Genomic DNA, 56,150 nt, shown 5'->3' on the forward strand with positions numbered 1-56,150 from the left:
CAGTACAGCGCCACACAGCAGGATTTTGATAAGCAGGTCGGCCCAGTCAGTGCTGACGTGGTAGCCATAGACAATGCGGATAGGAACGGATGCGCAGATCACGATGATGGTATAGGCGAGCCAGCTGCCAGCTGGTTTATGGGTGGCATCCTCGCGGCGGAAGGTGAAAAGCCGGATAACAATCACCCCACACAACACGCCGTTAATCAGTTGCAGCAGATCATAACTTGTCATCATCTTCGCCTCTCTTCAGTGCTGCCTGAGGATCACCCGACCGCCTGTAGAGATACATCAAGCCTTTCACGGCGACGACTGACATTATCAGCGCGGCACCGGCATAAGCCGATTTCACTTCTACCGCGCCCGGATCGAATGATGCCCATTTTGAAATGATGGCGATGATGATTCCTGCGGCGGGACGGGACACCAGAATCCCGGCAATGAAGCTGACAACAGCCAGAAGAAGGCGTCTTTTGAGCGGGTATTCCTGTGCAGCGGTAACAAAAATTACCGAACCAGAAAACGCGCCAAGCACCACTTCAGGTGGAACCCCAGACATGAAAGCCATCCAGGCTGACCAGCTCAACCCACTGATAACAGCGGATGTACCTGTAACAGATATTGGGTCAGTCATGAAAATCACCTGCATAGTGCATAGCACACCTCCATCTTAGTTAATGGTGGAACTATACACAATTATGCACATGTGGGTTAAAGGTAATTTTCGGTCAATTCTTACCAAATAGGGATTTCTTCCCCCAGCGTCATTCTGATAACTGGTCACTACTGAAAGAGGCCTGATATGTCACTTCCGTTATGTCTGTTGGAAGTTCCCCAAAAACTAAAGTGTCAATTGTGCGTTTATAGCTATCAATCATTCTTCCTGTTGCATAGCCATAATCAGGACTTGTAACAACTAGAGAATCTGAAAGTCTCTCTAATATAAATATTACAGATTTATCTTTTATAGCTGAGTAAATATTATACTCTGGATTAGCTGTTAATGTTGACATAAATAACTCCTACATAGAGTTGAGATTAAGCTCAATGACTACTGATAATGTATCAGACCCGCTATTATTAAACCTTACAGAATTTCCAATGAATGTTGCATAGCAAATAGGATTTGGCCACAGCCCAGTATTAGCAGCGCCACCAGAATCAATTGTTGTCAGGTACATAGAGTCAGATGCATCGCATTTTAAAGCAAAGCGGTATACTGCCTTTTTCTTTGAAGCCAGCATCAGGGTAGTATGACAATTGATAGCGTCAAAATCAGATTGATATAAAATACCGGTAGCAAAACTTAAATCCCCTCCTGATGTATTTAATATTCTTAATTTTTGGTTTTTCCAGTAAATTTTACCTGCACCAATAGTGACAGGCCAAACTGCCGGATCCGTTCCGACAAAATCAGGCAAATCCATATTGTTGAGTATCACAGTGCGTGGAGTAAATGTCTGGTCTATGCGAAGCAACACCGCCCCATCAGGGCCGCGCAACTTCCATGAATCAAGCTCAAGCTTACCAATGGTGACCGCCTGAGAATTATTAATAACAAGTACATAGCTGGATACTGTAGCCGACAAATCCACATCAACATCCAGGCCTACGGACTTAAAACTCCTTAAATCACGTAACTCACCAACTCCCACAACAGCGGCTGAGCCTAGATATTTAATTTTACAGTTATTTAATTCCCGATCCTGCCGGTCATAGAACAGGATCGCTTTTCCTGAGCGTGTTTCATACTCACATTCATTCTGAATTATTCTTGCAGTTCCTGACGCGTTGCTGGTTCGGCTGCGGTGGCAGAAAAGAGAATTTCCAGTGGATTCGACAACATATACTTTATTTCTTTCAAAAGTGATTGGACCATCCTGCACTAAATCCAGACCGCCAAAAACCATTTCACCTGCGGTATCCGTCAGAGAATTGGTCACCTGATTCCCTGAACGGTCATAGCAATACGAATAACGATACACCGTGTTATCACGGTGTGTAATGTGGCCCATTACAATACCAGCGGTTTGTAACTCAGTTTCCGTGCCAGTCGCAAAAACCGCCAGCTCACCATTACGGCAGCGTATAAGCGTGTTATTGTAGGATTCACATTTATTACCGCCTTCGAAGTCTACCCCCACATCCGTACAGTCAGAAATTATGCAGTCATGCACTTTTACGTTGGTACAGGCAGCAAACCACCATCCACCTCCGGCATTGAGGGTCGGATGTGACATGCGATTTACCTGGCATGATGAAACCTCGATGTCATCACACAACCATCCCATTCCGCCATGGCGTGCAGAGACAGCATCACACAATATCGCTTTGCATTTTTGTGACTTGTAAAATTTAATCGGGATTCCAGATGTGTAGTAAGAACGGCAGTTTATTAACTGAACTCCTGAGGTTCCAGAAACAAGAATACCTGCTCCATTGTAAAACTGGCCGTCAACACCAGAAGCCCAGATATCCCTGATGACACTATTCTTACCTGCCACCAGAAAATGCGATTCTGAACCTGAGACAGTCGTTCCTGTAACATCAGCGGTTAGTGTAAACCCGCATCCGTGGATGCCCCTTAGGTTGGTATTATCAGAGAGGATGCCCTCACCAGAAACCCCGATTGAAACATCCAGAACCTTGCTTCGCGGCTCCTGACAAAACAGCTTCCACTTCGCTGTTTCGTCACCAGAGCCAGTGAAACCGTAATCAGACGCATAAAGTTCAATTGAATTAACAAAACCCTGAACCGTTTTTCCACCTGACAATCCGATCAGGGAGGCTCCAAGACCAACCTCATGAGAGGCAAGTTTCAGCGCCAGATCAGCAGTCGCCGTCATACCGAATAAAGGGACCGGGTCTCCACTGCTATTAAACCCTAATGCTGAGTTTCGGCGTGCAGCAAGCGACGGAACCAGATTGATGAATGACTCAGGGACCCTGAGCGTGCGCTGAAAGTTTGCCGCCGCCTGCTGAGACAGAACAGCATCTGATGCATCAACGTAATTTTTGGTGGTGGCATCTTGCGCATTTACAGGATTTGCCAGATTGGCAATCCGGTTACTCTTGGCATCGTAGTATTTTGCCAGCCAGGATGGCTTCTGAAGCGCCAGAGAGAAAATAGACAGGGCACGCTGCACCAGCATGGTCAGGTAGTCAAAGGCATCCTCATGGACTTCCGCAAAAAAATTCCCCTGATTCCTCAGGTCAGTCTCCTGCACTGCAGGTGGTGAACGGTCTATGGATATCTGCCACTCGTCAGCCAGAGGATTTGTTAATACGACATTGCCGCCATTGACAACGCCTACCCCTGTCACCGTGTAGTCGGTGCCAAGCACCAGTGAGGTGATATTCTCAGCAGTATCCATCACTGTGACGATAAGGTGGCTGGCGCTGAGAACGCGAAAACGGTACTGGAAAACGGTGGTAACTCCATTCCCGGTATATTGTTCGTGGTTGACCACTGATGACACTGTCATTTTTGGCAGGCTCCAGACGTTGAAATTAACGACAAGTCTACCGCATTAATGCCACATGTGGGTATTTGGTAATTGCACTTTCTGGCTACAGCGTCAATAATTTTTTCTTACATCTGCAACCAAAAACTTGCGCGAATAACTGGATAAATATACAGTCTATTCAGGAGGGCGATCACGATGAAAGAAACCGGTACTTATCATTACCCTGGCAGTGATGCATATACGGAGAAACTGTATAGCGATGATGGACTTAAAACACTGGATAGCGACTCAAAAATAATCCGGCTTCTGGAAGAACTGGAAATGCGCGGTCACAATGTAGGCGGTGCGCGTGATGAAGTTAACGCCCTTCTTAATTACGTCCGTGATTCACGAAAAGTTAAGAATGACATGATCACACACCTCGAATATTTGCTCAGTTGTGCTAAAAGGGCATGAAATTATTAATCAAAAATAATGAAACAATAAAATGATTACTCATTTGGTAATCATGTTTTGTTTATTTTAGGACAAATGCTCCATTGTTTCACTGGATACACGATGCCCCCGGCACTACCATTTTTCCCCATGAGATTTAATTGTCAGGGGTAAAATATGGAAATTTTCTTGGTAGTCATTGGGGTTGTGGTGATTATTATTTATCTGATAAGCCAGAATAAATCACGCACTCGCACAGAAACACGGATTCGCGGAAGCCACACCATTGATACACCTAACGGAAAGGTAACCATTGAAACAGACACCACTCACACGAGCACCAGAACGGAGTACGGACAGCAATCGGTTAAAAACACTGAAGCTATCTCTGCTGATACACTCAAAAAAATGATGGACTCCAGAGTCAATCCACCTGTGGTATCAGTCCCACGGAAAAGCCCGGCCCAATCAATAGCACCCGTCACGGTCAACAGGCCAGCTGTGATCGATGCTAATCAGGAAAAATCAATAACCACACCCAATCAGTCAACATCACCAGTAACCAAGGTGTGCACGCGTTGCAGTCGAAATCTGTCACTAGATAGGTTTCGCCGTTCCAGTAAGTCACACCATGATGGTTATACTACCTGGTGCTCACACTGCCTGGATGGTCCCAAAAATACTCGACATACAAAATGGTGCCCCATGTGTGAGATACGCAGGAAACGCACGAGTTATTATAAAAATGCAAACAACCCTGATGGATTAATGTCATGGTGTAAAACTTGCTGGGATGCGAGAACTGGAAATAAATATAAAAATTAAAGCCCGAAAAACGGGCTTTTTAACCATAAAAGACAATCACTTGACGCAATTATTTCCCCGCCAAGTAATTCTTTCCACTTTCTTATCGCTATTAACTTCCACGAATATATTACATGAGAAGTTAAGGTTGTATCCGCCAGACGTATAACCTGTAGTAGTGGCATAAAGCGAATTGCCGTAAGCATTTGCTGTCGTGTTATAAGTTGTTGTCTGAGGTACGTATACACTTCCATTATTCGAATATACGTATACTTCATTTCCATTCGGTGCAGTCATCGTGGACGCAGGATATCCCCATTGATTCACAAGGCTCTGCGCATCACTACCAATCCAGCTATCCATTGCCTGTTTAAAATTCGCTTCGGTTTGGCATCCAGCCAGTAAAAAACCGAGAGCAATAATCATCACTCTTATCATTTTATTGTCCTATAGATTTTTCAAAATCAGGAGCACGGCGCGGTGCCGCATCGCCTGGATTCCACCAACTGGTCACATCGAACTGACTTTCCGCACGATCACGTACCCGGTCGTTGTAGCCTGGGTTAGCCATTTCCTGTAACTGCTGCAGTATTAAATGGTTCGTAACCGCCTTTGTATACCACAGGTTAGCGAAGGGTGTAATCATCCGTGCAGTCTTAATTGCATCTGCGCCAAACGTCGTATCTTCTCCCTGCAGTGCCTTCTGTGGGTTGGTTATAAGCAACTTCATCAGTGATTCGGCAAGGCCAAGACTGGGACCACCAAGCGTTGCCGCGATGCTGGAACCATATTGTGTATGGTCCTGGAACAGGAAGTCACCATAGATACCAAATCCACCCCCCTTCAGCATTGCCCCAACCCATGCGCCTGGTTTTGTCATATCAATCGGGTCATTACCTGAAAGCAATGCATTCATCTGGTTTGCGAACATGCCAGTAAGCACAGTCCCGCCGATATAGGCAGCAAGATATTTCAGTGCTGGTACCCGTTCCAGATCCTGAGCGCGGGTGACCATCTGCCGAAAACCTGCAAAAGGTGTTGTTTTAAAAAGCATGAAACTTTTAAGCAGGTCCCCCCCCTGATCGCGTGCATAAGTATCAATGCCCGTTGCCGTGGTGATTGCCTGTGTCATTTCACCATGGGTGATACCCAGCAGCTTTTGTGCGGCTTCAGCACGGGCATTACGGACCATGCGAGTTATTGTCTGTTCGACCTCCGCATCATACGCCTGACGGAGATTTGCAGAACGCGATTCAGTCATTGCACCAAGGTTTGCCAGTGCTTCATCTGCTCCAGCGCGGATACGCTCTATCTGAGGGGCCAGTATTTCAATGATCTTCTCTTCCGGCACCGCATAGATAGCATCAGGTGTCATGCCCATGTGGCCACTGCTCGTCATCGGTCTGAGGTCAGCAGCAGCCATAATTGCCCAGTCCTGAGGCGTCCAGCCCTTCTGTGAAAGAAGGGCTTTATCAGAGCCTTTCAGTGCGTCAAGCGTGGAAAAGCGCCGGGTCAGTTCACCAATGTTTTTATACATCAGCAGTCCGAATGCCGCCTTGTTAGCACGATCCATCGCGATAAGTCCTGACCATTTCAGTGTTTTCTCTGCAAACCAGCCGGTGATCCCCCGCGTCAGATCAAATCCCCCCATCTTCGAAATCACTGCTGAATGCGCATCTACCATCAGCCCCAGCTCAGCATTAGCGCGTTTTGCATCACCACTGAACAGGTTACGCAGGGTATTTGCTGACAGTCGCATGCCGTTACGGTCGAAACCCAGCGCTTGGGCAGCGGCGCGCATAACTGCCTGGTCAGAGGTTGCTGTAATAACACTGGAGCCTAGCATTGCGGATGTCATCAGATTGCGCAATCCACCCACCACCGAGGAAAATACACTGGTGCTGCTCACTCCATTTAGCCCGGCCATAGAATCAAACATGCGTTTAACTAACTCGCGTTCTTTACTCATCGACTCTATCGGTCGGGCTGCCCCATCAATGCTGACTGCTTTCTGATAAACACGATCGGTAATCAGATTAAAGTTGGTAGCGGCATCAGGTCCGAATACCTTTACTACCCCAAGGTCACGTGATGCAGCCTGAAGGTGCCCCATCATCACGCTGACTACCGGCTGTTGAGTGTATTTCTCCATGTAACCAAAATGGCTTTCAGCGTCTTTGAATGCCAATACCCGGCTTTGAGAACCACGGTTTTTTAGCCCTCCTGTACCAGAAAAAGCACCAGGTTCCTGCTTCTGAGCGCCATCTGTTGCCTTGCTTTCATAGATGTGTTCCAAGGCTTCCCGGAATTCAACATCATTCATCGGCGTACCATCAGGGTTCACAAACTGGGTGCGATCCTGGGTGTTATAAATATCATCTACCCATTTGCGACGCGCCCAATCACCCGGAGGCATGCGACCAGAAATACGAGCCTGGATACGTTCGGCAACCGGAAGTGTTGCCAGCCATTCCTCTCTACCTGCTGCACGTATAAGGTCGGCGTCATCAACATAAGGAAGATGCCAGTCATCACGCAGACCAATGTCAAATCCGTTATCGTTCATCTCCTGGCGTGCACGGGTTGTAACGTCACTCCAGATCTTAGCCACCTTTTTTGCCGCGGCGTTTCCGGTATCCTCACCGTAAATCTCTTTCAGGAGCTGCAACTGATATGACCTACCCATCCGTGGATCAAATACGTTGAAGAACTTCTGCACATCGCCGCCGGCTGCCGTAATTTCTGCGATTAACTGGCGAGTCCAGTCCTGATAAGCTCCGGTTGCCAGTTCCTCTGCAGAGACCACATCGATATCTTTTCCACCAAATACTTTCCGGCCAGCGAAGATGAACTGTGCCAAATTTTTCGGTGTCTGTTCATCTGTTGGGATATTGTTGTTTAGCGTTTCGGTGACATTGTTAATAGCGATGGCGTTCTGTGCCAGGCGCTGGCGCTTTTTGAATACATCATGAACGACACGCTGGGCCTCCAATTCAGCAGCAAGCCGGTAAGTCTCAGCATCGGGAATGCCGCCTCTGCCATCCCTTGCGTTCATACGAGACACCTGACGCACTGAGGCTCGGAGCCGGTTCTCTATGTTCTTCAGTTCATCAGCTTTTGGCTGGCGACCCAGCGTCTGAGTGATAGCGTCAACACAGGCTTGTTTCATTATGAATTCCTCAGGAAGCAGGTAGCAGCAACGCTATAAACGTTCGATTCTTTCTGTGCAGTGGCAATCTGGTTATCAAGATCGGCGAGTGCCTGGGAAAGGGTGACCTGCTCGCCAGTATCGGGGTGTGAAACCATGATGTCTGGATTCAGCTGTGACATGTCACGCGCAGCCATCAGGTCAAAACTGTTGGAAGATAGAGCCTCACCTGTATCCGGATTTGTGCTGATTTGCTCAGGTGATGATGACTCGCCCTGTCGGTCTTTTCCGAAAGCACTGCCATTCCGAACCGGTGGGGGATTTTGTGCAGGAACGTCGCTCACTGTCTCCGGGATACCGTTTTCCCGGTAAATATCTGCAATGCCAGCACGCTGTGCTTCACCATCGGTAATAGCGTCATGTCTGACAATCCCATCCAGACCACGAATCTGCTCGGAAACATTCACAGGCTCACCATCCATAAGCTGCCTTGACGCCTGATCCATAGCTGCAACATGGCTGTTTATGCTGGCCTCATTCCCATGAACCACGGGCGAGGATTCAATATCGTAATGCAGGCCCTCATTCAGGACATGAGCGGCATCCACATCACTTGGCCTGACGCCGGTTTCCGGCACCAATCCGCGCATGCTTTCCGGGATAATTCCCTGCTGCAGTCGTGACAGGTCAGAGCGAGCATCATAAAATCGGCCCCCTGGGCTGCTATCTGCCAGCGTGGCACCGCGCAGATCAATCTGTTCTTTAAGCTGGCCCATTCGTAAATCTAGTTCATTAACCTTCGCGGTACGCTGTGCGCGAGCACTCGAAAGGGCTTTACCACTTCCGGCAATTGGGGTGTTCTTTATCTCCTGCATCTGGGATGTGGCCTGGTCAAGCTGATACTGAAGATCATGAATCTCCTGCGCCAACTTCTTTCTGTCACCACGATTCATAACCTGAGCTGCCAGCCCCTGAAGCTCTGCCAGTTTTGATTCATAGGTCACAGTTGGTTCACCTGAATCTGCCTGAAGAGATATCGTTGATTCTGGTTCTGTCAGAGGTGCCGTTGTGGCTGCGTCGGGTGATGTAGATGTATCAGGCGATTCAGGTGTTGAGCCATCAGAAACGACAGGTGCAGGATCGGCAAGAGGAGTATCAGCTCGTGGTGAGGTGAGGTGATGCAGGCCACCGAACGCGGCTCCCAAGACACCATCAACCAGCAGCGCCTGTTTATCCCAGACGCGATATTGTTTCGCCAGGTCATCATAACCGTTTTCCTCAAGCGTCTCGCCCAGGGCAAAGCGGTTAGCAGCGCCAAAACCGGTGTTGATCCCGATCCCGGACAGCAGGCGGGTTGCCAGCCTGCCGCCGACACCTGCCGGAAGTGCCATCCCCAGAGCATCAGAACCAGCCTGCTCAAGTGCCAGAGTTCCGGCTGTGTCAGCATCCACACCTTTCGCCAGAAAGTCCTGACGCGTGGATTCAAAGCTGCTACCAAAGGCAACCGCTCCACCTGCTACGGGACCAGCTGCAACAGTGGCGCCCATTGCCGGAGCAAACCGGCCTAATCCCTCGAGTACATCAGCAGCAATACCCTGGCTGTTTGGTGCGGGCTTTACTGCATTACGCGCTTCGTTAAGCGCCTTTTGAATGTCACTGAAATTCTGATCAACAACCTGGTCTAGGTCGGGAATATCCCCACGCAATGCGCTATAGGTTGGAGATAGTTTCGCTGCCTCAACACCGGTTTGCAGCAGCCCTACGGTACCCTCAGCAAAACCACGGAATACTGCTGAACCAGCACCCGCATACCAGCGAGGATCATAATCATCAGGTTGCGCAGGATTTGATGCTGCCTGCGCGTCGGCCCACACCTGCCCCTCCGGGGCCAGCGAAAATAAGTCAGACATTACTGTACCCTCACCGTGATTGGCACACCGGTGCGTGGATCTGTCGCCCAACGGCCACTACCGGTAACAAGCCGATACTGGCTGTCGCCAACGTTGACCGGTATAAAGTTCGCCTGTCCGGACGGATTGAGGCCCGCAGCCTTAAGCGCATCGCCTGCGGCGGAAGTGTAGCGATCCTTAAAGGTGCTTTTATCCATTCCAAATGGCATCACAACATCACCACCATTGAAGCCCTTCAGCACACCGCCGGTTGCCATCTGCACAGCTTTATCAGCAATATCGCTGTCCACCACTTTGGTGTTAATACCATCGTTATCGCCATTGGTGTACGCCAGGCCAGCATAAGCTGATTTGAATATCGACCAGGCCATCTGCCGAGCCTGAGGGTTATGCGAGAAAGAAGCGCCAACAGCATCGTCAAAGCTCTGTTTCAGCTTGTCATCCGAAGGCAATTTAACCGCCGTGATACCTGCGTCTTTCTGCGCTTTTGTCGGATTAATCAGCTGATCACCCTGAAGGATAGTTTTCGCCACATCATATTTGTCCATAGTCGGCTTGTAGGAAACGAACTGGCTGTATGGGATGACGGGCTGACGGTTGTCATACTGATTATCAGGGGTGCCGAGAATAAGCGCAGAATACGCCGTTGCAGCGCTGTCAGGGGCTATAGTTGCGGCAACACTTCGGAGCGCCTGAGGAGGAAGATTATTTCCAAAGTTCTGAAGAAGGTTGATCGACTGATTCACGTCTGTGGTGCCACGAACCCGGTTACTCAGGGATGACGCTTCCTGCGTTGAAAGGATCGGCGCGTTGATACCCAGTTGTTTCAGTCTGTCAGCAGAAGCGGAACGGGTTTTAATTTCCGCTGTGATATCGGCAGGATTGGCCGAGCTGATTGGTTTGTATGCGCCAAGATCGACTGCTGCCTGGTAAGGATTGGACTCACGAAGACTAATCACCTGTTTGGCTGCGGCCTCGACGTGGTCATATGCATCTGCCCTGCCGGAAAATCCTTCCCCGTTTCCTAACTGATCTTTAAGGCCTGAAACATACTGCTGAATACTGGCCGTTGGCATGTTCCGGAAAGAACCGATGTACTGTCCAGCGACACGTTGATTTTCCAGATCAGTGAAGCGCTGATTGCCTTCACGATATCCCCAGGCTGCCATCATCTGGCCCTGCGTCGGCGGATTACTGAACTCAACACCTTTCAGATAAGCCGCTTTTGCGTCAGAAATCTGGTCAGTCAATTGTGCCTTAAGCTGAGTCTGCGCCTCTGTTTGCAGTGATTTAGCAGCGCGAAGATATGCCCCCTGGGCCTGAGGGCTGGCAGCATCGAAAGCTGGATTCCCGGTATAACGTTTTGGTGTATCAAGTGCCGTCAGCCCAAGCGCCGCCCGCACGCCGGTATCTAGCTGATCAGACGTGTAAGGAATGCTGCCGTTTTCATGCTGCACAATGCCTGAAGTCAGACTTTTAAGCACATTGATATCTGAAAGGTTAAGCTGGTCATCAGGCTTTACACCCAGCTTTGCGCACAGCGCTTTCACATATGCGTCAGTATCGTTGCCATCTTTTGCGGGTGCCCAGCGATTGACGATTTCATTGACGGTATCAAAGCCTTTATTGCCATACGACAGCAGGTTTTTCCCCAACGCCCGGATGCCATGCTCAGGCGTCACGAAACGGGCAAAACGTCCGTCACTGCCGTCCTGACCTTCCCAGGGGTTGGTGCCTGCCTCTATGTTTCCAGGGTTGTTATTGCGTAACCCTCGGGCATCCCCCGTGCTGCCCCCAGAAGAAGGAACGCGCATCGCTCCATCGGAATCACCCGGCTCACCATTACGCGAAATGAAGTCGATATAGTTCTGCGTGGCCGCTGCCGAAAGAGCGCCATCGGCTGACTGTTCTTTCAGGGTATTCTTGGCGTTCGCCCGTTCCTCATCACTCCAGCCATGCGCATCGGCAAACTGATCGATAGCATTGAAACCCATCTTCACCGTGGCAGTGAAAGCCTGCGGATCGTTATATTGCCCCTGCGCATTGGTAATGGTTGACTGCTGAAGCGCCTTAAACTGGCCTTCTTCATATTGGCGTACCTGGCCGATTTCATAGCTGCTGGCCTGCCGCTTGAACTGCATACCCATCTGATTGACCTGCTGCATAAACTCTCGCCGCATTCCCTCAGGAACCTGCTGCATCAGTTCATCAGCTTTTGCCCGCACACCAGCAAGATAAGTATCAGACTGACCAATAGCATTTTTCCCCTGCTTTGATTGCAGATCAGTCATGCCATCGTTGCCAAAAGATTGTAATTGGAGCAACGCATCCTGTGTCTGTGCAACATTGGCTTTATGCAGCTCTTGTGCAAAGACACCAGCAATACGCATGCCAGCTTCACCTATACCAGCGCCAAAGTTTTCTGGTGTGGTCTGAACGTTTATATTCGGCGCAGGTAATCCCTGATCGACAGTTTGACGCTGACTTAATGGTACTGTTGGCATTCACTGATCCTCAGAATGTAAAACTGTTGCTGCCATAACGTGCACTTTTAAGAGCGCCAAATGTGGAATTATTGGCGCTCCCTCCGGTGCTACCGGAAGTAAATGCCGATCCGCCCGCCGTGCTGTACGCGCCATACGCGCCAACTGCACCGTTAAGCAGTGTCGAACCGACCTGCAAATTACCCAGTGAGGAATAAGCGGATGCCTGCGACCGACTGGCCGCCGCTTCAGCCTGCAAGCCATAAGCCTGACGCTGCGCGTTGTTCACTGTAGTGAGCGCATCAAGTTCACCCTGCTGCGCGGTATCACCGAAGATATCGAGAGATGTCCCGCTGCTGATGTCCACGCCATTCGCTGCAAGTGTGGCCGCCTGTGTTCCGGCAAGTTGCCGTGCCCGCTGCCGCTGTTGTGCAGCCTGCTCATTGCCCGCGTTAATGGCAGCATTCGCTGATTTCTCCTGGACGTCAGCGTTATAGTTCGCAAGGGATGACTGATATTTCGATTGCTGTTGCTGGCTGTAGGCAGATACTGCTGTGGCAGCCAGCATGGCAACACCAACGGCTACTGGTCCGCACATGGTTTTTTCTCCAAGGTGAATCTGTGAAATGGCATGCTGTTCGGCCCAGCCAGCACCGGTTCTTCCAGCCGGAATCCCAGCCAGCGCAGCCATTGTTTGGCTGCTATGTTGCGCGCATCAACGTAGTTTTCCAGGTGTGGGTAGGTTTCCAGAATGGCAGCCAGAACGGGTTTGCTGTAGCGGACAAAGGTACGGGAATACTTTTCAAGCCGGTCAGATGACACCAGCCACGGCGTGCCGCGACCAGTCAGGATGCAGGCTGGCGTAACGCCAAAGATAGTGACAACCTGGTCATCTGCCAGCCCGGCCCAGCACCCGGTTGAGTGACGCAGCCCATAATCAAGAACCTGCACAGGTGTCATCCCCCACCCGGATTCAAATTCATCGATATCGGCCTGGCGAACATGTGGCAGCAGCTCGGCAACATGCTCACTGGTGGCGGGGATAATCTCTACCTTTGGCATCAGCGCCCCCCTACCGTCACCGACGGGATGACCGCCAGCACGGAAAGCGGCAGCGGGTCGGTCTGCCGGATATATACCCTGCCGCCCTTATTCCAGTTGGCATCAATTGAGATGTCCACCACGCCGGTGGCGTCATCAACCGGATTGTCATAAAACTCAAATTCACGCTGTGGATACTCATACAGGTGCTGACTGTCTGTTCCCGCCCAGATGCCACGGCTGGAGTTAACAATCAGGCTGACCTGCGGGATGATCATCTTTTTATCCAGGAGTGTTTCCTGTCCGGAAATATTGATATCCAGCGTCTCAAATTCAGCAGTGATCGGCAGGCCGATATGAACGACAGCGCCGGGAGATTCCAGCGTCACGCTGCCGCCGGTCACCGCCTTCTGCGGTTCAACGTTGCCATCAGAGAGAATGCTCACGGTTTTGCCTTCAAGATGTGACAGGCCGGTAAATGTCATGCGCGCCATAGACCATGTCGATATTGCAGTCGCCTGGAAGGCGGCAGGCACATCGCGATTAGCCTGAACGGTCACCACATTTTCACTGACGTAATCGAGTATTTTCAGGCGCAGCGTTTTGGCGATCAGCTCATCGTTTTCTGTTTCGCTGTACGGGAAATACACCGCATCACCTATGTTACCGGCACTGAAGTAACCAGCGCCGGAGACAGTCAGAGTAAACGGGCCAGCCCAGCCCCATGCGCCATTGCTACTGGTCAGCGTCATCGTCCGGCTGGTGTCGGTGTTTCGACCGTCATAGCTCAGGCCACAATCGATAAAAAATGCATCGACATCATCCGCGAACTGCCGCGTATTCAGACGCTCTATATAACGTTTCACCGAGCCATTAACAGTGCGCTGAATGCTGAAATAAACCGCGTCTTCGGTGCCTTCACCGATGCTGCATGTCGATTCGAAAATGCCGTCACCGGGCTGAGGTGCCCAGGCGAAAACCTGCTGATCACGGAGATAGGTCAGACACAGCAACATGCCGTCACTGCGGATGACCCAGCCGGCGGAGTAAGGCACCACGGTGAAGGACCAGTCAACCAGCTGATAACCCTGAAACAGATGATTAGCCAGCACGGTTAAATCGCTGCCCTGATAGCCGTCCACGTCAAACGAATAGGCCAGGTCGCGCACCACACTGCCCTTTTCCTGAATGAAAAGCGCGATATTGCTGACAGTGATCGGCGGTGTGGCGCTGCACCCGTCAGCACCCTGTGAACTGAATGAGAAGGAACTCGGCGTCAGGGTATTATTCTGATCACCCTTGATCTGGAACTGGCCGCCCGATGTCAGAGCTATCAGGGAGCCAACATCAATCAGATGGCGGATTTCATTTACCTGACGTCCGGCGTAGTTGTAGACGATACGGTCTTCGTCAGTAATGGGATTGCTCTTTCCAAAGTCCTTATAATCACCAGACCGGCTGCACCAGACAGTCTGTGGATAGGCGGTTGACGCGGCGAAAATAAGGCGCTGCTGATAATACGCCACAGTACCGGGATAGCCGTTTACACTGTTCCAGGCGTAACGGCCCCATTTGTAAGATGCATTAGCGCTACCCACTGCATTTGAGGGAATAAGGGAAATAACAGTCGCTGTCGCCGTCAGGCCATCCGCTGACACAGCAGTGATGCGACAGATTCCAAAACCAGAGTGCAGGTATTCCCACTGCACGCCGGTATCATCATCGCCTTCACCGCCCCACCCATCCCAGGCCATACCCTCGGTGTGCGACGGGCGCAATGTTCCGGTTTTCCCCGCGGTATTGGCCCGATAATAGTTATCGTCAGCACGGCGCATCAATCCGATAGTTACGGTTTTACTGGTTTCCCACACTGGCACCGAATCAACCGCCTGCTGCTCAAGATAAAACAGCTTATCTACCTGTTCAGCGCCAAAGATAGCGCTGCTGGCGGTCAGCGTGATCGTGCCTGTTTCATCGCTGGCATAAACCGTTTTGGCTTCATCAACATTGATGTCCTCGAATGGGCCGTTTTTGGTCGTTACCTCTACAATCGCCCAGTTATTATGTGCGTAACGCTGTAACTCCTGCGGCGGATAGGACGGGTGGCAGATCGTCATAACATCAGCTGACTGCGTGAACTTCAGGTTAAACAGATCAGCTTCCTGATACGGTGTCGCCAGCTCGTATATTTCATTGCTGTCGGTCAGCACCTGGCCACCATCCTTGAATACGCGCATATAACCGTCACCGAACTCCAGCGCGTAGGTCTGCACTGTGGAGAACTGGAACGGGATAAGGCGGCATTTCCGATCAGGATATTTGGCTTCAGCAATAAAACGGGTGCCGGGGCGGTTCTCTACACCACCATACTGGCGCACGATGAAATTCCTGCAGCGCCGCAGTGCCACGGCGTACTTAGCCAGGTCAACGCGGCCATACATGTTTGGCGCTATTTCTCCGCCAGCAAAGGACGGCTGAATAAGACTGTTTGCCATCAGTTGAGCCTCGCGCTGGTAAATTCGCTCTCAGGCTCAACCGGTTCCTGACTCTCATTCAGCGAGTGGCTGCCAGCGCTGCGGATGATCTGGGCGTACATCGTCAAAGAGTTCTGCACCAGTGTTGGGGCACTGGACAGCGGCATGCCGATTTCACCCGCCAGCTTCCACGCCAGCGCGCTGCGGAACAGGGCATCGAACATATTGGGGTCTGTCACTTTAGTGACATATTTAAGCCATGCCTGTGGTTGATCCGTGTAAATCAGTTTGCCGGTACCATCGCTGTCACTGCCGACCGTATATTCAACGCGCATCCGTTCCGGCGGGTTACGCATGCCAGGAAACATGATTTCAGTAATGCGCATACAGTCAGTCGGGTAGCGGTAGGCATATTGCCAGTCAGGCGGGGCATTACCCGTGTCAGCCAGCGCCACACGTTTAATGGCAAAGTTCCAGTCGAAATCTGACAGCACCTCTTCAAGCGCAGAACCGTAGTGCAGGTTACATAACCCTGCCTCTTTGCTCTGCTCTGTCAGGCTGTTAATAGAACGGCTGTTACCCAGGCGACTGAGCGCGATGTTGCAGATTTCGATGACAGAGGCCATTAATCATCTCCGCCAGGATAAAACGCATTCTGGAGGTTTTTAGCTTCATCCTGATTCGGTTGAGCCATTCCCAGATCGGTTATCTGAAAATCGACATTGCTGCGCGATTCACCACCTTCAGCCTCATTCGTACTGACGCCAACGACCTTGACCAGACCACCGATCGCCAGCACATCGCCTACTTTTGGGACAGCAACACCCAGCTTTTTCAGCGCATCGCCGTCAAGAGATAAACGCAGCCCCCACGGATATTCATCGCGTGTTTCCGTCTGTCCGTTATCGCCCTCAACTGACTCAGTACCGGTTTTCATATTGACGACTTTCATGTGACGCTCCTGAAAAAGAAGGGGCCAACCGGCCCCTTGCTTGTTGCCGGTTAAGCCCCGAGTTCTTTTTTCTTCTCGTCGATCTTCTGTTGCATGGTCTCAGCCTTCATGTTGCCGGGCTTCTGACCAAACAGTTGCTCGTAGAGATCACGGAGTGCCTGGAGATTTTTCTCTTCCTCCGGGTCAATTACCGGGGTCTGCTCCAGCACCGTTCCAGGTGCCACAAGATTGTGGCCAGCATCACCTTCATACTCGATTTCATCGCCTGGCTCATGCAGGCGACCATTGATAAAAGAGCGATGCTTAACGGTGTACTTAGGCATTGGTCTGCACTCCCCCGGTAATACCAGCAGTCACTTTGCCAGTGGTCGGTGCAGTACCGGTTACGGTGAAGTTCAGGCGGATATAGCGCTTCAGGTTCATCGGCAGCACGATGATCGGACCTTTGTATCCCACAACTAGGCTGGCAATCGGGACGACAAGAGAGACCAGATCAACGGCGGTGCCGAAAGCCGAATCGCTGTCGGTCTGAACAGTGATGGTCAGGCTGGTCAGGTTGTTGAATGCCTCAACAATCTGAATCAGCATCGGGATTTCCCCGGCCGCACCGGCATCTTTAGCAGAACCGGTGTCAATCACATTGGTTGACACTGCTGTTGCCGTGATGGCCTGTGCGCTTGAGAAAATGGCTTGCTGATCGAGCAACATTTTTCCCCCTTATGCCGTAACGGCTGATTCGGTGTTGAGGATGGCGTCAGCGCGGCGGATCGGGATACCGAGGAAAAGAACAATCTTTTTCCCTGCGTATTCGTCGATGGTCAGGTTGACGTTTTTGGCGTTCATCGCCTGCTTGTGCAGGAAGGCGTGAATGGTTTTGTTGCAGTAGATAGCCTCTTTGCCATCGCCCAGCATTGCCACATCGCGCTGGTAGTAGGCATCAACCATCATGTCGATAAGGTCCGCGCCGGTTGAAGCGTCTTTCTTCAGCGTCGTAACATCGATGTTTGCAATGCGGGAGATTGAACGCCAGTCACGGACGGACAGGCCCAGCTGCCATTTGAACTCGTCGCGATAAGCACGGTAAAAACCGTTATTGCCATCAGACACCAGGTCATCACCGAGATCTTCATGCTGGAAACCAGCAATAGACCCATCGGGGTAAATCATGTGCGCGGTGTTTTCACCCCATGACATGAACCAGATGGAGGTATTGGTGGTTCCGGTACCGCCACCATTGAGAACGTTTTCGGCAGTCGCAGCCTTTGAAGTGCTCAGAGTGTTAAAGCGCGGAGCCAGGCCCATAAAAGCATCAGGTTCAGCATTTGAGTTGCCATAGAACGTATAGCGGGAAACCTTGTTGTTGAATCCCTGCAGCTTGCCCATGCTCTCAGACGCGCGGAACGCAGACGAGTTATTGCTTCGGTCTGCCAGATCTTTGTCAATAAACCCCAAATCATAAAGCTGACCAGTGGTATCAATTACCGGCACGGTCTGTGATTTGGTTGGCTGGACGCCCTGGTTGTAGCGACGCCAGACCGGCTCAGGAATACCTGAGCGAATGGTAGTTTTGTGCTTAGAGCCATCGTTACACGGCACATAAATGGCATCCGTAAGCACGTCGTTGGTTTTTGCCAGTTGCTCAACGATCGTCGCGAGACGACCGTTTTTATCGGTGCGGTTGTGCACGTCAAGCAACGTAGGCAGTGTCTGACCAATTAAAGCCATGTTTCACTCCTCACTTCTTGCTGGGATAAAACGCGGATACAAGGTCATTGCCTCCGCTGTCTTGACTACTACCGGTATGCATGACGTCCTCCGCCATACTCTTTCCGACCTTCACGACAAAACGCACCATTTCGGGATGGTTGCCGAGGCCGGTTGATTCGAGGAATTCACGAAATTCAGGCGTTGCAAACTGATCCATCGCCTGTTTAGCTTTCCCCATGCTGGCGTCGAATTTATCGCCGCCGAACTCTTTGTCGCTTTTGGCGGAAACGCCCCAGTCAGCAACCTGCTGTTTCCATTTTTCAGCCTGCTGGGTCAGCATCTTCGGCATTACATCTTTGCCGTACAGGTCGATCAGCTTCTGCGCCTGGTCCTGCGTCAGGTTCAGTTCCCGGGCGATAGGCTCAAACTGGGCCACTGCGTCCTTATCCAGCTCACTGCCCTCAGGTGCCTTAAACTCATATTTCTCCGGGGCACCCTGCGGCTCATCCTCTTTCTTGGCTGGATCGCCCTCTTTTGACTTGCCATCACCATCCGTAGGCTTGCCATCATCAGGCTTTTCCGGATCACCCCCCGGCTTATCAACGCCAGGTTTATCGTCTGATTTTTCAGGCGTGCCGCCCTGCTGCGTACCAGGTGCACCACCACCGCCACCATCGCCCGGGTTAGGTGTTTCAGCGGATGCCGCCTCTGACTGGTAACGGGCGTTAAATAGCTTTTTAAATAAACTGTTCATAGAGCCTCTTGGGGATTGGCAGAGCTGGATGATTCATCGTCACTGGCTTCTTTTGCCATCGTCATATAAAGCTCTGGGCAGTAACGCATGACATCAGAAAACAGGCGCAGGCCCTCACTGCGACGGCCTTCATTGAAATTGGTGGCGTTGTTGTCGCCGGTGAAGGAAATGGCGAAAACGCCAGCATTTATCAGCATGCTCCAAATGAAACGGCGGCCCTGCGGCGAGTCCATCACATGGATAAGGTCATCACGCTGACGCCTTGCCAGATCGCGCTGCTTTATCTCTGCATCCCGAAGTAGTTTTTCTTCCTGCTCTGGCGTTAACTCGCTCATTGCTGGTCACCTACCGCCATTGCAGTCAGAGCGTTACGGCCTTCCAGGCTGGTCTGACTAAGGTCTTTTGCACCCTGCACGGCGGCCTGCGCCATCTGAATCTGCTGCAACTGCTGTTGCTGTTCAGCGCGTTGCTGGCGCACCTGCTGCACAACCTCATCCGGAACAACCACAGTCGGGGATACGCCAACCGCATCTGCGTAGTTGTCGATAAGCTGATCGGTATCGAGTTTGTCCAGTGCCTCAGGTTTGGCCTGTGCAACCTGTCCGACAAAGCCGACAAAGCGTTCAATGCTGCTGACGCCAATAGACTTCTGCGCCTGAGCCATCACGGAAATGTATTCAATGCGCAATGGCATGCCCTGCATCACTTCTGGTGCTGGCGGCAGCATGCCTTTGCGAGCCATGATGGAAAACGCGCGGTCAATCAGCGGATCAAGGAATTCATCGTTAAGGCGCTCCAGCACCGGACCGAGCATCAGAAGTTTTTCTTCGCGGAGTTCGTTGACGGCTTCAACTGGCATGCTGCGGGTGTTGATGTTCTGAAGCATCAGGAACAGATCAACGAAATAGGAGCTGCGGATAATCTCGCGTGTGTCCTGAATATCGGCCACCAGATCAGCAGTCTGCGGATTAACCATGTATAGAGGTTTAAGCCCTTCCTGCCCGGTGAGCTGATCGACATAGGTGATAGCTCCTGGTAACTGGGAAACTCGCTGGGACTTCAGTGCTGAAGGTCCAACCATCGGCGGGTTTGTGGCCTTGTCGATCAACTGGCTTTTGCGCTTCTGCTCAAGCTGCAAAGCTTTAACCTGGCCCAGGGCGGTTATGCCCGGGCAATTGTTGCCATACGCATCTTCGCCGTTCACTTCCCAGCGTGGCGCGAGGATCGGGAATTCGTCATAACCCGATTCGCTCAACACCTGATCACCACGCCCGGCGGATTCGAAATAAACTGATTTGTATCTCTTGTTTTTGGCGTCGAAACGGCCGGTGTCACGGCTGACATTGGGATAGACCGCATGCACGATATCGTGCCATTTTTCGGTGTGCTGGTTGTTCCAGTCACCCTTAACCGAATCGCTGACGTTATCAATTCCGAACTTATCAACCAGCTGGCGCGTGGTCATACGGAACTCACGGAACACGGTGTCAACACTCAGCCTAGCGCTGTTCGACACGTAATAGCTTCCGATCGGGAAAGGCATCGTGCGTATCACGTCTTCGTCATCTTCCAGCACAGCCATAGCGGCCGTGCCGTAGGTGCCGAGCTGGGCATAAACTATAGGCAGTGACTGGTACAGGTTCGACTTATTGAACATGTCGTTCATGCGGTTCTGCACCGTCTCCAGCCACATTTTGACCGGGCCATAATCCATCATCTGCGGATCCGGCAATGCCAGTTTGAACCACGGGCGTGCCGGGCTGGTGATACCAGACATCATTCCGCTGGAGAGCGTGCGCTCAGCCAGGGTAGCAGTCGGGTCTACAATTTTGGTGTTACGGCGTTCGTCGCGGTTGGCATCAGAAACGAGAAAACGGCTGGAGCGCGGGCTGATAAAATCAGACAGGTCACGCCAGTGCGATTCGAAAGAGGTTCGCTCCTGCTTCAGCAGCCCGAGCTGCTTATTCAGTCTCTGTTTCAGTGTCTCTTCAGCCATGATTGCCCCGATGCGTGGTTACTGGCCCAGCAGCGTTTTGCTGCTGGTATTGGCCTGAGAGGTGTCACCCTGAGCACCGGTCAGCAGGGTTGATGCACGCCCGGCAGCAGCGCGGCGGCGGCGTGTTTCTTCATCGCGGGCATCGACAACAGCGCTGTCCTGAACCTGAGGTGTGGCCTGAACTTCGGCAGTGGATGGAACTGACGGCGTGGAACCAATACACATGGCTGTAACTCCTTTCCAGAATTACCAAAATTAAATCATATGTGGGTAATTATTACCATTGCTGGAGAAATGATTTGACAATAGTTACCATAATGGTAATTATCGATTGCAGGATGTACCGGGGGCAGCACCGAAAAAGACTGCCAGTTCGTAAACTACGTGATTGCGTATTACCCGAACCGCGCTGGCTGGGAGGTCAGCACACAACAGGTAAGCGTCATTTGGTGGTAAGTCCCACCCTTGCATTGCATGGAGATGGCGCTTTCCGTTGTGGTGAATGCGCAGGCTGATGCGCTAAAGGTAGCGGTTTTAATACTGTGGGAATTGTCGCCGAGTAAATTCGACGGGATGTGGTCAGGCATTGCTGCCGTTCCAGACAACCTGACAACAAGACCTCCACAGATGCTGGGATTTTCAGCCCCGGCCATCACAACCAAAGTGGGCATTAGTGATTTATCACACTGCCGCTGTCGTTAATCGGAAAGACGTTAAAGCCCCGAAGCCACTGCGTTAGTGTGGCACACAACGCTGATGGCATTTGCCGGGTGTTTTCGGACGCTTTAGAGACGGTGAATGTCATCACCGATGTGCCGCAGGACCGTTATATCCATTGGTGTGTGCAGTTGGCGGCTCAGTGTTTATCCCAGTGTCACTGAGTCCGCCCTTTTTTGGCACAGACGGACGCCATTGCGATGGCTTCTCTCTGTACCCGAAGAGGTGCATTCCTGAGGTCTGGTTTGTTGCCCGCGTCGCTGCGGGCCTTTTTTTAACTGAAGGCCGACTATGAAATCCTTCCTGACCTGGCTGAAAAGCCTGTTTATCCATCCCAAAGAAGAGAGCACCGAAATGTCAGAACCACTGAATAATACTGCTGCTGTGCAACCGGCGACTGTAGTTGTTCCTGCGACTGTTGGTAACGATCCCGCGTCTCCGATTACTGAAGTCAAAACCGGCGTGGCCGATTTCGAAGCCGCGTTGGCATTTGTTGAAAGTGGCGTTGAACAGCTAGGCGCAGCCGCTAAAGGCGAGCTGAAGGCGCTGGCGAAGAAGTATCTGTAACCCTTATTTCCTCCTTGAAGCCCGCCAGTGCGCGGGCCTTTTCATTCTGATATGATCGAAAAAATCCCAAACGCAATGATGTAAAATGACAATAAAACAGAGAATTGCCGATGCTTTCGTGAACTTTACTGACGAGTGGAACATGGCGCTTCATAAGGCTATCGAGAGAAAGATATTTGAAAGTTACAATAAAACATTCCCGAACGGCCTTAGAGACCCTGATAAGGTAGATCAAACGATCGAGTCAATGCGCGTTTTCTACTATCAGAGAATGGTGAATACAGCGTCCCTGTTACTTACAGGAGTATCGTTACTCGTTGCACTTATAGCATTGGTTGTTGCCATAATCGCTATCCACTACACATAAGCTTAAGTTTCTGTATGCAAGCTGTGCACCGGATGAAATATCCTTCTATTTTTGTCTGAAAAATCGTGGGTGAGACTATTCCTAGTGCAAGGTTATAGCTAAGATTGGTTAAAAATCAATTACCAATCTGGTGACAGCATGGCAGATATAAAAGAAGTTATTGATGGCATAAAGGATATTATTATCAAGCCAGTTCAGGAGTCTGTTTCGTTCAAGGCAAGAAGTGCTTTCTTTGGAACATTCGTTACCTCATGGCTAGTTTTGAACTGGGATAAAATCGCTTATTTTTTTATGTCTGACGACAAGGTATTAACAAAAATATATTTATTGAAAGGTGAGTTCCCTCCACAACACATTGAGCAAAATCACTTATCAACAATAACCCAAAATCTGACTTATCCATTCCTAGCAGCATTAGCATTCACTTTTTTATACCCATTCTTTATCTGGCTGACTCAATATGTACATAAGTGGATTTTTAGTAAAATTGAAGGAATGAACGAAAACACCCAGAAAGAAACGGTAAAGAGACGACAGGATCTAGACCATGATATCGAAGAAAGTGAAGGTTTAAAGAACAAAATCAGAGCGAGAATTGAAAGGGAAATTTCAGAAGACACACTAAACGCTTTCATAAACAATGAAAGAACAGATGAACTAAGAAAAGAACTTAGTAAAAACAGAGCTGAAAACGATAAATTAATATCTCAAACACAAAGCAATCACGTATTAATTGAAAACCAAGAAGGTATAAAGATAAATTTAGAAAAAGAAATAAATGGTTTAACGGCGAAGCTAGGCCCCTTGAAGGAAGCAAACGCCGAAAACGAAAAAATAATCACAAAAAACAAGGATCTAGAAGCAAGGTTAAATTCAGTAAATAATGATTTAAAAACCAGAAAAACCGAGATAATCGAGCTGGTAGAACGAATCAACAGAATTAAAATTAATTACCAAGATCATATGAACTTTGAAAACATAACTATAACCCTACTCGATAAAATTAAAAATCAAAGAGATGAGTTTCATAAAAAAGTAGATAATGAACTTAAGCCTTCCCTTTCTCAGGAAAACCTCAATAGAATAAATGAATTCTTAAATGAGCTTAATTATTTACTGTCAAACGGTCGTTATAACGTGGAAAGACCTGAGGTCATGAGTATGGATCATAATCTGTAATGCTCATGCCCTGTTCATGGCCCCCAACATATTGCGACTTCTTCACAACCGGGAAGGCGTATGTCAGCACGTAGGCATCAGCATTGTTAGGCGACCGGCCCAGCGTGTCTTTCACTTCTTCCTTGTCCTGCAATATCTTGCGGCTGTCCTTCAGCCTGACTTTGTACTCAGGTGCTGACAGCTCGTCGGCCAGCTCCTGGCTATCCAGCTGCGCACCATCTTTGAGTGCCTTCTTCGCTGAGTTGTACATTTCCCCGCGCTTGTTCGCCATTTCTGGATCCGTAGAGCCGCCGCCGAACTGAATCAGCTGCCAGTTTCGGCCCCAGTTATCGCCAACGGATTTCAGCCCGGTGCCATAGCCATAATCGATGAACACCGCGTCAGCCTGATACTGATCCTCAAAGTCGGCGATCACCTTCGCAAACCATACGTCATCGGTGGTACGAGGATATTCGCCCAGTTTTTTACAGTGCAGCCCCTTGCGCAGGTAGATAACAGCCGGATCTTTACCCTGGTGCGATGGGTCAACGCCAATGACTGTAGCCGCGTGGGCTACCTGCGACTCCGTGATCACCCTTCCAACGGCTGCATCGGTCAGCCCAGACGGAATAAACTGGGATTCTGATGCTGACGGGAACTGCCCGCGCACACGGACTTTCACAAAGTCGCTGTCTTCGCCGTAGTCATCCACCCACTTCTGCAACTGTTCCTTGTTGGTGCCTTCCACTGTTCGGCTGTCGATCTGCTTCGCCTTCCAGCGGTGGCGCAGCTTGCGGAAGCATTCGCGGAAACGCCCGGTGTTACGTGTCGGGTTACCGAACGCCACCCAGATGATTTCGGTGTCTTCATCGGTCAGCGCACCCTCAGCAACTTCCCACACCAGATCGGCAATGTTTGATGCCTCATCGAACACCAGGATGATGCGCTTGCGCTCATTGTGCAGGCCAGCAAATGCCTCGGTATTATGCTCTGACCACGGAATAGCGTCAGCGCGCCATGCTGAATCGTGGGCAGAATCATTGCTGTAAATCGCCGTTTTGGTGGCGGTGAACCAGTCACGGGTGATACTGAGGCGCTGCCATTTGGCGATTTCAGGCCACGTTTTCGTTCGCAACTGGTTATCGGTGTTGGCGGTGACCACCACCTTGCAATCCTCACAGGTGTCCATGCCCCACTTCACCAGCATGGAAATGAACGCTGATTTACCGATACCGTGGCCGGAAGCACGCGCCAGCATCAGCGGCTGGTGCCGTGTCTCAGGATTTTGCAGGTGCTCGCCAATCTCTTTAAACGCCTCGGCCTGCCATTTGCGCGGACCTTTGGAGTGAGCGAGGTCTGTGCCCTCTTCGCCCCATGGGAACGCATACAACGCATACCCGTATGGGTCATGGGTGAAACCGGCAATATCCTCAATCAGCTGCATTTCCAGATCGGCGGCGGCATTAGACATGGTGCATTTTCCATAATGCGATGCATATCATTACAATTCCGAAGACACACCCGGCGGCCATCGTTAAAGCGAAAATAGCTGCCCACCGCTGTTGCATACGCATGAAACCGTTCAGCTTTGTCATCTCATCCTGATTACTCATTGTCACCACCTGCTGCGCGCTTGCGGGCTTTTGCCAGGCGATCGGCAAGGCTGATATTCACCTCGACTTCAACCTTGTCGCGGAACGCTGAAACATCAACGTGGCGGCCAATCAGTTCAAGAATTCTGACCTTGTCCAGCAACTTGACCTTCTTCAGTACGGCGTTACCGTCTTCCATCTCCAGCACGTCGAAACCGGATACCGATTTACGCCATACCGCTGGCCACTGTTTGATCGGCTTTATGGCCCCGGTCTCGTCCAGGATGTCACCTACATCAGCCTCAATCATCTCAGCCAGCTTAAGCAGTACGGTATCTGCATCGATTTTGGTCCGCCGGCTGCGCGCTTGTCGTAGCTGCGCGATGCGCTGTTTCACCCGGGTATCTTTCATCAGACGGCTGGCGGCCTGCGCCGCTGTGGCAGGTTTATACCCAGCAGCGATGGCGGCGGCAGTCTGGTCGTCGGGATTCTTCACCATCTCCTCGCAGAATCTGACCATCTGCTCGGTGAGTTCAGTCTTGGGCTGTGGTCTCGGCACGGGTAAAACCTCCGAATAATTACCGTTTTGGTAATCTTATCATGCAAAAGAAAACCGCCAAATGGCGGCTTAGTCGTAACGTGCATATATCCGGTCCCAGTGTTCTGTATACCGGTCGTAAGCAAAGTTGAATGCTTCGTTCTCGGTATCGAACTTCTGGTCGGTAATCTCCACCCATTCGCCTTGCTGGAAGTCACGCACATCCCACTTGCCGCTCTTGCGCTGCCAGACAATGGTCATGCCGACGAAGTTACGGTTTTCATATGGGTCTGGTGCCCGTTCGCCTTTGCCGAGGAATACAAACTTGTGACCGCTGAAGTTTACGCTGCGCATAAAAAAGCCCTGAAACACTGTTTATAAAAACAGTATAACAGAGCCGTTTTATTTTTCGTGACATGTCACAACTAAGAATACCACTTTTCCATCTGCTCAAAGATGTCTGCAGCTTCTTCGCAGCCAGAATCCCGAAGCCATTGAATGATTAATTCGTCAGCATACATATGCGGAAGTTCAGCATCACCGCCTTTACCATCATTGGATATCTGTCGCAGCTTTTCTGTAAACTCTTCTTTGGTCACATTACAGCTCCAGTTTTGTTTCATGCCACCCGTAGCGCGCCCAGCACGCCACTTCACCTTTACACGGACAATCCTGCACAGGCAACTGATCCCCGCACTTACCGCACTGGCGTGCGCCTAACTCGTGCTCCAGCGCCAACAGTTCTGCGTGATATTTGCGGATCATCAGCGATACCAGTTCTTCCCGCGAATAGGGTTCACGACCCGGGCGCCGGTGAGCACAGTCATAATCGAGCATTGCCAGCTCCTGCGCATCCAGAATCAGCTCCAGCTTTTGTTCTCCGGCAGCGGCCTGACGTGCCCGCTGTTCCTTTTTACGCTCAGCTGCTGATTTAGGCATCCTTACCCCCATCATTTTCCGGTTTGCGCGTTGCCTGAACCAGTGCCGCCGAAACTCTCATGATTCTTTCTTCACATCGTTCGAAGTAATCAAAAACTCTTTTTCGGGTAATAACTCTGCCGGGGTCATTCTGAAGAAGCTGGCGCATGGGTGCCATGCAGTCACCACGGGAAAGTTTTGCGGCTTCCTCCATTACAGCGTGCTTCAGCTCTTTGTGAGACTTGCGCAGCGCCAGCAGCTCACGAGCTATTTCCGTGCATTCTCCAACCGTGGCAAATCCATTCAAAATAAAGTCACCGGCAAGCTCTTCCAGCCTCTCATTGCTAATCATGAGGTGCCTCCACGCGCTTAAACTCAATGACCCACACCCACGGGTTAGCCTGCCAGCTTTCCTCTCCGTAGATTTCACTCCACAGACCGCGAAACCATGTGCGTGCCTGGCACTTGTCTTCCGGGTTGTCTGGCAACTGTGCGGGACAGCCTTCGCTGCGTGCATCTTCATCCGACACATCGCGTAACCGCTCCACGCGAACGCCGGTAATCTCCAGCGTTATGCGGGAATAACGACGGGGCATGTGAATGGCTGGGGTCCATTTCATTGGGTAAGGCGTTCCATCGGAATAATATGCCCGTGCCGCATCAGGCTTTGATGCGCGGTAAACAAGATACTCGTGTGGGCCACCTCCAACTGATTTAACTTCAAACCCGAATGTTTCACGCACCCACAGGCGATCACCTACTGCACCGAACGGGCACCACTCGCGGTAATAGCTCTGACTGTTTGCATGCTGGTAGCCGGACTCAAGCGGATAACACTCACCAATACCGGCAGCAGCATCGATCATCTTGAGTTGGCGAGGCGACAACATGCGGCGCGTCTGCGTCTTGCTGCCATTCAGAACTGCCCGAACCATGTCGGCGTTGAAAATCATTCCGCGTTCACGCATGGTAAGCATCCTTATCAGCCTGCGCGGCTGTGCGGAGCTTCTCAATCACCTGACCGGCACGGGGAAGATATTCCCAATCAAACACACTCCCCATTGGCTCTGGTGGCTGACCTTCCCAAATGACGGTATCGAGGTCGCGGTCATCCAGGCCATCGACACGCGCCCACGCCACAGCAAGGTCGATCTGGAATTCGTCTGATGCCAGGTGGCTCTTAACTGCATCTTCCCGCAGCGCATTGATGGCCGCGTCAGTAGCTGGGGTTTCGGCATCATTGATTTCTGGCAGGATTTCATCCCATCCTGCTATATCGCCGTTAAGGTGCCATCCTGCGATACCCTGAGAGTTATTAGCCACTCCACGCACGGCTTCCAGAATACCGTTCTGTGCTACGTTCTCCGCCGTCATCGCATCCAGCTTTTGTTGCAGGGATGCTAATTCCGCCTTAACCTTGCTTAACTCATTATTTTCCATATTATTTTTTCGCCTCAGTCTGTTATATGAGATTACATTTCGCTGACTTAACACGTTTAATCGTGCTGTTTGTTAACCCGTTTTCTTACTGGAGTCGTACACGTAGAGCGCGCTGACGCTGGCGACGATGAGGGTAAAAGAGCCAGCGAGCAGGCAACCGTCGGTGTGCCATTCAATACCGACCAGACCGAAGAACAGCACACCGAGTAGCACCCAGGAAACGAATGTGATTGCTGCTGCCTTTCCTGCTGACATGGTCAGAACTCCTCAATTTCCCAGCCGCCCCCGGCTGATACCTTTTTTGCCGTCACTGCTATGATGCGGATCGGGTATTGTCCGGCGGCGACTTTGGTTTTCACCCGTGCATCGTCAGTCCAGAACCCCTTTACCTCATGCAGTTCAAGTTCACCGTTGGCCACCATGACGGCGAAATCCGCCGTATAGAACGTGCTGTCCGCCAGGCGCAGCTTGATACCCTCGAAGCGATACCAGAGCACATCACCGGCACGCTTACGCAGCTCTAGCTGGTTCGCATACGCCTGTTCGGTTTTGTTCATGACACCGGGTTTAAGCCTTCCCAGCGCCTGTAATTTCTTCCGCATCGTGCGTTACCTTATTGGTTATATGATTACCATTTAGGTAATCTTTTTCAACACAAAAACAGCCTGAAATCAGATTAAACTTACCTTTTTGGTAAACATTACAGGCATGGCTAAACCTTCATACCGGCTGCCTTACGCCTCAGGTATTCCTGATGCAACCACATGGCCGGGGTAACACTGCCGAGGTTCGCCGCGTTTGGCATGTATCGGGTTTCACAGGATTCAGATCCGGGATGCTCTGTCTGTACAGGAATAGGCTTATCAATCGTCTTAACCGGATCGGGGATCTGCTCTCCGGATGCCACCTTCTTCGCCCAGTCAGCCATTTTCCGACGGATGAAGTTCTCGACTTCGGCTTCACTCAGCTGCCTCTGGTACATGGCGCGCCGGGCTTCAGTGACAATCCAGTACATCACCGGCTTTGACCAGCTGAACTTCTCTGGTGTCTGGTATCTGCTGCGATCACGGTTGTATCGGTGGAATTCTGCCATCGCATCATCAATGGTGATCCCCAGCACTGTGCTGCTGTCTTTGCACCAGGATACAAACTTACCCGGCGATGGCAGGTATGGGCTTTCCTGCTGGCGGGCATGTCGCATACCTGCTTCGATCTGTTGCAACGTGCTGATACCGTTCTCAGTAAAAGCCAAAACCCACTGCTGACGTAACGTGTCGATATCGCTCTGACTTTTTAATGCCGTTGCGCTGGCGGGGAACGCTGCCCGCAGTTGCTCAAATATGCCATTGAACAGGGATGCTGCCCTTTCCCATTCGGCATTTTTATTCTGTGCGCCTGCCGGGATGTACTCCTGGTCAAACCTGAAATTCTGTAGATGTGTGGTGATGTCAGTCATATGGTTTTCCCGTCTCTGATTGCGTGGATCCAGTCTGTGTTATTGAAGTCGAGCGGTTGCTTATCCTTCCGTTTTGCGGCTTCGTTCTTCTTGTGCTCAAGATGCCTTGCAAATTTCTGCTCCCACTGCACCTGGGTGAATGCTTTGCCCTCTCCCTGCCAGTAAGCGATGAAAGCTGCAAGATACTCAGGCCTGTACTCCTCAGGGTCGAGAATCACACCCCATGTTGCTGCACGCATGAAAAAGTCAGGTGACGGTAGCCAGCCGCTGACTAAAGGAAACTTTCCGGTAGGGACAATGGTTGGAGTAACTTCGCCGGGATGTGATGCCTGGCTTTCAGGAAAATTTTCTTCGGGCGCTATATATGGGGTTTGATTCCCTTCCCTGATCCCTGATCCCTGATCCATTCCAGGTGGTACAAGTCCCGTATCTGTACGGGACTCATCAGGTATCAATGTTAATTCTCTGATTTTGCTGGCTTTTGGCTTGTTTATTACCTGGTGTTTTGAAAAGTTAGTTATCAGGCCAAAACTCTTCCCGTCGGCGGTAGAAAACAGGGTCAAATAACCACAGCTGGACAGCTCCCGTATCAGTACGGTAATAGGAACGGACGGTTCACGCAGGGGGAAAACAGCGGCTTTGATCAGCTTAGGGTTGGCGTTGAAGTAGCCTTCATCATCTGCATAGTTGAGTAACCCGATAGCCATCAGGCAGGCGGGTTCAGACAACTCCGCCATTTCTTCATCGGTCCAGAATTCCGGCTTTATCGTTCGGATGCGGGCCATTAAATCACCCCCTGCGCAGCCTTAAGCATCTCGGAGAGTTCACGACGGCGACGATAAACACGCTCAACATTGCACTGGACACATTCACCACTAATGGTCCAGCGCTCGCTCTTGTGTCCGCGCTTGCAAGCCTTTCCTGTGTAAAATTTGTTAAGGCCACGCTTTGCAGCCTCCAGCTGGGTGATGATTTTCATGGTCCACCTTAAAAATCTGTTATTTGTTCTTGTCTATTTTCACGCAAAAAACGCGAAGATCAAGGCACATGTGAATTATTGGTAACCATCGTATGATTTTTAAGGAGATTTAGCAGAATTTTCTGAGGGGATAGCCGCCGAAAATGGCGGCTGAGTAAAACAGGTTTGGTGATCAGGCGGCTGAGTAAAAGAAGGAAACGAGCTGATCCTGGCTGATGTCAGGATTAATGCGCTGGCACGCTTTATACAAATTATTCATTCGCTTACGGCTTGGTACGCGTGTTTTATACACCAGATGAGTACGGATATAATAGACGGTAGTATCCGCCTCATCCGCAATCTGCTTCTTTTCACCTGGCGTCAGTCCCTGCCAGAACGCTTTGAAGTCAAAAGCCGTCATTCGGGCCTCCAGATAACGATTTCAATCCTCTGATTGTTACCTAACTGGTGCCAGTAAGCAACACTAATTACCATAATGGTAAATTTACCGATTTGGTAACATGCGCTTTAATGCTTCAGTCAGCAATAAACACTAATTATTTATCCGGGAAACAAATGCGACCGATCTCCGAGATCAGAAAGGGTAATCTTATATTCCTCATTGAAACCAGATTTGGTGGCAAGCAGAATGCTTTGGCTAATGCTATTGGCGTTCTTCCAAATCTCATCAGTCGATGGGTTGGAAAAAAAGGCATCGGCAGCAATGCAGCTCGTAAAATTGAGAAGAAGCTGGGACTAGATGATTACTGGCTCGACAATGATCGGGACAGCGTCGTACCACCTCAGGTTGACCTTGCGATCGGCGATATTGTTGCCCGCAATCTGCGCAGCATGATGTCATCAACGCCCGCACTTAGTACGCAGATGCGCCTTCAGAAGGCTAGCGGAATATCACAGTCCACCATCCAGCGCGTTCTCAATAAAGAAATTGATCCGACAATCAGTTCAGTGCATGGCATTGCCCTGGCGTTTAATCGCAACGGTTATGAACTGATGATGCCTGAGAACGACCCACGGCAGATCCCCTATGACCGTGACGCCTATGAAGCGCTGCCAAATGAAGAGAAAGCCAAGATCGCAAGCTTCGTTGAGTTTGTCCTGATGCAGAACAAGAAAGACAGTGTTGAATGACGGTATGGCGGGATATTTACCGTCACAAACGCACTTTCAGCTGGTATCACCCTCCCTGTAATTTTTCCGATTTCCTTCCATCAGCATGTAAAATGATTACCATTTTGGTAATTTTTTCTCTCGCTAACGATTGACACTGCCTGATATCTGATTATTATTATCTTCAATAGTTACCAATTTGGTAATCATTCTGCTCTTTAAAAATCAGAAACGGGCTATCACAAACCTCAATCTGGCCGCCCACCGGATGGCAAGGCTGACCCGTAGAACCGGAATGCCTGTCTGGAAAGTGACGATATCTCTTTTTCTATTGCCCAAAAAGATTACCAAAATGGTAATCATGGAGCGCCGAATGAAATTTTGTTACCGGAATGGCCACTACATCTTTACCGCCTGCGGACTCGGCATCGAAATGCCATTCACCAATTTTCGTGAAGGGGTTGCGTGGGTATTCACACAAAAACTGGCCGCAAGCTGTGCGGCGGGAATGGAGTAACAAGCATGAGTAACGACCTTGCAGTTATTGAAATCAGCGACGATCTGGCTCCGACGCTTTACGTGGAAAACGGTCTGGAAAAGTTCCTTAAACAGATCCGCGAGCAGGTCAAAGAAGTGCCTGACCTGACCAACAAAAAGGGCCGTGACCGTATCGCTTCGCTGGCGGCACAGGTATCGAGAAGCAAAAAAGCGGTTGAAGAACCGGGACGCGCCTACCTCAAGCGACTGAAAGAACAGCCAAAAATTATCGAGACTGAATTGCGGCGTTTTGTCACTGAGTGTGACCGGATCCGCGATGAAACCCGAAAACCACTTACTGACTGGGAAAACGCTGAGAAAGAGCGACAGGAAGCGTTAAATCAGCGTCTCGTAAATTTGCGAGCGCTGGCAGATGTGATCGACGGCGCAGGTAATTACCTGCCGTCCGGTGATATTCAGTCTCGCCTGGCGGAAGCTAAATCCGTGGTACTTGATGACAGTTGGCAGGAAATATCTGCTGAGGCCGGTGTAGCGAAGGATGCCGCCATACAGAAGCTGGAAGCGGCTTTCACGGAGGCCAAAAAGCGCGAAGATGCGGCGGCAGAACTGGAGCGCCTGCGCAAAGAGCAGGAGGCCCAGCAACAGCGCCAGCGTGAAGAACAATTGAAACGTGAAGCGGCTGAAGAAGCAACCCGGAAGGAACGTGAAGCAGCCCAGCAGCGAGAACGTGAGTTGCAGGCCAAAGCCGATCAGATGCAACGCGAAGCAAAAGAGGCTATCGATCGTGCTGAACGTGAAAAGCAGGAAGCAATAGCCACGGAGCAGCGCAAAGCCAGGGAGGCAGAAGACGCCCGCCTTGCTGAAGAGAAGCGCAAAGCTGAAGAACAGGCACGCCGGGAAGCAAACGTGAAACATCGCAAAACTATCGGTGCTGCGGTTGTCGCCGGTCTGGTTGAGCATGCTGGGCTGACGCGTGAGCAGGCTATAGCAGCCTACACAGCGCTGATGAACAACCAGATCCCCCACACCCACATCACTTACTGAGGTGCTTATGGGAGCTTACGCTAATAACTATATCGCGGAAGATCATCGCCAGCAGATGTTTGAAGACCAGCTGCAGCGCGAAGAATGGATCAACGACCGAGCTGAAGAACTTAAATCTAAATGGCCGGAAGACCTGACTACGCTGGCTAATCCGTTCCAGTTCCGGGGTCTGCCCGGAATGCTGCTCGATGAGGCGCAGGACGCATATGCGGATATGGTACACCGCATCTGCATCGCTCAGGCTGAGGATGACTGGAAACTGCGTGGATTCCTCGGTGCAAAAATGTTTGATGAGGTCCACAGCAATGACCACTAATCCCCCACTTTTAAGCCCGGTTGATCCGGGAATTTATTTTGACATCAGCAACGAGGCGTATCACTCAGGTGCCGGTGTCAGTAAATCACAGTTGGACGACATTGCCATTAACCCGGCGGTGTATCAGTGGCGTAAGAGTGCGCCTCAAGATGAGGAAAAGCTTCAAGCGCTCGATATGGGTACTGCCCTCCACTGCTTACTCCTGGAGCCGCAGGAATTCGATCAGCGTTTTATCAAAGCGCCGAAGTTCAATCGCCGAACAAATGCCGGGAAGGATGCTGAGGCTAAATTTCTGGATGATTGCCGGGAAACCGGCAAAACAGTGCTTGATCATGAAGACCACCGAAAACTGATGATTATGCGAGACAGCGTATTCGCCCACCCTGCCGCACGCTGGCTGATGGAATCGGAAGGTCACCAGGAAGCCTCAATCTACTGGGATGATGAAGAAACAGGCGAACTATGCCGCATCCGTCCGGATCGGTTCCTCACCGGGCAGCCGGTAATCGTAGACGTGAAGAAAGTGGCGGATATGGCGCGATTCGCGCGCCACGTCGAAGAGTTTCGGTATCACGTACAGCACGCAATGTACTGTGAAGGATTCTGGCAGCACTTCAACGAATACCCGCAGTTTGTATTTATCGCAGTCAGCGAAAGCATTGACTGTGGGCGATATCCGGTGCGGGTTTTCCAGTTACATGCGGATGATGCCGCCGCTGGCCACGAGCTTTACAGACGCGATTTGCGTACCTATCACCAGTGCCGCATCAGCAACAGCTGGGGCGGCGTCGAAGAACTTCGCCGCCCTTACTGGGCACGGAAACAGGAACAGTAATATGAATGATTTAGTCGAAGTCAGTAACCAGCCATCAACAGTGAGCGCAAGCAATGCGGTATTCAACCCGCAGGCGCTGAGCCAGTTAACAACTTTCGCCAACCTCATGGCCGACTCAACCATTAGCGTGCCGGCGCATTTTGTTGGAAAACCCGCCGACTGTATGGCCGTTGTAATGCAGGCAATGCAATGGGGAATGAATCCCTACGCTGTCGCGCAGAAAACCCACGTCATTAACGGTGTGTTGGGTTATGAAGCGCAACTGGTAAATGCGGTGATATCCAGTTCAAACGTTATCGTCGGTCGGTTCCATTATGAATACGCAGGCGACTGGTCAAAGTGCACCAAAACTAAAGAGGTTACGGTGAAAAAGCCCGCAAAGGGTGGGGGAACTTACGACAAAGTCGAGCGGGTTAAAGCCTGGTCTGATGAAGATGAAGAAGGGCTGACAATACGTGTGGGTGCGCGCTTACGCGGTGAAACGGAGATCACCTGGTGCGAGCCAATTCACCTATCCGGTATTGTGGTGCGAAATTCGCCGCTGTGGGTGACAAACCCTAAACAGCAGATTGCATATCTCGGCGTTAAATACTGGGGCCGTTTGTATTGCCCGGAGGTGATCCTCGGCGTTTATACGCCTGATGAGCTTGATGAAGTACCGCGCACCGAGCGCGACATTACACCACAGAGCAGCACCAACGATCTGAACAACCTGATCGGCAACAACAACAGCAGTCAGGCCGAAACAGGCAACCACCTCGATGATGACGTGCTGGTAGCTGGTTTGCAGGAAGAGTTAGAGGCGGTAGATTCGCTGAAAAGCGCTCAGGCTATTGGTGAGAAGTTAAACCAGTACAAAGATGCGTTAACAGAATCCACTTTCCGATCCCTCCGCGCCCGTGCAACCAAAGCCTACAAGCACCATGATGCCCGTCGCCAAATAGAGGCAGCAATCAACAGTCTGGATTCTAACGCACCTGATGCAAAAGAAACGTTTCAGAAGGTAGAAGCTGACCTGCAGCGGCTTAAAGGTGCGCTGGGTGAAGAGTTGCACGAAGGCTTCAGCATTACCCTCGGCGATATGCGTGCCGAATACATTTAACCAACACCAGTGAAAGCAACAGGGGGGCCACATGGCCCCCTTTTTCTTTGGAGAAAATCTATGAAAGGTGCAATCCGTAAGCAGGAACTGCTGCAGATGGTTCCGTTATCTGAATACACGATTAACCAGCTGGAAGAACGAGGGGAGTTTCCCAAGCGCTTCCAGTTAACCAATCGCACCGTCGCATGGAACCGCGACAAGGTTGAAGCTTGGCTTGATCATCGTGAGCAAAACCCAGCAGAAGCTGACCCCTCAATGGCTGCGAAATTCAAAGCCAACCCCAACCATCAGAAGCGCAATAACATGCGCATGGCAGGTTAATCATGGCTATAGCATTCAAAAATTTTTCCAACAATGCCGCCAGTTGTGAGCGGGAAGGGAAATTTACAGAGGCAGCCCGATTCTGGTCTGAAGCTAGCACACGCGTGAATGGCATCAACCAAGAGTGGGCAATTAACCGCGCCGACTTCTGCAACAAGATGGCACAGCGCGAAATAAACAACGTGGCCGCGTAAGCGGCCTTTTTTATTCCCGGAGGCACTATGACTTTCAGGGCTAAATCATGGTTTGGCGTTATATCGCTGAGCACTTTGTGTTGGGTTGCTGTGATTTATTTCATTTCACAGCTAATTATCCATTTCAACATTCACGCCTGAAAGTGGGGAAGATAATTAAGAGAGGTTAGTATGATGAAATCTTGGAGCGTTCCGTTTCCTGAATCTGACTCATTCCATGATGGTATGCCTGTTTACTGGAAATATCAGGCAACTGTTGAAGAGGATGGTATTAAGGTTTACGCCTTGCAATACATTGCCTTTCACCAGACTGATCATTATGCCTGGATAGTCCCAGCGCACTGGCTAGGCCTGCGAGGCAACGTAAGGCCAGATTCAGCCAGGTGGCTATCAGAATGGAAGAATAAGCAAAGCCGATACGCAATCAAAAAGGTTGCGAAGTGTGCTGAGCGATCATTTGCCTTCCCGTCTAAGCAATTAGCTCTTGAGAGTTTACTGAGGCGTAAGAAATACCACCTTATGCGGCTAAGGCAGGATATTGCTGTGGTTGAAACAGTTGTCAGTGAATTGAAAGCGCTCGATAGAACTCAGCCCATCATTGACTACAACTTTGGGCATAACGCCGAAACGGAAACCTGGACTTTCGAATAACCCGCCCCGAGCGGGTTTCTTTTTGGTCCCTCCCCTATGAAAAAACGTCTCAGTGCGCACTATACGCGCCACCAACCTTTCTATGATGCCGCCGCTATTGCTGGCGTGTGGATCCTCCTGCTCATCGCGGCATTTACCGCAGAGCTTTATCTCCAGTGAGGTGAGTCTATGAAAACTCAATTGCCATCGGGAAAGCCTACTGGAGCGGCAGACAGGTTACCTGCTGGTGCTCCGCTTATGACTTCCCGCACCGGTTCACTGGCGGCCGGTGCAATGGGTACCACATGGCTAAAAACTGCTTTGAAAACCGTCTCGGTTGCCAGAACTGCAATTGCCTCCATGAGGGCGGCTGCGACGTTGTAAACGGAACAGAAAGCCCGACTGAATGCCCGTATGTGCTGGATTTCTGCTCTTACCATCAGATTGATTTAAATAAAAAAACTCAGCGCTGACAGGAGGTGTCAAAACAATGACCGATAACACCATCAACCCATACTGCGCAGCGCTGGAGGCGCTACGCGGCCAGCCAACCCACAAACTTAAACAGGTTGGCGATCAGTGGCGCACGCCTGATCCGCTCTGGTGGGGAATCAATTCAATGTTCGGGCCGTTCGTGCTGGACCTGTTCGCCGATCCCAGCAACGCCAAATGCGATGCGTTTTACACCGCTGAGGATAACGCGCTGGTGCAGGACTGGTCAGATAGCCTGGCGGAACTGAATGGAGCTGCCTACGCCAACCCGCCATACAGCCGCGCCAGCCAGCATGAGGGGCACTACATCACCGGCATGCGCCACATCATCGCTCATACGCTGGCGATGCGCGAGGCTGGCGGGCGCTATGTGTTTCTCATCAAAGCAGCAACCGCAGAGGTCTGGTGGCCGGAAGATGCAGATCACGTTTCTTTCATCCGTGGGCGTATCAGCTTTGATCTACCCACCTGGTACAGGCCAGAACCGGGAGAGCCGGAAGAATCATCCGCCGGTTTCGGCGCGGCCATCGCGGTATTCGATAAAACGTGGCGCGGGCCAAAGTTCGATTATGTCAGCCGCGACGAACTGGAAAGGCGCGGATCCTTGTTGATAGCGCACATCGAGCGGGCGGCGGCCCGGATGATTCCAGCAGCACAATCAATACCCGTCATGCCGGAAACAGACAACGACATCTGGCCCTCTGAAGTTCAGTTGCTGGCCGGGCAGTTGCCGCAACTCGGCAGCCTAGCCACCGACCACCAGCGCAAGGTAAAGCACCACATCAATCGCATGCTACTGGAGCGCCAGCCGTCAGCCGAAATCATTGCCACAGCACAATCACTTACAGCCACATTCGGAGAGCACGCCCAATGAGGGAAATCATCGTCGATAATTTTGCCGGTGGCGGCGGGGCCAGCACCGGAATTGAAATGGCTACCGGCCGCAGCGTGGATATCGCAATCAATCACGACCCCAACGCGATCGCCATGCACACCACCAACCACCCCGATACCCTGCATTACTGTGAATCGGTGTTTGATATTGACCCGATAGCAGCCACCGCTGGCGCACCGGTCGGCCTCGCCTGGTTCTCGCCGGACTGCCGCCACTTTAGCAAAGCCAAGGGCAGCAAGCCGGTTAAAAAGGAGATTCGGGGGCTGGCGTGGATTGTGATCCGCTGGGCGCTGGCGAAGCGGCCACGCGTTGTGATGCTGGAAAACGTGGAAGAGTTCAAAACCTGGGGGCCGCTGCTCACTGATGAAGACCGGCCAGACCCGGCGCGCGCAGGTGAAACATTCGCGGCATTCGTTGGAATGCTCAGCACCGGCGTTCCTGCTGATCACCCGGCACTGGATGAGGTGTGCGAGTTCCTGAATATTGGCCGTCACAGCGATGATGCGCACCGTCTGACAGCCGGGCTGGGTTATGCCGTCGAACACCGCGAGTTGCGCGCCTGCGACTACGGCGCGCCGACAATCCGCAAACGCTTCTTCATGGTAATGCGCTGCGACTCTCAGCCAGTTACATGGCCTCAGCCAACGCATGGAGACCCGAAAAGCCTGGCGGTTCAGTCAGGGCACCTGAAGCCGTGGCGCACAGCAGCAGAGTGTATTGACTGGTCGATCCCCTGCCCCAGCATTTTCGGGCGTAGCAAGCCGCTGGCAGAAAACACGATGAAACGCATTGCGCGCGGTATCCAGCGCTTTGTGTTGGACAATCCGACGCCGTTCATCGTGAAGTGCAACCACACCAGCAACCGAACGAAATACGACTGTTTCCGCGGGCAGTCGCTGGAAGAACCGCTGAAAACTATCACGCAAACCCATGGCTATGCAGTTGTCACGCCACATCTGACTAAATTCCGGACCGGCGCTACAGGGCTGGAGCTTACCGAGCCAGCGCCCACCGTAACGGCTGGGACATCACAGCGCCCGGGCGGAAATGGTCATGCACTGGGAATTGTTGAGGCACAGCTATCACCGTTTGTTTCCCGTCAGTTCGGCAGCAGCATCGGTCATCCAGTAGATGAACCAGCAGGAACGGTAACCGCTGGCGGTGGTGGTAAAAGCGCTCTGGTCACCACCTTTCTGGCGAAGCACTTCGGCGGCAACTACACCGGACCCGGTGCGGCGATGGATGCGCCAGCACATACGGTAACCACCACGGATCACCACGCACTGGTGACAGCAAATATCATGGTGAATAACACCGGTCACCCGGGCGGTTCGGTTGACGATCCCACCCATACCGTGACAACCGGCAATCACCACGCGCTGGTCACTTCTAATCTGGTAAAGATGCGCGGTACCAACACCGGGCAGAAAGCGGATGAACCTCTTCAAACGATCACCGCCGGGGGCAACCACTTTGGCGAGGTCCGGGCCTTCCTGATGAAGTATTACGGTAACGAGAAAGGCGGCGTTGGCCTGAGCGATCCGCTGGGCACTGTTACCACCAACGACCGGTTCGGCCTGGTGACGGTTGAGGGTATCGATTACCAGATAGTTGATATAGGCATGCGCATGTTGCAGCCGCATGAACTCTACGCCGCCCAGGGCTTCCCTTCCTGGTATGTCATTGACCGTGATTATCGTGGCGTGAAATACGCTAAAGACAAGCAGGTTGCCCGCTGTGGTAACGCCGTGCCGCCACCGTTTGCTGAGGCACTGGTTCGTGCCAATCTGCCGGAAATGTGCTTTCCTTTGTCACATGGCAAAATCGCCTGAAGTATTCCTCGATAATCAGTCAGACCTATGTGCCATCCAATGTTCAAATTTCATCGGAGAGAATGGCACTAGATCATCAATGCTACCGTCAATCCACCCATCCACCATGTCGGCCCACTGCTGCAGCATGTATGTGCGTTGCGGAAGGTATTCCGCTTTGTTGTACACAGCGCGCACACCTCTCTGCTCGTGGGCCAGACTCTTTTCAATCCAGTCTGATGGGTATCCTGCCTCATGCAACAGCGTGCTGGCAGTACGCCTCATATCATGCACCGAAAAATCCCCCAACCCTTCCCCGTTTTCATCTGACAATAAAATCGTTGCCTTAAGTACACGGTTCAGCGCTGCATTAGAAATTGGCTTCGCCACGTCATATCGTCCGCATAACAGAAAGCTGCTGCCGCTGGCACACATCTCCAGCGCAACAAGTATGTCATTCGCCTGTCGGGATAGCGGAACAAGATGCACCCTGCTCCCTTTCATTCGCTCCGCGGGGATCTGCCACAGGTTTTTATCAAAATCGATTTCACTCCACACGGCATCCGTTAGCTCGCTTTTCCTCACCATGGTCAGCATTATTAGCCGCAATGCCATCCGCAATGTCGGCATCGTGGAAACCTGATCGAGAGTGCGAAACAGCACCCCGATTTCTTTCGGTGTCAGGGAGTTTTTCCGGGGCTTAAACGTGGCAATCGATGTGCCCTTTATTCTGTCTGCCGGGTTATGGAACTCATGCCCGCGATCGATGGCATGACGGTATACGGCAGATATGATTTCGCGTACCTGCACAGCAGTTGCTCTGCCACCACGGGCTACTATCCGGTCACACAAATCACGCACCATGTGAATGTTAATCTCAGTCATGAGCTTTTTGCCGAGGTGCGGCAGGATATCGCGATTGATGATCGATTCTTTCATCGCCCTGGTGCTGGCTGCCAAGGTGGCATGCGCCATATATTTTTCAATGAATACGCTGAGGCGCTCTACTCCAGCAGCCTGCAGTTTCCCGTACTTCTTTGCGGCTGCTGGTGACACACCTGATGCGATCATCTTTTTAGCGGTATTGAGTTGCTCTCTGGCTTCCGCCAGGGTGATACCGTCAGCACCATACTTACCGATCGTCAGCGTCTCCCGACGGCCATTGAAACGATAATCGTAACGGAATGAGATGGTACCTCCGGGCTGAACAGAAACATACATCCCTTCGCGATCAGTAACCTTGTAAGGTTTGTTGCCTGGTTTGAGGTTCTTAAGTCTGGTATCGGTGAGCATGAGGAAAATCCCGCAAAATGACCATCACCAATATGGTGACGGTAAATAATGCGAGAGTAACCAAATTGGTTAATACCGTCAAAGATACCGACAAAAAATTGACGCTTTCACCGATCGATGACAATCGTTACAAAGACCATCGTCAGATGTAGCAACGCATGAGGGCGGTTATATCATTCGTAGTCAATCGTCATATAATGACAGGACACAATACGAGAAACATCATGAACGACAGTTTTGGCATTGTATTTTTCATCGAACTCACTCCCCGGTGTTGGTAGAACCAATCTAACACCAGTGACAATACCTTTATAATACCATTGGCTGATAGTTTGACCTACCCCACATAATTTTAACCGATGGTTAACAGACAAAAAAATGCGCGATAAATCGCGCCGCTACAGATACGCACTGGCTCGTAGCGGCGCGATTCATCGCGCAGGTTTTAGGAAAGAATAAGTTTAACGGTTAACCAGTTTCGCCGGTAAGGCGATGACCAGCAGGCAGCTCAGCAACAGACAAACCGCGAAGAACCACAGCGCGCCGTTGCCACTGCCGGTAAGATCCAGCGCGATACCCATCACTGAGTTACTGACCAGTCCGGCAATGTTGGCGATGGAACAGGCAAGCGCAAAGCCTGCCGCTGCCGCCGTGCCTTTCAGGAAGGTGGCTGGCAGGCTGAAGAATACCGGCACGGCACCAATGATCATCGCCTGCGCCACGGAGAACAACAGCACCGTCATCATCACGTTATGGGAGAAAAAGGTACTGGCTCCCATCGCCGCTGCGCCAACAATAAACGGCACGATGATATGCCAGCGGCGTTCACGCGTCCGGTCCGAACTGCTGCCAATCACCAGCATCCCGATCAGCGCCGCCAGGCTGGGGATCGCCGTCAGATAGCCAATTGTGGCGATATCAGTGGTTCCGGCGTTTTTAATAAAGGTCGGCATCCAGAAGCCCATCGCATAGGCGCTCAGCAGAATGGAGAAGTCGATCCCACCCAGCATCACCACGCGGATATTCAGCAGGCCATCGCGCAGACGATGTTTCACCCCTTTCGCTTCACCTTCGTCGGTGGCCAGCTCGCGCTGCACCGCCTGTTTTTCATCTTCACTGAGCCAGCTGGCGCTTTCCACGCTGTTCGGCAGCAGCCAGAAGGTCATCACACCCAGCAGCACGCTCGGGATACCCTCCAGCAGGAACAACCATTGCCAGCCGCGCAGGCCGTAAACTTCATGGAAATTGCCCATGATCCAGCCGGAAAGCGGCCCACCAATCAAACTGGAGAGCGGCAGACCAATCATAAACAGCGCGATGATGCGGCTGCGACGCCACGATGGGAACCATTTCGTCAGATAGAACAACACCCCCGGCAGGAACCCGGCTTCTGCCGCGCCAAGTAAAAAACGCACAATGTAGAACTGCATCGGCGTCTGCACCAGCAGCGTCGCGGTGGAGAGTAAACCCCAGGTGATCATGATGCGCGCAATCCAGATCTTTGCGCCAACACGTTGCAGAATCAGGTTGCTCGGTACTTCAAACAGAATATAACCGACAAAAAACAGCCCGGCTCCAAGGCCAAACGCGGTTTCACTCAGCGACAGATCGCTCGCCATTTGCAGCTTCGCCAGGCCGATATTGATACGGTCCAGATACGCCGCCAGGTAACACAAACAGAGAAAAGGAATCAGTTTCCAGGTGATCTTGCGGTAAATCGCGGCAGTGTCCTCGGCTGCCAGCACAGCAGGACGGGTTGTAGCAACAGTCATGATTTTCTCCGGGCGCAATAAACCCTGATGGGCATGTTGTTATGCGTTTCGCTTACCAGCGAAACCTGTTCTTTGTGCGCACTCCGTGCAGGTGAATAAGCGCCCTTAACGGGCGCTGAACTGTCCGAGATATTTAAGCACTGTGGCTTTGGACACCACATCGCCGTACTTACTGTCGATGTCAAACAGGTTGGCTTCATGCGGGGCAGCGTGGCGATCGCCGACGCATTCACGTACCACCATGGCGCGAAAGCCGTATTGCAGAGCGTCCACGGCGCTGGCGCGCACGCAGCCGCTGGTGGAACAACCGGCGATAATCAGGGTATCGATGCCTTCCGTCACCAACAGCGATGCCAGTGCGGTGCCAAAAAAAGCGCTGGCATATTGCTTGGTGATCACCACTTCCTCCGGCAACGGCAACACTTCCGGGCAGAACGCCGCCAGCGGATTGCCTTCCACCATGTCGCGCATCACCGGCGCTTTCTGTACCCATATACCGCCGTCACGCTGGTGCTGTGGGTGATAACGAATCTGGGTGTGGATCACCGGAATATCGCAACGGCGCGCCGTCGCCAGCAGTGCTTCTGATTCCCGCACCGCCTCCACCACGCCCGGCGCAAATAAAGGCGCGCCCTCGGTGGTGTAGCCTTGCAGAAAATCGATCATCAGCAGCGCGGGACGCTTGCCAAAACCAATACGGTTGCCCCAGACACCGGCGTAATTGTCACTGGCGCTTTGTGTCATCACGTTTCTCCTTACCAGGCTCCGGACAGCAACGCACCGGCTCCGGGTACCACCGGTTCCAGCTCCAGCGCCTTGAGCATCGCGTAGGTGGTGGCGATCGCGGCGGTGATCACCGGTTTACCGGTCTGCGCTTCCACTTTGGCAACCGCTGGCAGGGAAGGCATTTGTACACAGGCCGACAACACCACAACATCTACGTCATCAAGCGGCATATCAGCAACAATGCCCGGCAAATTGCTGGGATCGTGACGGGCGACCGCGAGGTTATCGGCAATTTCCAGCGCTCGCCAGACTTTGACTTCAACGCCTTCGCGCTGAATGTAATCCACCACCAGCTCAGTCAGCGGCTTCATATAAGGTGCCACCAGCGCGATTTTTTTCGCACCCATGATGTGCAGCGCATCCACCAGCGCACCGGCGCTGGTGATCACCGGGGCCAGCGCATCGTTTTCCCGCGTAACCGCCGTCAGACGTTGCTGTGACTGGCGGTGATAACCCGGCCCCATCGCCATGATCGCCACCAGACAGGCATAGCCGAGCACATCAACCTGTGCGTCCGACAGTTCCAGCGCGCAACGGTCCGACTCCTTATCCATCGCCGCCAGCTCATCTTTATTGACGTGTTTCATGCGCATACGGCTGGAATGAAAAGTAAAACGCTCCGGACGAATCAGTTGACGCGCCTGTAACATGGCCGGGATTTCCGTTTCCATGGTGATGTTTGAACTCGGCACAATCTGGCCGATACGATATTGACGGCTCATGGCTGGGCCTCCGGTTGCAGGGTTGCGCCGAGGAAAGAACCAAAGGCAGCAAAGAAGCCAGGAAAATCATCCCACGGGATCATATGACCGGCGTTTTCAACGTGAACAATCTCGATAGCTGGCAGCAGTTCGCGGATCTCTGCCTCATCTTCCGGCAGGATCACCCCGCCCTTGCCTGCCACCATCAGCAGGGTTTTGGCAGGCAACTGACGGAAATATTGATGGATATCGAGTTGATGGAAATCGTCATAGGCACGACGAATCGCCGGTTCATAACAGGTATGCAGCCATTCTGCTCGTAGCTGACGTTGTTCTTCGGTCCAGGTCGGACAATATTTCTTCATCGCTTCCGCGTCCATGCCCTGCTCCGCCTCACGGATCGAGTCCTGATACCACGGCCACTGCCCAGGATAGAGACGACGCCCCGGTCCCGATACCGGCGGGTCAATCAGCGACAGCGATAACACGCCCTCAGGCTGCTTGACGGCCGCGCGCATAATAAAACGCGCCCCCATCGAATGACCGACCAGATGGTACTGCGTCAGACCCAGCGCGCTGGCAAACGCGTTGATATCATCGGCACAGCTTTCGGTACCGTACTCAAGCCCTTCACCGCTGCTGGATAAGCCACGCCCGCGCACATCCAGCACCCAGGTATCAAACTGCTGACCCAATACCTCTGCGACAAAACCCCAGGTAATGGCCGGGCTGGTGATGCCAGGCACCAGAATCAGCGTCGGGCCTTTACCACCGTAGCGCAGATAATGCTGGCGAATGCCGTTCGCCTGCACCTGTCCACCACTGATGAACGTGCTCATCACGCCCCCTCGCTTTTCAGCGGTGCGGCAAAGACGTCATAGCCGTAAACCCAGGCCGGATCTTCCTGAGTACGCAGGAAGGTGTTGGCGTTGGAGACGGATTGTACGCGTGAAGCACGTTCTTTACGGTTGACTTCATACAGACGGAACGCGGTGCTGTAGTCCTCCAGACCGGTTTCAGTCAGGCAGCGCGCCAGCATCGCCGCATCTTCGATCGCCATCGCCGCCCCCTGTGCCATGTGCGGCTTCATCGGATGGCAGGCGTCACCCAGCAATACGATGCGCCCTTCACTCCACACCGGCAGCGGTTGGCGATTCAGCAGTGGCCATTTGGTGACGTTTTCACTGCATTCGATCAGCGCCTGCACCACCGGATGGTAATGGCCGAAAGTGTCCAGCATCTCCTGTTGGCTGCTTTCGACAAAGCTGCCTTTGAAATCCCACGCCGGATGCGGCACCCCGGAAACGTAGTAATACTCGTCGCGTGATTTGGTGGTGTAGTAAACCATCAGGTGACGATCTTCCGACCACCACTTCACGCAATCTTCGAAATTGAGGTTGTATTTGCGCAGCTGTTCGCCACGGATCAGCGCGCGGTGCGCCACCCAGCCGCTGTAGGTCGGCGCTTCTGCACCCAGCAGGTGTTCACGCAGTTTTGAGTTGATGCCGTCGGCACCGATCACGATATCGGCACGTTCTTCGCTGCCATCCTGGAAACGCAACACCACATCGCTGCCGCTGTCTTCAACGCTGCTGAGGCACTTGCCGAAGTGCACCGTACCTGGCTCCAGGCTGGTCATCTGCATCGCCTGCAAATCACCGCGATGCACGGTGACATAAGCCGCACCGTATTCTTTGCGGGCAAACTCCCCCAGCGGAATGCGTGACAGGTACTCCCCGGTTTCACCGTCGCGGCTGAACCAGAAGTCCGGATGTGACGCCAGATCTTCCAGCTGCTGCTCGATCCCCATACGGCGGAACACCTTGAGGACATTCGGCCCCATATGGATACCTGCCCCGAGACGGGAAAACGCCGGACTCTGTTCATAAACCTGCACATTGAAGCCCGCTTTTTGTAACAGCGAACCCGCTGCGAGGCCACCAAGACCTGCGCCGACGATGGCGATGCGTTTCATATTGCTCATATTTTCCTCTCAAAACTCACGCTGATTTGAAGGTACACCTGCGGTATCTGTTTCAACCCCGACTCAAATTATTAAGTGTGTACGCTATAATTATTGGCGTTATTTTTTTGTGAATTGCAATGGTTATTGTGGTGAAAACTGCATGTCATGATGTTAATCACAGCATTGGCACTGCGTTAAATAGGCTTTTCTTATGACAAAAAGAAATGCTTGCACTCTTCTTCGCAACACGTCTATAACAAATATATCGAGCGTATTCGCTATAAAAAGATGAAGTTTTAACCACCAGATATCATCTGGCATCTAACCTGAGAGGAACCCACAATGGCTGTAAATCAGAGTCAGTTAGGACAGATGTTTGAGCAGGTATTACGTCTGTCGAAAGTCGATGCCACCCAGAGCGTCGCTATTCTGAAAAGTCACTATTCTGATGCACGCACTGTGCAGGCTGCGACCGACGCTGCACTACGATTGGGCGCAAAAGTGTATTGCGTTGAATTGCCGTCGTTTAACCACCCTACCGCGATGGGTAACGATATGACCGCCTACTGCGGTGATACCGCGCTGACCGGCAACATCGCGGCCCAGCGAGCGCTGGAAGCAGCGGACCTGATTGTCGATACCATGATGCTGCTGCACTCGCCGGAGCAGGAGCAAATCCTGAAAACCGGTACACGTATCCTGCTGGCTGTTGAACCGCCGGAAGTGTTGGCACGAATGTTGCCAACCGAAGAGGACAAAACGCGTGTGCTGGCCGCTGCGGCGGTGCTGGAGAAAGCGCGCATGATGACGGTGAAATCGCAGGCGGGTAGCGACTTCCGTGCGCCGCTGGGGCAGTACCCGACGGTGACAGAATACGGTTATGCCGATGAACCCGGCCGCTGGGACCACTGGCCGAGCGGTTTCCTGTTTACCTGGCCGAATGAAGATCAGGCGGAAGGGGTGCTGGTACTGGAGGTAGGCGACATCCTGCTGCCGTTCAAATCCTATGCCCGTGAACGTATCACGCTGGAAATTGAAAAAGGTTTTGTGACGAAGATCCACGGTGGCTTTGAAGCGGAATATCTGCGCGATTACATGGGCTACTTCAACGATCCGGAAGTGTACGGCATTTCGCATATTGGCTGGGGATTGCAGCCGCGTGCGCAGTGGACAGCGATGGGGCTGCACGACAAAAACGATGGCATGTGTATGGATGCCCGCGCATTTTACGGCAATTTCCTGTTCTCCACCGGGCCGAATACCGAAGTCGGCGGCAAACGCAAAACGCCTTGCCATATGGATATCGCTTTGCGTCATTGCGATATCAAAGTTGACGATCTGCTGGTGGTTGCCGAAGGCGAAGTGGTGGCACCGGAAGCCTCGCGCGCACGTTAATCTTGCGCAGGGAGCGGCTGTCAGCGCAGTGACAATGCATTACACTGCCTGGCAGTATCCGGGAAAAAGGACCTTTTTATGTCACACGACCACACTTCCTCAGCGGAAGACAATTACGACTACACCCAACAGGTTGGCCATCTGCTGCGCAAAGTTTACCAGCGTCATGTGGCGATTTTTCAGCAACATGTGGGTGATTCACAGATTACGGCGGTGCAATTTATTACCCTCTGTGCGCTGCGCGACCACGGTCCCAGTGCGCAAAACGACCTGGTCCGTTACACCGCTGTCGATCAGGCCACCATTCGCGGCGTGGTTGAACGCTTAAAAGCCCGCGATCTGGTCAGCCTCGGTCCCGATCCGACTGACAAGCGCAAAGTAATTGTGATGCTGACCGAGTCCGGACAGACGCTGATTCAGCACACCACCGATAACGCGGTTCGCATCACTGAAATGACGTATGGGCAGTTAAACCCAGCCGAACGAGTCGCGCTGGTTTATCTGCTCAGGAAAATGCTGGACGACACGAGCCAGCCATAACCCGGGGCGAGTGAGCCGCCTCGGTAAGGCGGTCAATAATGAAAATGATGGCACAACAGTCTGCCACACCGGTTTCACCTGCAGGTTTACGCTGTTATTCATTGAAGGTTAATGGCGAAGAAAGGGAAGTTACCAGCTACCGCGATACCTCGTTATTACTGGTATTGCGTAATGAATTGTCGCTTAACGGTCCGAAGTATGGCTGCGGCCTCGGCGAATGCGGTGCCTGCACCGTGATGATCGATGGCGTTGCGGCACGTTCCTGCGTCATTCCAGCGTATGGCGTGCGGCAGCGCGCGGTGACCACCCTTGAAGGGTTGGGAAGCCGTGACGCGCTGCATCCGGTGCAGCAGGCGTTTATTGATGAACAGGCCGCACAATGCGGCTATTGCCTGAATGGCATGATCATGACCACCGCCGCGCTGTTGCGCGATCTCCCCTGCCCCAGTGACCAGCAAATCCGCTCCGCACTGAGTGGCAATCTGTGTCGCTGTGGCACCCATCAGGAAATCCTCTGTGCGGTGAAACGTGCGGTGCAACTCTGTTTACAGCAGGCGGAGGCACAGCAATGAGTCATTCCGCTGTCCCCACCCAGCAGCAGTTGCTGGATGCCGATAATGTGTTGCTGATCGTTGATGAGATTCAGCCCCCGCCAGGCCTGGTGCCAAAAGGACAAACGCCGAGCCTGAAACCGAAAGAACTGGCGTTGTTTCTTGCCATTGATGGTGCGGGCAACGTCTGGGCGTTTAACGGCCATGTTGATCTCGGCACTGGGGTGAAAACCGCGTTGACGCAAATCGTTGCGGAAGAACTGAATCTGCGCATGGATCAGGTGCAGATGGTGCTGGGTGATACGCTCCGCGTCCCCAATCAGGGCGCGACCATCGCCAGCGCCACCTTACAGATTTCCGCCGTTCCGTTGCGTAAAGCCGCCGCCGTTGCGCGCCAGTGGCTAACCCAGCAGGCAGCAGCGCGTTTGCAGGTCACGGCTGATGCATTAACCCTGGATGCCGGGGAGTTTCGCCTGGCAGATGGCACCACCCTGAGCTTCGCGCAACTGGTCCACGGACAACGCTGCCAGTTACCTATTGCTGACGATGTGCCGCTAAAGCCCGCCAGTGAATATCGCTTAGTCGGCACCAGCTCACAGCGTGTCGATATCCCGGCCAAAGCCACCGGCGAACTGACCTGGGTGCATGATATGCGCCTGCCAGGGATGTTACATGGCCGGGTGATCCGCCCGCCCTATGCCGGGTATGACACCGGACAGTTTGTTGGCACTTCGCTGCTAAGCATTGATGAAAGCTCCATTGCCCATCTCGACGGTATCGTCAAAGTGGTGCAAATCGCTGATTTTGTTGGCGTGGTGGCGGAACGCGAAGATCAGGCCATCGTCGCGATGGAAACCCTGAAAGTTCGCTGGAAGCCCTGGGAGCATATGCTGCCGGATATGCGCGACGTCGAGAAAGCGATTCGCGATAACCCCCGCACCTCGCGTGTGGTGCATGATACCGGCGAGGTTGATACGGCGCTGGAGAACGTTACGCAGCGCTTTACCCGCAACTACGTCTGGCCGTATCAGCTGCATGGCTCGATTGGCCCGTCTTGTGCGGTGGCTGCTTATGACGAGGTGGGTTTGCAGGTCTGGAGCGGTACCCAGAATCCTCATCTGCTACGTGCTGACCTCGCCTGGCTGTTCGAAATCCCGGAAAGTGATATCGAGGTGAACCGCATGGAGGCGGCCGGTTGCTATGGCCGCAACTGCGCGGATGATGTGGCAGCGGATGCTGCACTGCTTTCCCGTGCCGTCGGTAAGCCGGTGCGCGTGCAGCTGACGCGCGCGCAGGAACACGTCTGGGAGCCGAAAGGCACCGCCCAGTTGATGGATGTGGATGGCGGCCTCGATGCTGAGGGTAACCCGCATGTTTACGACTTCACCACTTCCTACCCTTCCAACGGTGCACCCACCCTGGCGCTGTTGCTGACCGGACGCGTTGACCCGGTAGCACTGGCGTACGAGATGGGCGATCGCACCTCGATCCCACCTTACGACTTTCCGCATATGCGCGTCACCATCGAGGATATGGCTCCGATTGTGCGCGCATCATGGATGCGTGGCGTGTCGGCATTGCCAAATACCTTCGCCCACGAATCCTATATGGATGAACTGGCGCACGCGGCAGGCGTCGATCCGGTCGAATACCGGCTGCGTTATATCCAGGACGAACGCGCCGCTGAGTTGATCCGCTCCACCGCCGACCGTGCAGGCTGGACGCCACGTACCGAACCGATGCAAAACACCAGCGAACCCGGCGTGTTACGCGGTCGCGGCTTCGCCTATGCGCGTTATATCCACAGCAAATTCCCCGGCTTTGGCGCGGCCTGGGCCGCCTGGGTGGCCGATGTGGCTATCGATAAGCAGAGCGGCGAAATTGCCGTGACGCGCATAACCGTTGGTCACGATGCGGGCATGATGGTCAATCCTGCCGGGGTGAAGCACCAGATCCACGGCAACGTTATCCAGTCCACCAGCCGTGTGCTGAAAGAACAGGTGACGATTGAAAGCAATATGATCGCCAGCCAGGAATGGGGAGGTTATCCGATCCTCACTTTCCCGGAAGTGCCGGATATCGATGTGATGATGATGCCGCGCCCGTATGAGCCTCCGCTCGGTGCCGGGGAATCCGCTTCGGTTCCCAGCGCGGCCGCCATTGCCAACGCGGTGTTTGACGCCACCGGGATCCGCTTTCGCGAGTTGCCCATCACCTCGGACAAACTGCGCCAGGCACTGAACGGACCGGACCCGCAACCCGAACCCGCATTGCCCGCGCCGCAACGCAAAAAATCCACCCGCCGCCGTAAATGGGCCTTTGGTGGTGCGGCGGGTTTACTCGGTGCAGCGATCGGCATTGCCACCAATGCCCTGCCCTGGCGTGCGGCTATCGCGCCGGTCACCCCACCGCAGGCGGGTAGCTGGTCAATGGAGATGCTGGAGCGCGGTCGTCAGGTGGCCGCTACCGGTGATTGCGCGGTGTGCCACACCACCGAGGGCGGAGCCACCAACGCCGGTGGTCTGAAGATGGATACGCCGTTTGGTGCCCTCTACACCACCAATATCACGCCGGATAAACAAACGGGCATCGGTAGCTGGTCTTTTACCGCCTTCGATCGCGCGATGCGCCAGGGCATCAGCCGTGACGGTCATCATCTCTATCCGGCGTTTCCCTACACCTCTTTCCGCCAGTTAAGCGAAGAAGATATGCAGGCATTGTATGCGTACCTGATGTCGCAGCCTGCCGTTGAACAGACGCCGCCGCCTAATGACATGCGGTTCCCGTTCAATATGCGTTTCCTGATGGCGGGCTGGAATACGCTGTATCTGCGCAGTGGTGAATATCAGAACGATCCGGCTAAAAGCGCCGAATGGAATCGCGGGGCTTATCTGGTCAACGGGGCCGGTCACTGTGGAGCCTGCCACTCCCCGCGTAACCTGATGGGAGCGGAAAAATCCGGCGATCAGTTCCTCGCAGGTGGCTGGGTCGATGGCTGGGAAGCGCCAGCACTGAATCAGCTCAGCAAAGCGCCACAACCCTGGACAGCGGATTCGCTCTATAACTATCTGCGGAATGGTTATGACGATAAACATGGGGTTGCTGCCGGGCCAATGGCACCGGTGGTAAGCCATCTGGCGACGCTGCCGGAAGCGGATGTGCGGGCGATGGCGAGTTATCTGGCGGATATTAATGGTCAGACAGCCATGCCTGAGCCGGTGCCGCAGCCGTTAATCAAACCGGCATGGAACACTGCTGCCGGGGAACGCTTGTTCAAAGGTGCGTGTCAGGCATGCCACAGCGCCAGCGAGGGTGGGCCGACGCTGTTTGGCGTGAGTCCGGCCATGGCCAACAGCAGCAGCCTGACCAGCGCGACACCCGATAATCTGTTGCAGGTGGTGCTGCATGGCATCGACAAGCCCGCAACCGATGAACTCGGTTATATGCCGGGCTTTGCTGCCAGTTTGTCGGATAAGCAGGTGGCAGACATCGCAGCATATCTGCGCCAGCGTTATGCCCCGGACCAGCCAGACTGGGCTGACTTAACGGAAAAAGTGGCGCAGGTACGCGCGAATCCCAGCAGCCACTAACGCGGAGGAAGTCTATGTTGTCACTCGATCAACGCGTTATCGACCAGGCATTGCTGTGGCTGCAACAGGGCAAGACCATCTGGCTATGTACCGTGCTGCATAGCTGGGGGTCAGCCCCCCGCTCACCCGGCGCCATGCTGGTGGCTGACGCGCAAGGCAACTGGGTAGGGTCACTTTCGGGCGGCTGCATTGAGGAGGATTTCCTGGCGCGGCTGCAACAGGGTGCTTATCCGCAGCCAAGTGAGCAGGTGCGTTACGGTGCCGAAGGACTGGCACCCCCGGTGCAGCTGCCCTGCGGCGGCATCCTGGATGTGCTGGTGGAATGTATTGCGCCTCAGGAACGCTCGCTGGCGTTACTGAGTGCCATGCAGGCCGCGCTCAGTGGTGGCTCGTTGCTGACGCGCTATATCACGCTGGGGGTCGATCATGAATGGCAGATTCTGGCTCCCGGTACGCCGCAAACATTGCTGCGCTATGACGATAACAGTGCGGTATTGCCGGTTGGTGCCGTGACCACGGTGTTTATCGCGGGTTATTCAGCGGTGGCGAACGATTGTATTCGTCTGGCGCTGATGCTCGGTTTCCGCGTGGTGGTGTGTGAACATCGTGATGCCGAATTCGACCAGTTATGCGCAGCAGTACAACCTGCTGATAATTTGCATTGTTTTCGCCAACATCCAGCACGATATCTGGAAAAATCGGGTGCTTCGGCGGGAACAGCGATCCTTTGTCTTACCCATGATCCACGCGTCGATGATTTGACGCTGATGGAAGCAGTCAATACGCCAGCGTTTTATATTGGTGCCATGGGGTCGGCGAAGAATAGCCAGCGCCGTTTTCAGCGCCTGGCAGAACTGGGGGGATTACCCGAACAGGCGCTGGCACGGATTCATGCGCCGATCGGTTTGCCGATTGGCAGCAAAACGCCTGGAGAAATCGCCCTCGCGACGCTGGCGGATATTGTTCGTGTCAGGAATGGTTTGTAGTACCGGGAAGATCCGCATCACGAATCACCCCGGCGTGCGCACTGATTTTTTGCAGGATCGTCGGATCCAGCAAGGCGCGTGCGCCATTATCACCGCTGAGCTGACTCAGTGCCTCACCATAACGTGCCGCAAAGCCTACCGGGTGCCCAGGCAGTTGATCCCAACACAGACGCACCTGTTGCGCTCCTGCGGTAAGCAGACCCGCTACGCGTTGGTGATCCTGTGCCGTTACCCATGCCATATCACCCGGTTGAATGAGCCAGCCTGACCAGACTCGCGTTTCCCGTACTGCCGCCGCAATGCTTTCGCCACTGCCTTCACTGGCAACGGTGATAGCAGGAACCCGGTATTGCTCCGCAAGTGCAAGGATCGCGTGATATTCAGGACGTGTGACCAGCAGCAAAGGCAAGCCGGAAGCCTGCGCCTGTTGCAACGTCAGCGCCAGCAGAGGTTGCCGGTTTTCCTGTGGTGCCAGCAGTTTATTGCCCTGCCCGCCGGCACGGGTAAACCGTGTCCCCAGGCCAGCAGCAAGGATGATGATGCCAGGTGTGTTCATATGAATTGACGGTTGCTAAATCAGGGCACGTAGTATCACGTGCCCCGGTTAAGTTAGCGACGATTTTTCCATACCGTCTGGATATTACAGAACTCGTAAACACCAAAGCTGGATAACTCGCGGCCATAACCACTTTTCTTCACGCCGCCAATCGCTACACGCGGATCGGAAGCACCGTTGCCGTTGATGAAGACTGCGCCGGTTTCCAGTTTGCTGGCCAGTTCATTAGCGACTGCTTCATTGCCGCTCCAGACGGTGGCGCTGAGGCCAAACTCGCTGTTGTTTGCCAGCTCTAAGGCATGCTCTGCATTACGAGCAATGGTGATCGCGGCAACCGGGCCAAAGATCTCCTGCTGGAATGCCGTCATTGCCGGTGTCACATCTGCCAGGATCGTCGGCGCATAGTAGTTACCCACACCTTCGATCTTATGACCACCGATGACCAGACGTGCACCCTCAGCAATGCTCTGCTGCACCTGCTTATCCAGTTCATCACGCAGATCGTAACGCGCCATCGGACCAATATAGGTTGCTTCATCCAGCGGATCACCGATTTTCAGTGCCTGCACCGCTGCGCTAAAACGCGCCTCAAACGCTTGAGAGACGCTTTCTTCAATGATGAACCGTTTGGCCGCCATGCATACCTGTCCGGTGTTCTGGTAGCGTCCTGTGACCGCTGAAGCCACTGCAGCGTCCAGATCTGCATCGGCGAGAACGATAAAAGGATCGGCACCACCCAGTTCCAGCACGGTTTTCTTCAGGACAGCACCCGCCTGTGCGGCAATTGCGCCTCCTGCACGCACGCTGCCGGTAACGGCAACTGCGGCAACGCGCGGATCTTTTATCGCTACTGAGACGCCATCGTTATCAACATTGATGACGTTGAAAGCGCCTTTGGGCAGGTCGGTCGCATCAAACAGGCTGGTCATCAGGTTGGCACAGCCCATTACGCTGGGGGCATGTTTCAGCAGGTAAGTATTTCCTGCCAGCAACATGCTTACTGCTCCACGCAGTACCTGCCAGTATGGGAAGTTCCACGGCATGACCGCCAGGATCACACCAAGCGGACGAAATGCCTGCCAAGCCTGCTGATTTTCCACCAGCGTCGGTTTGTCCGCCAGCATCGCCGGGCCTTGTTCAGCATACCAGTCACACAGGTTGGCGCATTTCAGTACTTCAGCGCGTGCCTGGGCAACAGGTTTACCCATTTCCAGAGTCGCCATGGTGGCCAGCTCATCCTGACGCTGGCGGATCTGTTCTGCTAATTGGCGCAGAACCAGCACGCGCTGATCCAATGTTGTGTTACGCCACTGGTTGAAAGCCTGTGCACTTTGCTGCAGTGCGTTTTCCAGTTCAGCAGGCGTTTGTAGCGGATATGTCGCCAGGGTTTCACCGTTGGTGGGGTTACGTGAGATTACATTTTCAGTCATAACAACCTTCATCGTGAGTTTGTGTCGTCAATGAAGCTTACCTTACGCTGCAGCTGGATTATTGAAAAATGAATATTAATGACAAAGTTGTTCTCACTATGAGAAGAATATGGGGTTTAACTTGCGTGCGGCTAATGTCAGGATCCTGAATATGTAGCTGACGGTGTTTTATTTCCGATCGTGCTTTATTCCACGTTCTAACTGGGTTTTTCAAAGAGTTATCCAGTTATACAGTGATTAGATCTCTAAGAAAGATCATAGAGAGATCTAAAAGAGATCCAAAGAGATCCCCGATCGTCGCAGGCCGCACCGGCCAAGGGCTGAGAAGGTGATCGTGTTCACTATAATCAGCAAAGTGTTCACTGTAATCAGTATTATATTCACTGTAAGCAGTAGAATGTTCACTATAAACAGTGTTAATGTTCACTGTAAT

The 56,150-nt window shown here is 52.6% G+C and carries 61 protein-coding genes (1 of these 61 cut by a window edge); 19 read left to right on the forward strand and 42 right to left on the reverse strand.

Features of this window, described 5'->3' with window-relative positions:
* The 4 genes from AC6I8X_RS22860 to AC6I8X_RS22875 all read right to left on the reverse strand — a co-directional run.
* On the reverse strand, positions 1 to 237 hold the 5' portion of the coding sequence (locus tag AC6I8X_RS22860; protein WP_497841208.1) for a phage holin family protein. The gene continues 69 nt to the left of window position 1, outside the view; only the first 237 of its 306 coding nucleotides appear in the window; its start codon is at positions 235 to 237; the stop codon falls past the left edge of the window.
* The gene (locus tag AC6I8X_RS22865; protein WP_497841209.1) at positions 221 to 634 is read right to left on the reverse strand and encodes a putative holin; all 414 of its coding nucleotides are present in this window, start codon (positions 632 to 634) and stop codon (positions 221 to 223) included. Before AC6I8X_RS22865 ends, AC6I8X_RS22860 begins: the two co-directional genes overlap by 17 nt.
* A gap of 130 nt (positions 635 to 764) precedes the next feature.
* On the reverse strand, positions 765 to 1,013 hold the full coding sequence (locus AC6I8X_RS22870) for a hypothetical protein (protein WP_497841210.1): 249 nt from the start codon (positions 1,011 to 1,013) through the stop codon (positions 765 to 767).
* A gap of 9 nt (positions 1,014 to 1,022) precedes the next feature.
* Entirely contained in the window at positions 1,023 to 3,485 is a 2,463-nt protein-coding gene (locus AC6I8X_RS22875; protein WP_497841211.1) for a right-handed parallel beta-helix repeat-containing protein, read from the reverse strand.
* A 177-nt stretch (positions 3,486 to 3,662) separates the two neighbouring features.
* On the opposite strand from AC6I8X_RS22875, the gene AC6I8X_RS22880 reads away from it, so the two are divergent.
* The gene (locus AC6I8X_RS22880; RefSeq protein WP_497841212.1) at positions 3,663 to 3,923 is read left to right on the forward strand and encodes a hypothetical protein; all 261 of its coding nucleotides are present in this window, start codon (positions 3,663 to 3,665) and stop codon (positions 3,921 to 3,923) included.
* An 840-nt stretch (positions 3,924 to 4,763) separates the two neighbouring features.
* Here the strand turns inward: AC6I8X_RS22880 and AC6I8X_RS22885 are convergent.
* From AC6I8X_RS22885 to AC6I8X_RS22960, 16 genes are read right to left on the reverse strand one after another with little or no spacing between them, the layout of a single operon-like run.
* The gene (locus AC6I8X_RS22885; protein WP_497841213.1) at positions 4,764 to 5,132 is read right to left on the reverse strand and encodes a hypothetical protein; all 369 of its coding nucleotides are present in this window, start codon (positions 5,130 to 5,132) and stop codon (positions 4,764 to 4,766) included.
* Between the two features lie 13 nt (positions 5,133 to 5,145).
* Positions 5,146 to 7,875 carry a hypothetical protein gene (locus AC6I8X_RS22890; protein WP_497841214.1) on the reverse strand — a complete coding sequence of 910 codons (2,730 nt, stop codon included), beginning with the start codon at positions 7,873 to 7,875 and terminating at the stop codon, positions 5,146 to 5,148.
* Positions 7,875 to 9,764: a hypothetical protein gene (locus tag AC6I8X_RS22895; RefSeq protein WP_497841215.1), complete on the reverse strand. Its 1,890-nt coding sequence runs from the start codon at positions 9,762 to 9,764 to the stop codon at positions 7,875 to 7,877. The genes AC6I8X_RS22890 and AC6I8X_RS22895 overlap by 1 nt, the downstream gene beginning before the upstream one ends.
* Complete coding sequence (locus tag AC6I8X_RS22900; RefSeq protein ID WP_497841216.1) at positions 9,764 to 12,268, reverse strand: hypothetical protein; 2,505 nt, start codon at positions 12,266 to 12,268, stop codon at positions 9,764 to 9,766. Before AC6I8X_RS22900 ends, AC6I8X_RS22895 begins: the two co-directional genes overlap by 1 nt.
* 10 nt (positions 12,269 to 12,278) lie before the next feature.
* Entirely contained in the window at positions 12,279 to 12,845 is a 567-nt protein-coding gene (locus tag AC6I8X_RS22905) for a virion core protein, T7 gp14 family (protein ID WP_497841217.1), read from the reverse strand.
* Complete coding sequence (locus tag AC6I8X_RS22910; protein ID WP_497841218.1) at positions 12,830 to 13,309, reverse strand: hypothetical protein; 480 nt, start codon at positions 13,307 to 13,309, stop codon at positions 12,830 to 12,832. The genes AC6I8X_RS22905 and AC6I8X_RS22910 overlap by 16 nt, the downstream gene beginning before the upstream one ends.
* Positions 13,309 to 15,783 carry a phage tail protein gene (locus tag AC6I8X_RS22915; protein ID WP_497841219.1) on the reverse strand — a complete coding sequence of 825 codons (2,475 nt, stop codon included), beginning with the start codon at positions 15,781 to 15,783 and terminating at the stop codon, positions 13,309 to 13,311. The genes AC6I8X_RS22910 and AC6I8X_RS22915 overlap by 1 nt, the downstream gene beginning before the upstream one ends.
* Positions 15,783 to 16,388: a phage connector family protein gene (locus AC6I8X_RS22920; protein ID WP_497841220.1), complete on the reverse strand. Its 606-nt coding sequence runs from the start codon at positions 16,386 to 16,388 to the stop codon at positions 15,783 to 15,785. The genes AC6I8X_RS22915 and AC6I8X_RS22920 overlap by 1 nt, the downstream gene beginning before the upstream one ends.
* Positions 16,388 to 16,714: a capsid staple protein gene (gene gp10 / locus AC6I8X_RS22925; RefSeq protein WP_497841221.1), complete on the reverse strand. Its 327-nt coding sequence runs from the start codon at positions 16,712 to 16,714 to the stop codon at positions 16,388 to 16,390. The genes AC6I8X_RS22920 and gp10 overlap by 1 nt, the downstream gene beginning before the upstream one ends.
* Before the next feature lie 50 nt (positions 16,715 to 16,764).
* Positions 16,765 to 17,037: a hypothetical protein gene (locus AC6I8X_RS22930; RefSeq protein WP_497841222.1), complete on the reverse strand. Its 273-nt coding sequence runs from the start codon at positions 17,035 to 17,037 to the stop codon at positions 16,765 to 16,767.
* Positions 17,030 to 17,422 (reverse strand): Bbp16 family capsid cement protein, encoded by a 393-nt coding sequence (locus AC6I8X_RS22935; RefSeq protein WP_497841223.1) that lies wholly within the window; start codon positions 17,420 to 17,422, stop codon positions 17,030 to 17,032. The genes AC6I8X_RS22930 and AC6I8X_RS22935 overlap by 8 nt, the downstream gene beginning before the upstream one ends.
* A gap of 9 nt (positions 17,423 to 17,431) precedes the next feature.
* Entirely contained in the window at positions 17,432 to 18,439 is a 1,008-nt protein-coding gene (locus tag AC6I8X_RS22940; RefSeq protein ID WP_497841224.1) for a major capsid protein, read from the reverse strand.
* A 10-nt stretch (positions 18,440 to 18,449) separates the two neighbouring features.
* Positions 18,450 to 19,175 (reverse strand): peptidase, encoded by a 726-nt coding sequence (locus AC6I8X_RS22945; protein WP_497841225.1) that lies wholly within the window; start codon positions 19,173 to 19,175, stop codon positions 18,450 to 18,452.
* Positions 19,172 to 19,510, reverse strand: coding sequence for a Bbp19 family protein (locus tag AC6I8X_RS22950; RefSeq protein WP_497841226.1), 339 nt, complete (start codon positions 19,508 to 19,510; stop codon positions 19,172 to 19,174). Before AC6I8X_RS22950 ends, AC6I8X_RS22945 begins: the two co-directional genes overlap by 4 nt.
* On the reverse strand, positions 19,507 to 21,171 hold the full coding sequence (locus tag AC6I8X_RS22955) for a portal protein (RefSeq protein WP_497841227.1): 1,665 nt from the start codon (positions 21,169 to 21,171) through the stop codon (positions 19,507 to 19,509). Before AC6I8X_RS22955 ends, AC6I8X_RS22950 begins: the two co-directional genes overlap by 4 nt.
* Positions 21,172 to 21,189: 18 nt before the next feature.
* Positions 21,190 to 21,396, reverse strand: a complete 207-nt coding sequence (locus AC6I8X_RS22960) for a hypothetical protein (protein ID WP_497841228.1) — start codon at positions 21,394 to 21,396, stop codon at positions 21,190 to 21,192.
* A gap of 783 nt (positions 21,397 to 22,179) precedes the next feature.
* Between AC6I8X_RS22960 and AC6I8X_RS22965 the strand changes: the two genes are divergently transcribed.
* Together AC6I8X_RS22965 and AC6I8X_RS22970 are read left to right on the forward strand one after the other, a co-directional pair.
* Positions 22,180 to 22,455: an Ig domain protein group 1 domain protein gene (locus tag AC6I8X_RS22965; RefSeq protein WP_497841229.1), complete on the forward strand. Its 276-nt coding sequence runs from the start codon at positions 22,180 to 22,182 to the stop codon at positions 22,453 to 22,455.
* Positions 22,456 to 22,960: 505 nt separating this feature from the next.
* Positions 22,961 to 24,001, forward strand: a complete 1,041-nt coding sequence (locus AC6I8X_RS22970) for a hypothetical protein (RefSeq protein ID WP_497841230.1) — start codon at positions 22,961 to 22,963, stop codon at positions 23,999 to 24,001.
* Here AC6I8X_RS22970 and AC6I8X_RS22975 read toward each other — a convergent pair.
* The 14 genes from AC6I8X_RS22975 to AC6I8X_RS23040 form a co-directional block, all read right to left on the reverse strand.
* Positions 23,976 to 25,451, reverse strand: coding sequence for a terminase (locus tag AC6I8X_RS22975; protein ID WP_497841231.1), 1,476 nt, complete (start codon positions 25,449 to 25,451; stop codon positions 23,976 to 23,978). The genes AC6I8X_RS22970 and AC6I8X_RS22975 overlap by 26 nt on opposite strands.
* A gap of 134 nt (positions 25,452 to 25,585) precedes the next feature.
* Positions 25,586 to 26,131: a terminase small subunit gene (locus AC6I8X_RS22980; RefSeq protein WP_497841232.1), complete on the reverse strand. Its 546-nt coding sequence runs from the start codon at positions 26,129 to 26,131 to the stop codon at positions 25,586 to 25,588.
* Positions 26,132 to 26,200: 69 nt separating this feature from the next.
* Positions 26,201 to 26,464, reverse strand: a complete 264-nt coding sequence (locus AC6I8X_RS22985) for a hypothetical protein (protein WP_497841233.1) — start codon at positions 26,462 to 26,464, stop codon at positions 26,201 to 26,203.
* 71 nt (positions 26,465 to 26,535) lie between these two features.
* Positions 26,536 to 26,709: a hypothetical protein gene (locus AC6I8X_RS22990; RefSeq protein ID WP_497841234.1), complete on the reverse strand. Its 174-nt coding sequence runs from the start codon at positions 26,707 to 26,709 to the stop codon at positions 26,536 to 26,538.
* A gap of 1 nt (position 26,710) precedes the next feature.
* Positions 26,711 to 27,049 (reverse strand): hypothetical protein, encoded by a 339-nt coding sequence (locus AC6I8X_RS22995; protein ID WP_497841235.1) that lies wholly within the window; start codon positions 27,047 to 27,049, stop codon positions 26,711 to 26,713.
* Positions 27,042 to 27,380, reverse strand: coding sequence for a hypothetical protein (locus AC6I8X_RS23000; RefSeq protein ID WP_497841236.1), 339 nt, complete (start codon positions 27,378 to 27,380; stop codon positions 27,042 to 27,044). The genes AC6I8X_RS22995 and AC6I8X_RS23000 overlap by 8 nt, the downstream gene beginning before the upstream one ends.
* Positions 27,373 to 27,996 carry a hypothetical protein gene (locus AC6I8X_RS23005; RefSeq protein WP_497841237.1) on the reverse strand — a complete coding sequence of 208 codons (624 nt, stop codon included), beginning with the start codon at positions 27,994 to 27,996 and terminating at the stop codon, positions 27,373 to 27,375. The genes AC6I8X_RS23000 and AC6I8X_RS23005 overlap by 8 nt, the downstream gene beginning before the upstream one ends.
* Positions 27,989 to 28,468, reverse strand: coding sequence for a hypothetical protein (locus AC6I8X_RS23010; protein WP_497841238.1), 480 nt, complete (start codon positions 28,466 to 28,468; stop codon positions 27,989 to 27,991). The genes AC6I8X_RS23005 and AC6I8X_RS23010 overlap by 8 nt, the downstream gene beginning before the upstream one ends.
* A 72-nt stretch (positions 28,469 to 28,540) precedes the next feature.
* A complete protein-coding gene (locus tag AC6I8X_RS23015) occupies positions 28,541 to 28,723 on the reverse strand; it encodes a hypothetical protein (protein WP_497841239.1) in 183 nt (60 codons plus the stop codon).
* Between the two features lie 2 nt (positions 28,724 to 28,725).
* Positions 28,726 to 29,070, reverse strand: coding sequence for a DUF1064 domain-containing protein (locus tag AC6I8X_RS23020; RefSeq protein ID WP_497841240.1), 345 nt, complete (start codon positions 29,068 to 29,070; stop codon positions 28,726 to 28,728).
* A gap of 110 nt (positions 29,071 to 29,180) precedes the next feature.
* Complete coding sequence (locus AC6I8X_RS23025; protein ID WP_497841241.1) at positions 29,181 to 29,924, reverse strand: replication protein P; 744 nt, start codon at positions 29,922 to 29,924, stop codon at positions 29,181 to 29,183.
* Positions 29,921 to 30,709, reverse strand: coding sequence for a DnaT-like ssDNA-binding domain-containing protein (locus AC6I8X_RS23030; protein ID WP_497841242.1), 789 nt, complete (start codon positions 30,707 to 30,709; stop codon positions 29,921 to 29,923). The genes AC6I8X_RS23025 and AC6I8X_RS23030 overlap by 4 nt, the downstream gene beginning before the upstream one ends.
* Positions 30,709 to 30,903, reverse strand: a complete 195-nt coding sequence (locus AC6I8X_RS23035) for a hypothetical protein (protein WP_497841243.1) — start codon at positions 30,901 to 30,903, stop codon at positions 30,709 to 30,711. Before AC6I8X_RS23035 ends, AC6I8X_RS23030 begins: the two co-directional genes overlap by 1 nt.
* Before the next feature lie 172 nt (positions 30,904 to 31,075).
* Positions 31,076 to 31,303, reverse strand: coding sequence for a hypothetical protein (locus AC6I8X_RS23040; protein WP_497841244.1), 228 nt, complete (start codon positions 31,301 to 31,303; stop codon positions 31,076 to 31,078).
* 155 nt (positions 31,304 to 31,458) lie between these two features.
* Between AC6I8X_RS23040 and AC6I8X_RS23045 the strand changes: the two genes are divergently transcribed.
* The 11 genes from AC6I8X_RS23045 to AC6I8X_RS23095 all read left to right on the forward strand — a co-directional run bounded on the left by AC6I8X_RS23045 (position 31,459) and on the right by AC6I8X_RS23095 (position 40,172).
* Positions 31,459 to 32,034: a helix-turn-helix domain-containing protein gene (locus AC6I8X_RS23045; protein ID WP_497841245.1), complete on the forward strand. Its 576-nt coding sequence runs from the start codon at positions 31,459 to 31,461 to the stop codon at positions 32,032 to 32,034.
* 178 nt (positions 32,035 to 32,212) lie between these two features.
* Positions 32,213 to 32,530, forward strand: coding sequence for a hypothetical protein (locus AC6I8X_RS23050; RefSeq protein ID WP_497841246.1), 318 nt, complete (start codon positions 32,213 to 32,215; stop codon positions 32,528 to 32,530).
* A gap of 5 nt (positions 32,531 to 32,535) precedes the next feature.
* Complete coding sequence (locus tag AC6I8X_RS23055; protein WP_497841247.1) at positions 32,536 to 33,555, forward strand: hypothetical protein; 1,020 nt, start codon at positions 32,536 to 32,538, stop codon at positions 33,553 to 33,555.
* A 7-nt stretch (positions 33,556 to 33,562) separates the two neighbouring features.
* On the forward strand, positions 33,563 to 33,871 hold the full coding sequence (gamL, locus tag AC6I8X_RS23060; RefSeq protein WP_497841248.1) for a host nuclease inhibitor GamL: 309 nt from the start codon (positions 33,563 to 33,565) through the stop codon (positions 33,869 to 33,871).
* Positions 33,861 to 34,706 carry a PD-(D/E)XK nuclease-like domain-containing protein gene (locus AC6I8X_RS23065; protein WP_497841249.1) on the forward strand — a complete coding sequence of 282 codons (846 nt, stop codon included), beginning with the start codon at positions 33,861 to 33,863 and terminating at the stop codon, positions 34,704 to 34,706. Before gamL ends, AC6I8X_RS23065 begins: the two co-directional genes overlap by 11 nt.
* Before the next feature lies 1 nt (position 34,707).
* Positions 34,708 to 35,808, forward strand: a complete 1,101-nt coding sequence (locus AC6I8X_RS23070; RefSeq protein ID WP_497841250.1) for a RecT family recombinase — start codon at positions 34,708 to 34,710, stop codon at positions 35,806 to 35,808.
* 60 nt (positions 35,809 to 35,868) lie between these two features.
* Positions 35,869 to 36,129 (forward strand): helix-turn-helix transcriptional regulator, encoded by a 261-nt coding sequence (locus AC6I8X_RS23075; RefSeq protein ID WP_497841251.1) that lies wholly within the window; start codon positions 35,869 to 35,871, stop codon positions 36,127 to 36,129.
* A 2-nt stretch (positions 36,130 to 36,131) separates the two neighbouring features.
* Entirely contained in the window at positions 36,132 to 36,323 is a 192-nt protein-coding gene (locus AC6I8X_RS23080; RefSeq protein WP_497841252.1) for an ANR family transcriptional regulator, read from the forward strand.
* A 171-nt stretch (positions 36,324 to 36,494) separates the two neighbouring features.
* Positions 36,495 to 36,974 carry a hypothetical protein gene (locus AC6I8X_RS23085; RefSeq protein WP_497841253.1) on the forward strand — a complete coding sequence of 160 codons (480 nt, stop codon included), beginning with the start codon at positions 36,495 to 36,497 and terminating at the stop codon, positions 36,972 to 36,974.
* 469 nt (positions 36,975 to 37,443) lie between these two features.
* Entirely contained in the window at positions 37,444 to 38,319 is an 876-nt protein-coding gene (locus tag AC6I8X_RS23090) for a phage N-6-adenine-methyltransferase (protein ID WP_497841254.1), read from the forward strand.
* Entirely contained in the window at positions 38,316 to 40,172 is a 1,857-nt protein-coding gene (locus AC6I8X_RS23095; protein ID WP_497841255.1) for a DNA cytosine methyltransferase, read from the forward strand. The genes AC6I8X_RS23090 and AC6I8X_RS23095 overlap by 4 nt, the downstream gene beginning before the upstream one ends.
* A 15-nt stretch (positions 40,173 to 40,187) precedes the next feature.
* On the opposite strand, the gene AC6I8X_RS23100 is transcribed toward AC6I8X_RS23095, so the two are convergent.
* The 6 genes from AC6I8X_RS23100 to AC6I8X_RS23125 form a co-directional block, all read right to left on the reverse strand.
* A complete protein-coding gene (locus AC6I8X_RS23100) occupies positions 40,188 to 41,444 on the reverse strand; it encodes a tyrosine-type recombinase/integrase (RefSeq protein WP_497841256.1) in 1,257 nt (418 codons plus the stop codon).
* Positions 41,445 to 41,905: 461 nt separating this feature from the next.
* Positions 41,906 to 43,216 carry an MFS transporter gene (locus AC6I8X_RS23105; protein WP_497841257.1) on the reverse strand — a complete coding sequence of 437 codons (1,311 nt, stop codon included), beginning with the start codon at positions 43,214 to 43,216 and terminating at the stop codon, positions 41,906 to 41,908.
* A 105-nt stretch (positions 43,217 to 43,321) separates the two neighbouring features.
* Entirely contained in the window at positions 43,322 to 43,960 is a 639-nt protein-coding gene (locus AC6I8X_RS23110) for an N-carbamoylsarcosine amidohydrolase (protein WP_497841258.1), read from the reverse strand.
* 11 nt (positions 43,961 to 43,971) lie between these two features.
* Positions 43,972 to 44,724, reverse strand: coding sequence for a maleate cis-trans isomerase family protein (locus AC6I8X_RS23115; RefSeq protein WP_313683182.1), 753 nt, complete (start codon positions 44,722 to 44,724; stop codon positions 43,972 to 43,974).
* A complete protein-coding gene (locus AC6I8X_RS23120) occupies positions 44,721 to 45,542 on the reverse strand; it encodes an alpha/beta fold hydrolase (RefSeq protein WP_497841259.1) in 822 nt (273 codons plus the stop codon). The genes AC6I8X_RS23115 and AC6I8X_RS23120 overlap by 4 nt, the downstream gene beginning before the upstream one ends.
* Complete coding sequence (locus AC6I8X_RS23125; RefSeq protein ID WP_497841260.1) at positions 45,542 to 46,687, reverse strand: FAD-dependent monooxygenase; 1,146 nt, start codon at positions 46,685 to 46,687, stop codon at positions 45,542 to 45,544. The genes AC6I8X_RS23120 and AC6I8X_RS23125 overlap by 1 nt, the downstream gene beginning before the upstream one ends.
* A 324-nt stretch (positions 46,688 to 47,011) precedes the next feature.
* Between AC6I8X_RS23125 and AC6I8X_RS23130 the strand changes: the two genes are divergently transcribed.
* From AC6I8X_RS23130 to AC6I8X_RS23150, 5 genes are all read left to right on the forward strand, one after another.
* On the forward strand, positions 47,012 to 48,064 hold the full coding sequence (locus tag AC6I8X_RS23130) for a 2,5-dihydroxypyridine 5,6-dioxygenase (RefSeq protein WP_299450472.1): 1,053 nt from the start codon (positions 47,012 to 47,014) through the stop codon (positions 48,062 to 48,064).
* Between the two features lie 78 nt (positions 48,065 to 48,142).
* Positions 48,143 to 48,604, forward strand: coding sequence for a MarR family winged helix-turn-helix transcriptional regulator (locus AC6I8X_RS23135; RefSeq protein ID WP_084881182.1), 462 nt, complete (start codon positions 48,143 to 48,145; stop codon positions 48,602 to 48,604).
* A 44-nt stretch (positions 48,605 to 48,648) separates the two neighbouring features.
* Positions 48,649 to 49,176, forward strand: a complete 528-nt coding sequence (locus AC6I8X_RS23140) for a (2Fe-2S)-binding protein (RefSeq protein WP_415860494.1) — start codon at positions 48,649 to 48,651, stop codon at positions 49,174 to 49,176.
* Positions 49,173 to 52,745: a molybdopterin cofactor-binding domain-containing protein gene (locus tag AC6I8X_RS23145; RefSeq protein ID WP_497841261.1), complete on the forward strand. Its 3,573-nt coding sequence runs from the start codon at positions 49,173 to 49,175 to the stop codon at positions 52,743 to 52,745. The genes AC6I8X_RS23140 and AC6I8X_RS23145 overlap by 4 nt, the downstream gene beginning before the upstream one ends.
* Positions 52,746 to 52,759: 14 nt before the next feature.
* Entirely contained in the window at positions 52,760 to 53,731 is a 972-nt protein-coding gene (locus tag AC6I8X_RS23150; RefSeq protein WP_497841262.1) for an XdhC family protein, read from the forward strand.
* Here AC6I8X_RS23150 and AC6I8X_RS23155 read toward each other — a convergent pair.
* Complete coding sequence (locus tag AC6I8X_RS23155; protein ID WP_497841263.1) at positions 53,715 to 54,287, reverse strand: nucleotidyltransferase family protein; 573 nt, start codon at positions 54,285 to 54,287, stop codon at positions 53,715 to 53,717. The two genes, AC6I8X_RS23150 and AC6I8X_RS23155, sit on opposite strands and share 17 nt — an antisense overlap.
* Positions 54,288 to 54,340: 53 nt before the next feature.
* Positions 54,341 to 55,717, reverse strand: coding sequence for an aldehyde dehydrogenase family protein (locus AC6I8X_RS23160; RefSeq protein ID WP_313684939.1), 1,377 nt, complete (start codon positions 55,715 to 55,717; stop codon positions 54,341 to 54,343).
* Between the last annotated feature and the right edge of the window lie 433 nt (positions 55,718 to 56,150).

This window comes from Pantoea sp. X-Soil-TKNS-1280 (assembly GCF_059730475.1).

Bases quoted from the DNA above. Each gene is read 5' to 3' on its own strand.
- AC6I8X_RS22865 (WP_497841209.1), bottom strand. From the start codon at position 634: ATGACTGACCCAATATCTGTTACAGGTACATCCGCTGTTATCAGTGGG.
- AC6I8X_RS22870 (WP_497841210.1), bottom strand. From the start codon at position 1,013: ATGTCAACATTAACAGCTAATCCAGAGTATAATATTTACTCAGCTATA.
- AC6I8X_RS22875 (WP_497841211.1), bottom strand. From the start codon at position 3,485: ATGACAGTGTCATCAGTGGTCAACCACGAACAATATACCGGGAATGGA.
- AC6I8X_RS22880 (WP_497841212.1), top strand. From the start codon at position 3,663: ATGAAAGAAACCGGTACTTATCATTACCCTGGCAGTGATGCATATACG.
- AC6I8X_RS22885 (WP_497841213.1), bottom strand. From the start codon at position 5,132: ATGATTATTGCTCTCGGTTTTTTACTGGCTGGATGCCAAACCGAAGCG.
- AC6I8X_RS22890 (WP_497841214.1), bottom strand. From the start codon at position 7,875: ATGAAACAAGCCTGTGTTGACGCTATCACTCAGACGCTGGGTCGCCAG.
- AC6I8X_RS22895 (WP_497841215.1), bottom strand. From the start codon at position 9,764: ATGTCTGACTTATTTTCGCTGGCCCCGGAGGGGCAGGTGTGGGCCGAC.
- AC6I8X_RS22900 (WP_497841216.1), bottom strand. From the start codon at position 12,268: ATGCCAACAGTACCATTAAGTCAGCGTCAAACTGTCGATCAGGGATTA.
- AC6I8X_RS22905 (WP_497841217.1), bottom strand. From the start codon at position 12,845: ATGTGCGGACCAGTAGCCGTTGGTGTTGCCATGCTGGCTGCCACAGCA.
- AC6I8X_RS22910 (WP_497841218.1), bottom strand. From the start codon at position 13,309: ATGCCAAAGGTAGAGATTATCCCCGCCACCAGTGAGCATGTTGCCGAG.
- AC6I8X_RS22915 (WP_497841219.1), bottom strand. From the start codon at position 15,783: ATGGCAAACAGTCTTATTCAGCCGTCCTTTGCTGGCGGAGAAATAGCG.
- AC6I8X_RS22920 (WP_497841220.1), bottom strand. From the start codon at position 16,388: ATGGCCTCTGTCATCGAAATCTGCAACATCGCGCTCAGTCGCCTGGGT.
- gp10 (WP_497841221.1), bottom strand. From the start codon at position 16,714: ATGAAAGTCGTCAATATGAAAACCGGTACTGAGTCAGTTGAGGGCGAT.
- AC6I8X_RS22930 (WP_497841222.1), bottom strand. From the start codon at position 17,037: ATGCCTAAGTACACCGTTAAGCATCGCTCTTTTATCAATGGTCGCCTG.
- AC6I8X_RS22935 (WP_497841223.1), bottom strand. From the start codon at position 17,422: ATGTTGCTCGATCAGCAAGCCATTTTCTCAAGCGCACAGGCCATCACG.
- AC6I8X_RS22940 (WP_497841224.1), bottom strand. From the start codon at position 18,439: ATGGCTTTAATTGGTCAGACACTGCCTACGTTGCTTGACGTGCACAAC.
- AC6I8X_RS22945 (WP_497841225.1), bottom strand. From the start codon at position 19,175: ATGAACAGTTTATTTAAAAAGCTATTTAACGCCCGTTACCAGTCAGAG.
- AC6I8X_RS22950 (WP_497841226.1), bottom strand. From the start codon at position 19,510: ATGAGCGAGTTAACGCCAGAGCAGGAAGAAAAACTACTTCGGGATGCA.
- AC6I8X_RS22955 (WP_497841227.1), bottom strand. From the start codon at position 21,171: ATGGCTGAAGAGACACTGAAACAGAGACTGAATAAGCAGCTCGGGCTG.
- AC6I8X_RS22960 (WP_497841228.1), bottom strand. From the start codon at position 21,396: ATGTGTATTGGTTCCACGCCGTCAGTTCCATCCACTGCCGAAGTTCAG.
- AC6I8X_RS22965 (WP_497841229.1), top strand. From the start codon at position 22,180: ATGAAATCCTTCCTGACCTGGCTGAAAAGCCTGTTTATCCATCCCAAA.
- AC6I8X_RS22970 (WP_497841230.1), top strand. From the start codon at position 22,961: ATGGCAGATATAAAAGAAGTTATTGATGGCATAAAGGATATTATTATC.
- AC6I8X_RS22975 (WP_497841231.1), bottom strand. From the start codon at position 25,451: ATGTCTAATGCCGCCGCCGATCTGGAAATGCAGCTGATTGAGGATATT.
- AC6I8X_RS22985 (WP_497841233.1), bottom strand. From the start codon at position 26,464: ATGCGCAGCGTAAACTTCAGCGGTCACAAGTTTGTATTCCTCGGCAAA.
- AC6I8X_RS22995 (WP_497841235.1), bottom strand. From the start codon at position 27,049: ATGCCTAAATCAGCAGCTGAGCGTAAAAAGGAACAGCGGGCACGTCAG.
- AC6I8X_RS23000 (WP_497841236.1), bottom strand. From the start codon at position 27,380: ATGATTAGCAATGAGAGGCTGGAAGAGCTTGCCGGTGACTTTATTTTG.
- AC6I8X_RS23005 (WP_497841237.1), bottom strand. From the start codon at position 27,996: ATGCGTGAACGCGGAATGATTTTCAACGCCGACATGGTTCGGGCAGTT.
- AC6I8X_RS23010 (WP_497841238.1), bottom strand. From the start codon at position 28,468: ATGGAAAATAATGAGTTAAGCAAGGTTAAGGCGGAATTAGCATCCCTG.
- AC6I8X_RS23015 (WP_497841239.1), bottom strand. From the start codon at position 28,723: ATGTCAGCAGGAAAGGCAGCAGCAATCACATTCGTTTCCTGGGTGCTA.
- AC6I8X_RS23020 (WP_497841240.1), bottom strand. From the start codon at position 29,070: ATGCGGAAGAAATTACAGGCGCTGGGAAGGCTTAAACCCGGTGTCATG.
- AC6I8X_RS23025 (WP_497841241.1), bottom strand. From the start codon at position 29,924: ATGACTGACATCACCACACATCTACAGAATTTCAGGTTTGACCAGGAG.
- AC6I8X_RS23030 (WP_497841242.1), bottom strand. From the start codon at position 30,709: ATGGCCCGCATCCGAACGATAAAGCCGGAATTCTGGACCGATGAAGAA.
- AC6I8X_RS23035 (WP_497841243.1), bottom strand. From the start codon at position 30,903: ATGAAAATCATCACCCAGCTGGAGGCTGCAAAGCGTGGCCTTAACAAA.
- AC6I8X_RS23040 (WP_497841244.1), bottom strand. From the start codon at position 31,303: ATGACGGCTTTTGACTTCAAAGCGTTCTGGCAGGGACTGACGCCAGGT.
- AC6I8X_RS23045 (WP_497841245.1), top strand. From the start codon at position 31,459: ATGCGACCGATCTCCGAGATCAGAAAGGGTAATCTTATATTCCTCATT.
- AC6I8X_RS23055 (WP_497841247.1), top strand. From the start codon at position 32,536: ATGAGTAACGACCTTGCAGTTATTGAAATCAGCGACGATCTGGCTCCG.
- gamL (WP_497841248.1), top strand. From the start codon at position 33,563: ATGGGAGCTTACGCTAATAACTATATCGCGGAAGATCATCGCCAGCAG.
- AC6I8X_RS23065 (WP_497841249.1), top strand. From the start codon at position 33,861: ATGACCACTAATCCCCCACTTTTAAGCCCGGTTGATCCGGGAATTTAT.
- AC6I8X_RS23070 (WP_497841250.1), top strand. From the start codon at position 34,708: ATGAATGATTTAGTCGAAGTCAGTAACCAGCCATCAACAGTGAGCGCA.
- AC6I8X_RS23075 (WP_497841251.1), top strand. From the start codon at position 35,869: ATGAAAGGTGCAATCCGTAAGCAGGAACTGCTGCAGATGGTTCCGTTA.
- AC6I8X_RS23080 (WP_497841252.1), top strand. From the start codon at position 36,132: ATGGCTATAGCATTCAAAAATTTTTCCAACAATGCCGCCAGTTGTGAG.
- AC6I8X_RS23085 (WP_497841253.1), top strand. From the start codon at position 36,495: ATGATGAAATCTTGGAGCGTTCCGTTTCCTGAATCTGACTCATTCCAT.
- AC6I8X_RS23090 (WP_497841254.1), top strand. From the start codon at position 37,444: ATGACCGATAACACCATCAACCCATACTGCGCAGCGCTGGAGGCGCTA.
- AC6I8X_RS23095 (WP_497841255.1), top strand. From the start codon at position 38,316: ATGAGGGAAATCATCGTCGATAATTTTGCCGGTGGCGGCGGGGCCAGC.
- AC6I8X_RS23100 (WP_497841256.1), bottom strand. From the start codon at position 41,444: ATGCTCACCGATACCAGACTTAAGAACCTCAAACCAGGCAACAAACCT.
- AC6I8X_RS23105 (WP_497841257.1), bottom strand. From the start codon at position 43,216: ATGACTGTTGCTACAACCCGTCCTGCTGTGCTGGCAGCCGAGGACACT.
- AC6I8X_RS23110 (WP_497841258.1), bottom strand. From the start codon at position 43,960: ATGACACAAAGCGCCAGTGACAATTACGCCGGTGTCTGGGGCAACCGT.
- AC6I8X_RS23115 (WP_313683182.1), bottom strand. From the start codon at position 44,724: ATGAGCCGTCAATATCGTATCGGCCAGATTGTGCCGAGTTCAAACATC.
- AC6I8X_RS23120 (WP_497841259.1), bottom strand. From the start codon at position 45,542: ATGAGCACGTTCATCAGTGGTGGACAGGTGCAGGCGAACGGCATTCGC.
- AC6I8X_RS23125 (WP_497841260.1), bottom strand. From the start codon at position 46,687: ATGAGCAATATGAAACGCATCGCCATCGTCGGCGCAGGTCTTGGTGGC.
- AC6I8X_RS23130 (WP_299450472.1), top strand. From the start codon at position 47,012: ATGGCTGTAAATCAGAGTCAGTTAGGACAGATGTTTGAGCAGGTATTA.
- AC6I8X_RS23135 (WP_084881182.1), top strand. From the start codon at position 48,143: ATGTCACACGACCACACTTCCTCAGCGGAAGACAATTACGACTACACC.
- AC6I8X_RS23140 (WP_415860494.1), top strand. From the start codon at position 48,649: ATGATGGCACAACAGTCTGCCACACCGGTTTCACCTGCAGGTTTACGC.
- AC6I8X_RS23145 (WP_497841261.1), top strand. From the start codon at position 49,173: ATGAGTCATTCCGCTGTCCCCACCCAGCAGCAGTTGCTGGATGCCGAT.
- AC6I8X_RS23150 (WP_497841262.1), top strand. From the start codon at position 52,760: ATGTTGTCACTCGATCAACGCGTTATCGACCAGGCATTGCTGTGGCTG.
- AC6I8X_RS23155 (WP_497841263.1), bottom strand. From the start codon at position 54,287: ATGAACACACCTGGCATCATCATCCTTGCTGCTGGCCTGGGGACACGG.
- AC6I8X_RS23160 (WP_313684939.1), bottom strand. From the start codon at position 55,717: ATGACTGAAAATGTAATCTCACGTAACCCCACCAACGGTGAAACCCTG.